Source organism: Arthrobacter sp. JUb119, assembly GCF_024807995.1.
GTDB lineage: Bacteria > Actinomycetota > Actinomycetes > Actinomycetales > Micrococcaceae > Glutamicibacter.
In genome coordinates this window covers 572,300-628,283 of the sequence record NZ_JANUFE010000002.1, presented here as the reverse complement: position 1 = coordinate 628,283, position 55,984 = coordinate 572,300, and the positions used below count along the sequence as shown (strand labels likewise).

The 55,984-nt window shown below is 62.8% G+C and carries 58 protein-coding genes (2 of these 58 cut by a window edge); 14 read left to right on the top strand and 44 right to left on the bottom strand.

Annotation, left to right across the window (positions count from 1 at the left end):
* The 7 genes from M2368_RS08975 to argC form a co-directional block, all read right to left on the bottom strand.
* Nucleotides 1-74: the start of an HNH endonuclease signature motif containing protein gene (locus M2368_RS08975; RefSeq protein ID WP_498724362.1), read on the bottom strand. The gene continues 1,780 nt to the left of window position 1, outside the view; the window shows 74 of its 1,854 coding nt (coding positions 1-74); the start codon lies at nt 72-74; its stop codon lies off the left edge, out of view.
* Nucleotides 75-173: 99 nt separating this feature from the next.
* Complete coding sequence (locus M2368_RS08970) at nt 174-677, bottom strand: arginine repressor (RefSeq protein ID WP_105658129.1); 504 nt, start codon at nt 675-677, stop codon at nt 174-176.
* Nucleotide 678: 1 nt separating this feature from the next.
* Nucleotides 679-1,638, bottom strand: a complete 960-nt coding sequence (gene argF / locus M2368_RS08965) for an ornithine carbamoyltransferase (protein WP_105658130.1) — start codon at nt 1,636-1,638, stop codon at nt 679-681.
* A 52-nt stretch (nt 1,639-1,690) separates the two neighbouring features.
* Nucleotides 1,691-2,950: an acetylornithine transaminase gene (locus M2368_RS08960; RefSeq protein WP_498724361.1), complete on the bottom strand. Its 1,260-nt coding sequence runs from the start codon at nt 2,948-2,950 to the stop codon at nt 1,691-1,693.
* Nucleotides 2,947-3,882: an acetylglutamate kinase gene (argB, locus tag M2368_RS08955; protein WP_483561429.1), complete on the bottom strand. Its 936-nt coding sequence runs from the start codon at nt 3,880-3,882 to the stop codon at nt 2,947-2,949. The genes M2368_RS08960 and argB overlap by 4 nt, the downstream gene beginning before the upstream one ends.
* A 21-nt stretch (nt 3,883-3,903) precedes the next feature.
* Nucleotides 3,904-5,118: a bifunctional glutamate N-acetyltransferase/amino-acid acetyltransferase ArgJ gene (gene argJ, locus M2368_RS08950; RefSeq protein WP_105658133.1), complete on the bottom strand. Its 1,215-nt coding sequence runs from the start codon at nt 5,116-5,118 to the stop codon at nt 3,904-3,906.
* On the bottom strand, nt 5,115-6,146 hold the full coding sequence (gene argC, locus M2368_RS08945; protein WP_133832936.1) for an N-acetyl-gamma-glutamyl-phosphate reductase: 1,032 nt from the start codon (nt 6,144-6,146) through the stop codon (nt 5,115-5,117). Before argC ends, argJ begins: the two co-directional genes overlap by 4 nt.
* Before the next feature lie 181 nt (nt 6,147-6,327).
* Here argC and M2368_RS08940 point away from each other — a divergent pair, with 181 nt between their 5' ends.
* From M2368_RS08940 to ppk2, 4 genes are all read left to right on the top strand, one after another.
* Nucleotides 6,328-7,296: a quinone oxidoreductase family protein gene (locus tag M2368_RS08940; RefSeq protein WP_332487946.1), complete on the top strand. Its 969-nt coding sequence runs from the start codon at nt 6,328-6,330 to the stop codon at nt 7,294-7,296.
* Between the two features lie 244 nt (nt 7,297-7,540).
* Nucleotides 7,541-11,476, top strand: coding sequence for a Pls/PosA family non-ribosomal peptide synthetase (locus M2368_RS08935; protein ID WP_133832937.1), 3,936 nt, complete (start codon nt 7,541-7,543; stop codon nt 11,474-11,476).
* A gap of 13 nt (nt 11,477-11,489) precedes the next feature.
* Nucleotides 11,490-12,791, top strand: a complete 1,302-nt coding sequence (locus M2368_RS08930) for a M1 family metallopeptidase (RefSeq protein ID WP_133832938.1) — start codon at nt 11,490-11,492, stop codon at nt 12,789-12,791.
* A gap of 131 nt (nt 12,792-12,922) precedes the next feature.
* Nucleotides 12,923-13,819 (top strand): polyphosphate kinase 2, encoded by an 897-nt coding sequence (gene ppk2, locus M2368_RS08925; protein WP_105658137.1) that lies wholly within the window; start codon nt 12,923-12,925, stop codon nt 13,817-13,819.
* Between the two features lie 22 nt (nt 13,820-13,841).
* Here ppk2 and M2368_RS08920 read toward each other — a convergent pair whose 3' ends face one another.
* Together M2368_RS08920 and M2368_RS08915 are read right to left on the bottom strand one after the other, a co-directional pair.
* Nucleotides 13,842-14,522 carry a 4'-phosphopantetheinyl transferase family protein gene (locus tag M2368_RS08920; RefSeq protein ID WP_105658138.1) on the bottom strand — a complete coding sequence of 227 codons (681 nt, stop codon included), beginning with the start codon at nt 14,520-14,522 and terminating at the stop codon, nt 13,842-13,844.
* A complete protein-coding gene (locus M2368_RS08915) occupies nt 14,522-16,036 on the bottom strand; it encodes a DUF5129 domain-containing protein (protein WP_166650644.1) in 1,515 nt (504 codons plus the stop codon). Before M2368_RS08915 ends, M2368_RS08920 begins: the two co-directional genes overlap by 1 nt.
* 294 nt (nt 16,037-16,330) lie before the next feature.
* On the opposite strand from M2368_RS08915, the gene M2368_RS08910 reads away from it, so the two are divergent.
* Nucleotides 16,331-16,852 (top strand): phosphoribosyltransferase, encoded by a 522-nt coding sequence (locus M2368_RS08910; protein ID WP_105658140.1) that lies wholly within the window; start codon nt 16,331-16,333, stop codon nt 16,850-16,852.
* 60 nt (nt 16,853-16,912) lie between these two features.
* On the opposite strand, the gene M2368_RS08905 is transcribed toward M2368_RS08910, so the two are convergent.
* Complete coding sequence (locus M2368_RS08905; protein ID WP_133832940.1) at nt 16,913-17,386, bottom strand: GNAT family N-acetyltransferase; 474 nt, start codon at nt 17,384-17,386, stop codon at nt 16,913-16,915.
* Nucleotides 17,387-17,505: 119 nt separating this feature from the next.
* On the opposite strand from M2368_RS08905, the gene M2368_RS08900 reads away from it, so the two are divergent.
* Nucleotides 17,506-18,489, top strand: a complete 984-nt coding sequence (locus tag M2368_RS08900; RefSeq protein WP_133832941.1) for a GNAT family N-acetyltransferase — start codon at nt 17,506-17,508, stop codon at nt 18,487-18,489.
* Here M2368_RS08900 and M2368_RS08895 read toward each other — a convergent pair.
* A complete protein-coding gene (locus tag M2368_RS08895) occupies nt 18,478-19,185 on the bottom strand; it encodes a hypothetical protein (protein WP_133832942.1) in 708 nt (235 codons plus the stop codon). The genes M2368_RS08900 and M2368_RS08895 overlap by 12 nt on opposite strands.
* Before the next feature lie 127 nt (nt 19,186-19,312).
* Here M2368_RS08895 and M2368_RS08890 point away from each other — a divergent pair, with 127 nt between their 5' ends.
* The 3 genes from M2368_RS08890 to M2368_RS08880 all read left to right on the top strand — a co-directional run bounded on the left by M2368_RS08890 (nt 19,313) and on the right by M2368_RS08880 (nt 20,781).
* Nucleotides 19,313-19,585 carry a hypothetical protein gene (locus M2368_RS08890; RefSeq protein ID WP_133832943.1) on the top strand — a complete coding sequence of 91 codons (273 nt, stop codon included), beginning with the start codon at nt 19,313-19,315 and terminating at the stop codon, nt 19,583-19,585.
* A gap of 44 nt (nt 19,586-19,629) precedes the next feature.
* Nucleotides 19,630-20,217, top strand: a complete 588-nt coding sequence (locus tag M2368_RS08885) for a hypothetical protein (protein ID WP_133832944.1) — start codon at nt 19,630-19,632, stop codon at nt 20,215-20,217.
* A gap of 81 nt (nt 20,218-20,298) precedes the next feature.
* Nucleotides 20,299-20,781 (top strand): GNAT family N-acetyltransferase, encoded by a 483-nt coding sequence (locus tag M2368_RS08880; protein ID WP_498724359.1) that lies wholly within the window; start codon nt 20,299-20,301, stop codon nt 20,779-20,781.
* On the opposite strand, the gene M2368_RS08875 is transcribed toward M2368_RS08880, so the two are convergent.
* From M2368_RS08875 to infC, 9 genes are all read right to left on the bottom strand, one after another.
* Entirely contained in the window at nt 20,778-20,987 is a 210-nt protein-coding gene (locus M2368_RS08875) for a hypothetical protein (RefSeq protein ID WP_105658142.1), read from the bottom strand. The two genes, M2368_RS08880 and M2368_RS08875, sit on opposite strands and share 4 nt — an antisense overlap.
* Nucleotides 20,988-21,140: 153 nt before the next feature.
* Nucleotides 21,141-23,684 (bottom strand): phenylalanine--tRNA ligase subunit beta, encoded by a 2,544-nt coding sequence (pheT, locus tag M2368_RS08870; protein ID WP_498724358.1) that lies wholly within the window; start codon nt 23,682-23,684, stop codon nt 21,141-21,143.
* Nucleotides 23,685-23,687: 3 nt separating this feature from the next.
* Entirely contained in the window at nt 23,688-24,767 is a 1,080-nt protein-coding gene (gene pheS / locus M2368_RS08865; protein WP_105661889.1) for a phenylalanine--tRNA ligase subunit alpha, read from the bottom strand.
* Between the two features lie 142 nt (nt 24,768-24,909).
* Complete coding sequence (locus tag M2368_RS08860) at nt 24,910-25,551, bottom strand: LppM family (lipo)protein (protein WP_146112307.1); 642 nt, start codon at nt 25,549-25,551, stop codon at nt 24,910-24,912.
* Nucleotides 25,552-25,623: 72 nt separating this feature from the next.
* Nucleotides 25,624-26,064 (bottom strand): (deoxy)nucleoside triphosphate pyrophosphohydrolase, encoded by a 441-nt coding sequence (locus M2368_RS08855; RefSeq protein ID WP_105658146.1) that lies wholly within the window; start codon nt 26,062-26,064, stop codon nt 25,624-25,626.
* A complete protein-coding gene (locus M2368_RS08850; protein WP_498724357.1) occupies nt 26,054-26,968 on the bottom strand; it encodes a TrmH family RNA methyltransferase in 915 nt (304 codons plus the stop codon). Before M2368_RS08850 ends, M2368_RS08855 begins: the two co-directional genes overlap by 11 nt.
* Before the next feature lie 111 nt (nt 26,969-27,079).
* The gene (gene rplT / locus M2368_RS08845) at nt 27,080-27,730 is read right to left on the bottom strand and encodes a 50S ribosomal protein L20, sunset domain variant (RefSeq protein WP_105658148.1); all 651 of its coding nucleotides are present in this window, start codon (nt 27,728-27,730) and stop codon (nt 27,080-27,082) included.
* Between the two features lie 104 nt (nt 27,731-27,834).
* Nucleotides 27,835-28,029, bottom strand: coding sequence for a 50S ribosomal protein L35 (gene rpmI / locus M2368_RS08840; RefSeq protein WP_013348480.1), 195 nt, complete (start codon nt 28,027-28,029; stop codon nt 27,835-27,837).
* Nucleotides 28,030-28,194: 165 nt separating this feature from the next.
* Nucleotides 28,195-28,845: a translation initiation factor IF-3 gene (infC, locus tag M2368_RS08835; protein WP_388023856.1), complete on the bottom strand. Its 651-nt coding sequence runs from the start codon at nt 28,843-28,845 to the stop codon at nt 28,195-28,197.
* 330 nt (nt 28,846-29,175) lie between these two features.
* On the opposite strand from infC, the gene M2368_RS08830 reads away from it, so the two are divergent.
* Both M2368_RS08830 and M2368_RS08825 read left to right on the top strand, forming a co-directional pair.
* Nucleotides 29,176-29,541, top strand: a complete 366-nt coding sequence (locus M2368_RS08830; RefSeq protein WP_013348478.1) for a DUF1844 domain-containing protein — start codon at nt 29,176-29,178, stop codon at nt 29,539-29,541.
* Nucleotides 29,542-29,645: 104 nt separating this feature from the next.
* Nucleotides 29,646-30,191: a GNAT family N-acetyltransferase gene (locus tag M2368_RS08825; protein ID WP_286134277.1), complete on the top strand. Its 546-nt coding sequence runs from the start codon at nt 29,646-29,648 to the stop codon at nt 30,189-30,191.
* Here M2368_RS08825 and M2368_RS08820 read toward each other — a convergent pair.
* From M2368_RS08820 to M2368_RS08785, 8 genes are all read right to left on the bottom strand, one after another.
* On the bottom strand, nt 30,188-31,525 hold the full coding sequence (locus M2368_RS08820) for an MFS transporter (RefSeq protein WP_105658151.1): 1,338 nt from the start codon (nt 31,523-31,525) through the stop codon (nt 30,188-30,190). The two genes, M2368_RS08825 and M2368_RS08820, sit on opposite strands and share 4 nt — an antisense overlap.
* 41 nt (nt 31,526-31,566) lie before the next feature.
* Entirely contained in the window at nt 31,567-32,448 is an 882-nt protein-coding gene (locus M2368_RS08815; protein WP_498724356.1) for an SseB family protein, read from the bottom strand.
* A gap of 220 nt (nt 32,449-32,668) precedes the next feature.
* A complete protein-coding gene (priA, locus tag M2368_RS08810) occupies nt 32,669-33,406 on the bottom strand; it encodes a bifunctional 1-(5-phosphoribosyl)-5-((5-phosphoribosylamino)methylideneamino)imidazole-4-carboxamide isomerase/phosphoribosylanthranilate isomerase PriA (RefSeq protein ID WP_105658153.1) in 738 nt (245 codons plus the stop codon).
* Between the two features lie 27 nt (nt 33,407-33,433).
* The gene (locus M2368_RS08805; RefSeq protein WP_166650645.1) at nt 33,434-33,583 is read right to left on the bottom strand and encodes a CG2302 family histidine operon protein; all 150 of its coding nucleotides are present in this window, start codon (nt 33,581-33,583) and stop codon (nt 33,434-33,436) included.
* Nucleotides 33,584-33,585: 2 nt separating this feature from the next.
* Complete coding sequence (hisH, locus tag M2368_RS08800) at nt 33,586-34,221, bottom strand: imidazole glycerol phosphate synthase subunit HisH (RefSeq protein WP_105658154.1); 636 nt, start codon at nt 34,219-34,221, stop codon at nt 33,586-33,588.
* The gene (gene hisB / locus M2368_RS08795) at nt 34,222-34,842 is read right to left on the bottom strand and encodes an imidazoleglycerol-phosphate dehydratase HisB (protein WP_013348471.1); all 621 of its coding nucleotides are present in this window, start codon (nt 34,840-34,842) and stop codon (nt 34,222-34,224) included.
* Nucleotides 34,843-34,864: 22 nt separating this feature from the next.
* Nucleotides 34,865-35,971 carry a histidinol-phosphate transaminase gene (locus M2368_RS08790; protein ID WP_105658155.1) on the bottom strand — a complete coding sequence of 369 codons (1,107 nt, stop codon included), beginning with the start codon at nt 35,969-35,971 and terminating at the stop codon, nt 34,865-34,867.
* A gap of 81 nt (nt 35,972-36,052) precedes the next feature.
* Nucleotides 36,053-36,406 (bottom strand): LysM peptidoglycan-binding domain-containing protein, encoded by a 354-nt coding sequence (locus M2368_RS08785; protein ID WP_105658156.1) that lies wholly within the window; start codon nt 36,404-36,406, stop codon nt 36,053-36,055.
* A 258-nt stretch (nt 36,407-36,664) separates the two neighbouring features.
* On the opposite strand from M2368_RS08785, the gene lexA reads away from it, so the two are divergent.
* Nucleotides 36,665-37,384, top strand: coding sequence for a transcriptional repressor LexA (gene lexA / locus M2368_RS08780; RefSeq protein ID WP_105658157.1), 720 nt, complete (start codon nt 36,665-36,667; stop codon nt 37,382-37,384).
* 56 nt (nt 37,385-37,440) lie between these two features.
* Here lexA and M2368_RS08775 read toward each other — a convergent pair whose 3' ends face one another.
* The 3 genes from M2368_RS08775 to hflX all read right to left on the bottom strand — a co-directional run bounded on the left by M2368_RS08775 (nt 37,441) and on the right by hflX (nt 42,184).
* Complete coding sequence (locus M2368_RS08775) at nt 37,441-38,520, bottom strand: glycoside hydrolase family 76 protein (protein WP_133832952.1); 1,080 nt, start codon at nt 38,518-38,520, stop codon at nt 37,441-37,443.
* Nucleotides 38,521-38,625: 105 nt separating this feature from the next.
* Nucleotides 38,626-40,623, bottom strand: coding sequence for an ATP-dependent DNA helicase (locus M2368_RS08770; protein ID WP_105658159.1), 1,998 nt, complete (start codon nt 40,621-40,623; stop codon nt 38,626-38,628).
* Nucleotides 40,616-42,184 (bottom strand): GTPase HflX, encoded by a 1,569-nt coding sequence (gene hflX, locus M2368_RS08765; RefSeq protein WP_105661882.1) that lies wholly within the window; start codon nt 42,182-42,184, stop codon nt 40,616-40,618. Before hflX ends, M2368_RS08770 begins: the two co-directional genes overlap by 8 nt.
* A gap of 419 nt (nt 42,185-42,603) precedes the next feature.
* Here hflX and M2368_RS08760 point away from each other — a divergent pair, with 419 nt between their 5' ends.
* Nucleotides 42,604-43,209, top strand: coding sequence for a class I SAM-dependent methyltransferase (locus M2368_RS08760; RefSeq protein ID WP_498724353.1), 606 nt, complete (start codon nt 42,604-42,606; stop codon nt 43,207-43,209).
* A gap of 69 nt (nt 43,210-43,278) precedes the next feature.
* Here M2368_RS08760 and dapF read toward each other — a convergent pair whose 3' ends face one another.
* The 3 genes from dapF to miaB are packed head-to-tail and all read right to left on the bottom strand — an operon-like array spanning nt 43,279 to nt 46,683.
* Nucleotides 43,279-44,214 carry a diaminopimelate epimerase gene (dapF, locus tag M2368_RS08755; RefSeq protein ID WP_133832953.1) on the bottom strand — a complete coding sequence of 312 codons (936 nt, stop codon included), beginning with the start codon at nt 44,212-44,214 and terminating at the stop codon, nt 43,279-43,281.
* A gap of 32 nt (nt 44,215-44,246) precedes the next feature.
* Nucleotides 44,247-45,149: a tRNA (adenosine(37)-N6)-dimethylallyltransferase MiaA gene (gene miaA, locus M2368_RS08750; RefSeq protein WP_133832954.1), complete on the bottom strand. Its 903-nt coding sequence runs from the start codon at nt 45,147-45,149 to the stop codon at nt 44,247-44,249.
* 4 nt (nt 45,150-45,153) lie between these two features.
* The gene (gene miaB / locus M2368_RS08745; RefSeq protein ID WP_498724352.1) at nt 45,154-46,683 is read right to left on the bottom strand and encodes a tRNA (N6-isopentenyl adenosine(37)-C2)-methylthiotransferase MiaB; all 1,530 of its coding nucleotides are present in this window, start codon (nt 46,681-46,683) and stop codon (nt 45,154-45,156) included.
* A 159-nt stretch (nt 46,684-46,842) separates the two neighbouring features.
* Between miaB and M2368_RS08740 the strand changes: the two genes are divergently transcribed.
* A complete protein-coding gene (locus M2368_RS08740) occupies nt 46,843-47,166 on the top strand; it encodes a hypothetical protein (RefSeq protein WP_498724351.1) in 324 nt (107 codons plus the stop codon).
* On the opposite strand, the gene M2368_RS08735 is transcribed toward M2368_RS08740, so the two are convergent.
* The 10 genes from M2368_RS08735 to mtr form a co-directional block, all read right to left on the bottom strand.
* A complete protein-coding gene (locus M2368_RS08735) occupies nt 47,160-47,948 on the bottom strand; it encodes a regulatory protein RecX (RefSeq protein ID WP_105658166.1) in 789 nt (262 codons plus the stop codon). The genes M2368_RS08740 and M2368_RS08735 overlap by 7 nt on opposite strands.
* 98 nt (nt 47,949-48,046) lie before the next feature.
* A complete protein-coding gene (recA, locus tag M2368_RS08730) occupies nt 48,047-49,099 on the bottom strand; it encodes a recombinase RecA (RefSeq protein ID WP_105658167.1) in 1,053 nt (350 codons plus the stop codon).
* A gap of 241 nt (nt 49,100-49,340) precedes the next feature.
* A complete protein-coding gene (locus tag M2368_RS08725; RefSeq protein ID WP_105658168.1) occupies nt 49,341-49,565 on the bottom strand; it encodes a DUF3046 domain-containing protein in 225 nt (74 codons plus the stop codon).
* A gap of 111 nt (nt 49,566-49,676) precedes the next feature.
* Nucleotides 49,677-50,090, bottom strand: a complete 414-nt coding sequence (locus M2368_RS08720; protein ID WP_105658240.1) for a helix-turn-helix domain-containing protein — start codon at nt 50,088-50,090, stop codon at nt 49,677-49,679.
* 196 nt (nt 50,091-50,286) lie between these two features.
* Complete coding sequence (locus tag M2368_RS08715; protein WP_105661877.1) at nt 50,287-50,769, bottom strand: CinA family protein; 483 nt, start codon at nt 50,767-50,769, stop codon at nt 50,287-50,289.
* A gap of 10 nt (nt 50,770-50,779) precedes the next feature.
* Complete coding sequence (pgsA, locus tag M2368_RS08710) at nt 50,780-51,382, bottom strand: CDP-diacylglycerol--glycerol-3-phosphate 3-phosphatidyltransferase (protein ID WP_402735590.1); 603 nt, start codon at nt 51,380-51,382, stop codon at nt 50,780-50,782.
* 5 nt (nt 51,383-51,387) lie between these two features.
* Nucleotides 51,388-54,378 carry an FtsK/SpoIIIE family DNA translocase gene (locus M2368_RS08705; RefSeq protein ID WP_332498702.1) on the bottom strand — a complete coding sequence of 997 codons (2,991 nt, stop codon included), beginning with the start codon at nt 54,376-54,378 and terminating at the stop codon, nt 51,388-51,390.
* A 97-nt stretch (nt 54,379-54,475) separates the two neighbouring features.
* Complete coding sequence (locus tag M2368_RS08700) at nt 54,476-54,727, bottom strand: hypothetical protein (RefSeq protein ID WP_498724350.1); 252 nt, start codon at nt 54,725-54,727, stop codon at nt 54,476-54,478.
* A gap of 135 nt (nt 54,728-54,862) precedes the next feature.
* Nucleotides 54,863-55,324: a hypothetical protein gene (locus M2368_RS08695; protein WP_498724349.1), complete on the bottom strand. Its 462-nt coding sequence runs from the start codon at nt 55,322-55,324 to the stop codon at nt 54,863-54,865.
* Nucleotides 55,325-55,418: 94 nt separating this feature from the next.
* Nucleotides 55,419-55,984 carry the final stretch of a mycothione reductase gene (gene mtr, locus M2368_RS08690; protein WP_498724348.1) on the bottom strand. Its footprint extends 838 nt past the window's final position, so 566 of the gene's 1,404 nt are visible here — the last part of the coding sequence; the start codon falls outside the window, past its right edge; the stop codon is at nt 55,419-55,421.

Here is a 55,984-nt window from a genome sequence, read left to right as displayed (position 1 = left end):
GCCACGGTCCCCAGGCTGGCGGCCAGTGCGGGTCCCGCGGTGCTCGTGGCGCTGGCGCTCTGAAGTGGTTCCATGCCCCGATCATCGGGCGCCATCTCGACCGGCATGGCAAAGCCGCCGCGGACTGTGGAGAAGTTCGCGGCGGCAAGCGCCCGATGGACTGGCGGCGCCGGTCAGCGCGGCTCGGCCAGCTGCAGGAAGCGGGCGGCCACTTCGGCGCCGCCGTCGGCCGCGCGGGTGGTGACCATGATGGTGTCATCCCCCGCGATGCAGCCCAGGATCGAGGGCATCTGCGAGTGGTCGATGGCCAGGGCCAGCAGGTTCGCCGCGCCCGGCGGGGTGCGCAGCACCACGATATTCCCGGAGGCCTCGGCGGTGACCAGCTGCTCGGCGCAGATCTTGGCCAGGCGCGCGTCGAGCACTTCCTGGGTGATCGCGGTCTTCGGGGAACGGTCCCCGCCTTCCTGGCGCACCGCGTAGATCAGCTGCCCGGAGTTGTCGCGGATGCGTACCGCTCCGATTTCCACCAGGTCGCGCGAGAGCGTGGCCTGGGTGACTTCCAGCCCGTCGTCCTTGAGCAGGCCGAGCAGCTCGGCCTGGGACTTGACCGAGTTGTTGCCCAGGAACGCGCGGATGCGGGCCTGGCGGGCGGTTTTGGTGCTTGGCTGGGCGGACATCCTAGAGCTCCACTCGTGGATCTTCGGCCAGGCCGGAGGCGACCATCAGCCAGGCCATCACGGCCTTCTGCGCGTGCACGCGGTTCTCGGCCTCGTCGAACACGACCGACTGCGGGCCGTCGATGACCTCGGCGTCGATCTCGTAGCCGCGGTAGGCCGGCAGGCAATGCAGCACGATCGCGTCGTCCTTGGCCAGCTTCATGGCTTCGGCGGTCACCGAGTAGCCGGTGAACAGCTGCTGGCGTTCGGCCTTCTCGGCTTCCTGGCCCATGGACACCCAGGTGTCGGTGACGACCACGTCGGCGTCTTGCAGCGCGGCGGCGGCATCGGTGGTGATCGTGGCCGATCCCCCGGTCAGCGCGGCACGCTGCTGCGCGGCCTCGATGATGCGGGCTTCGGGCAGGTAGCCCTCGGGGCCGGCGATGCGCACGTGCATGCCGGCGGTGACCCCGGCCAGCAGGTAGGAGTTGGCCATGTTGTTGGCCGCGTCGCCCAGGTAGGCCATGGTCAGCCCGGCGGTCTTGCCCTTGTGCTCGCGCACGGTGAGCAGGTCGGCGATCAGCTGGCAGGGGTGGTAGTCGTCGGATAGCGCGTTGATCACCGGAACCGAAGAGTTCGCGGCCATTTCTTCCAGGCCGGACTGGGCGAAGGTGCGCCACACGATGGTGGAGACCATGCGCTCGAGCACCTTGGCGGAATCGGCGATGGACTCCTTGTGGCCCAGCTGCGAATCGGCGGAGTTGATGATCAGCGGCGAGCCGCCGAGTTCGGCGATGCCGGCGTGGAAGGACACGCGGGTGCGGGTGGAGGTCTTGTCGAAGAAGACCGCGACGCTCTGCGGGCCGGCGAACGGCTGGTAGCCGTACTTGTCGGCCTTCATCGCCGCGGCCAGGTCCAGCACCTTGGACTGCTCGTCGGGGGTGAAATCCAGGTCGGTCAGGAAGTGGCGGGTTGCGCTCATGGTGTTAGTCCTTTGCTGTCGCAGGGGGTGGTCGCGAAGTTGCTGCCGGCCGCTAGCTGGCGGCCCTGATCAGCTGCGGCAGGGCCGCGATCAGGGTGCCCAGCTGCTCGGTGGTGATCACCAGCGGCGGGGCCAGGCGGATGGTCTTCTCGTCGGTGGCGTTGACGATGAATCCGGCATCCAGCGCCGCGGCAACCAGCTTCGGCGCGTTGGCGGATTCCAGTTCGAAGGCGGTGAGCAGCCCGGCGCCGCGCACGGCGGCGATGCCCTCGACGCCTGCCAGCTGCTCGCGCAGCCAGGCGCCGGTGGCGCGCACGTGGGCCAGCAGGTTCTGGGATTCGATGGTGTGGATGACGGCCAGGCCGGCAGCGCAGGCCACCGGGTTGCCGCCGAAGGTGGTGCCGTGGTCGCCCGGGGCCAGCCAGCGGGTGTTCTCCTCGCCGAACACGATCATCGCCCCGATCGGGAAGCCTCCGCCCAGGCCCTTGGCCAGGGTCATCACGTCCGGGATCACCGGGGCCGAGGCGAAGAACGCCCCGGTGCGGCCCATGCCGGTCTGCACCTCGTCGAAGACCAGCAGGGCGCCGGCTTCGCGGGTGATGTCGCGGGCGGCCTGCAGGTACTGCGCGGAGAGCATCTTCACGCCGGCTTCGCCCTGGATCGGCTCGATGAAGACCGCCGCGACGGTTTCGTCCACCGCGGCACGCAGCGCGTCGATGTCCCCGGCCGGGATCCAGCTGACGTTTTCGGGCAGCGGGGCGAAGGGCGCGCGGTACTTTTCCTTGTAGGTCAGCGACAGCGCGCCCAGGGTGCGGCCGTGGAAGGAATGCTCCAGGGCGATCACCTTGGTGCGCGGGGCCTGCGGCGTGCCGGCGTTGCGCCGGGTCAGCTTCAGCGCGGCCTCATTGGCTTCGGTGCCGGAGTTGGCGAAGAAGACCTTGGAGCCGGCCGGGGCGGCGGAGATGTCCAGCAGCTTCTCGGCCAGCGCGATCTGGCTGGGGGAAGTGAAGAAGTTCGAGACATGGCCCAGGGTGGACAGCTGGCTGCTGATCACGGAAGCCAGCAGCGGGTGCCCGTGGCCCAGGGTGTTGACCGCGATGCCGCCGAGCAGATCCAGGTACTGGTGGCCATCGGCGTCCCAGACATGGCAGCCGGCCCCGCGCACCAGCACGCGCTGCGGGGTGCCGAAGACGCCGAGCAGGGAGCTGGAGTAGCGTTCGGCCAGGGCGGCCGAGGACAGCTGCGCCAGCCCGGCAGCTTCAGCGGTTCCAGCCAGGGCGGAGGAGGTGGTTTCAGCGGCGTGCTCGCTCACTTGGCGTCCTTCTTTTGTGCGGTGGCCGGGAGCACCTGGGTGCCCACGCCGGCGGTGGTGAAGATTTCCAGCAGCATCGAGTGCGGGGCGCGGCCATCGACGATGTGGGCCTGGCCCACGCCCCCGTCGACGGCTTTGAGGCAGGCGCCCATTTTCGGGATCATGCCCGATTCCAGCGACGGCAGCATGGAGCGCAGCTCGTCGTTGGTGATCGAGCTGATCAGCGAGGACTTGTCCGGCCAGGCGGCGTACAGGCCCTCCACGTCGGTGAGGATCACCAGCTTGGCGGCACCCAGCGCGGTGGCCAGCGCGGCCGCGGCGGTATCCGCGTTGACGTTCAGCACCGCGCCGGTGGGCTCGCCGGATTCGTCGAACTCCGGGGCGACGGTGGAGATGACCGGGATCATCCCGGCATCCACCAGCGAGTCCACCTGGTCGGTGCGCACGGTGGTGACCTCGCCGACCAGCCCCAGGTCCACGGGCAGGCCGTCCACGACCGTGCCGGTGCGCACTGCCTGCAAGGTGGCACCGTCCTCGCCGGACATGCCCACCGAGTAGGGTCCGTGCGAGTTGATCAGGCCGACCAGGTCGCGCTGCACCTGGCCGGTGAGCACCATCCGCACCACGTCCATGGCTTCGGGGGTGGTCACCCGCAGCCCGCCGCGGAATTCGGAGTCGATCCCGAGGGTGTCGAGCATCCTGTTGATCTGCGGTCCCCCGCCGTGCACCACCACCGGGTTGATCCCGGCGTGGCGCAGGAACACGATGTCCTCGGCGAAGGCGCGGCGCAGATCGTCGTTGACCATCGCGTTGCCACCGTATTTGATGACCATCGTGGTCCCGGCGAAGCGCTGGATCCAGGGCAGCGCCTCGATGAGCGCTTCGGCCTTGGACTGGGCGATGCCCAGGTTGGTGCGGGCGGTGTGGGCCATGGGAGTGTTCCTAGTTTCTGCCTAGCTGGAGTAGGCGGAGTTCTCGTGGACGTAGTCGTGGGTCAGGTCGTTGGTCAGCACGGTGGCTTCCTCGGTGCCCGCGTTCAGGTCGATCTCGATCAACACGTTGCGTTCTTCGAGCGAAACCAGGCTGCGGTCCTCGCCCACCCCGCCGTTCTTGCAGACCATCACGGAGTTGATCGACACGTTCAGCTCATCGGGTTCGAACGCGGCCTTGGTGGTGCCGACCTCGGAGAGCACCCGGCCCCAGTTCGGATCCTTGCCGAAGACCGCGGTCTTGACCAGATTGGAGCGCGAGACGGCCTTGGATACTTCCAGGGCGTCGGCCTCGGTAGCGGCATTGAAGGTGCGGATCGCGATGGTGTGCTGCGCGCCCTCGGCGTCCTCGATCAGCTTCGCGGCCAGCTCGCAGCAGGCGTCGGTCAGCGCCGCGGTGAACTCGGCCAGGTCCGGGGCGGCGCCCGAGGCGCCGGAGGCCAGCAGCAGCACGGTGTCGTTGGTGGACATGCAGCCATCGGAGTCCGCGCGGTCGAAGCTCATCGCGGTGGCGGCGCGCAACGCGGCATCGGCCTGTGCGGAGGTCAGCACCGCATCGGTGGTGAGCACCACCAGCATGGTGGCCAGCGCCGGGGCGAGCATGCCCGCGCCCTTGGCCATGCCGCCGATGATGACCTGGCCGGAGCCCGGTGCCCCGACGATACGGGAGACCAGCTTCGGCACGGTGTCGGTGGTCATGATGCCCGCGGCGGCCGCATCGGCCGCGTTCTGGTCGTCGGCCAGCGCCCCGGCGGCAGCCTGGACCCCGGGCAGCAGCTTGTCCATGGGCAGCTGCATCCCGATCAGCCCGGTGGACGCCACGGCCACGTCGCCGGCGGAAACCGAGAGCAGCTGCGCGGCGTATTCGGCGGTCTTGTGGGTGTTCGCGAAGCCTTCGGCGCCGGTGCAGGCGTTGGCCCCGCCGGAGTTGAGCACCACGGCGTCGATGCGGCCGTCGGCCAGCACCTGCTTGGACCAGTGCACCGGGGCGGCGGCCACGCGGTTGGAGGTGAATACGCCGGCGGCGGTGAACTGCGGGCCGAGGTTCTTGACCACGACCACGTCGTTCTTGCCGGTGGACTTCAGGCCTGCCGGGACGCCGGCGGCGGCGAAGCCCGCCGGTGCGGTGACCCCGGTGGCGGCAGCGGATGGGTGGGTGTTGGTGTGCGCGAGGCTCACGGTGCAACTCCTTGCATGAGCAATCCGGTATTTTCTTCCAGTCCCAGTGCGATGTTCATCGACTGGACCGCGGCACCTGCGGTGCCCTTGGTGAGATTATCCAGTGCGGCGGTGACGATCACGCGGTTGGCGTGGGTGTCGAAGGCCAGCTGCAGCTGGACGTGGTTCGATCCCTGCACCGCCCCGGTGGTCGGCCATTGGCCCTCGGGCAGCAGGTGCACGAAGAGCTCGTCGGCATAGGCCGCGGACCAGGCTTCGCGCAGCTGCGCTTCGCTCACCTCGGGCTTGGCCTTGGCGGTGGCGGTGGTCAGGATGCCGCGCGGCATCGGGGCCAGGGTGGGTGTGAAGGAGACGGTGACCGGTTCGCCGGCGAGCTGGGAGAAGCCCTGCTCCATTTCCGGGATGTGGCGGTGGGACCCGCCCACCCCGTAGGTGCTCATCGAGCCCATGGTTTCGCTGCCCAGCAGGTTGGGCTTCAGCGACTTGCCGGCGCCCGAGGTGCCCGAGGCGGAGACGATAACCACGTCGTCGGCTTCCAGCAGGCCAGCGGCGAAGCCCGGAGCCAGGGCCAGCTGCGCGCCGGTCGGGTAGCAGCCCGGGACGGCCACGCGCTTGGTGCCCACCAGCTTTTCGCGCGCACCGGGAAGTTCGGGCAGGCCATAGGGCCAGGAGCCGGCATGCGCCGAACCGTAGAATTTCTCCCAGGCCTCGGCGGATTCCAGCCGGTGGTCCGCGCCGGCGTCGATGACCAGGGTGGATTCGGGCAGCGCCGCGGCCACGGCGGCCGATGCGCCGTGCGGCAGGGCCAGGAACACGACGTCGTGCCCGGCGAGGTTTTCCACGGTGGTGTCCAGCAGGACGCGATCGGCGAGCGCATGCAGGTGCGGGGCGATCGAGCCGAGCCGCTGCCCGGCCTGCGAATGCGCGGTGATCGCGCCAATCTCTACTTCTGGGTGGGCCGCGAGGATGCGCAGGACCTCGCCACCGGCGTATCCACTGGCGCCGGAAACAGCTACTGAAATCGTCATGACCTGATTCTACCGCGAAATATTCATGCAGGCTAATAAATATTCATAAAATTCTTCGTCACGTAACCCGACATCCGCCCCACGGTGCCCGCGCAGCGCTCCGAAGTCCTAAACTGGCCCTAGAGACCGTCCCGGCATCGCGTGCCGGGATCGAAACACGCAGCTTAAGGAGCGCGGCACTATGCAGCAGCAAGCCATTGTGGTTCACGAACCGACCGATGCCAGCGGGCTGGTCCCGGATCAGATCCCGGTCCCTGCCCCGGGCCCGGGCCAGCTGCTGGTGAAGGTCGCGGCCACCGGCGTGAACTTCATCGAAACCTACCAGCGCAGCGGCGTGTACACGGTGGACTACCCCTTCACCCCGGGCAGCGAATTCTCCGGCGTGGTGGAGCAGATCGGCGAGGGCGTGCAGAATTACCAGGTGGGCGACCGGGTGGCCACCGCCTCCGGCTCCCGGGGCTACGCCCAGTACGCGCTGGTGGAAGCCAAGCGCGCGGGCAAGGTGCCCGATGCGGTGAACCTTAACATCGCCGCCGCGCTGCCGCTGCAGGGCATGACCGCGCACTACCTGGTGCATTCGAGCTACATGGTGCGCTCCGGCGATACCGTCTTGACCTACGCGGGCGCTGGCGGCGTGGGCCTGATCCTCACCCAGCTGCTCAAGCTCAAGGGCGCCACCGTGATCACCACCGCCTCCACGCAGGAAAAGAAGGACCTGGCCAAGGCGGCCGGAGCCGACTACGTGGTGGATTACGACCAGGTGGCGGACACCGTCGCGCAGGTCACCGGCGGCGCGGGCGTGCACGCGGTCTACGACGGCATCGGCAAGGACACCTTCGAGACCTCGCTGGCAGCCCTGCGCCGGCGCGGCACCCTGGTGCTCTTCGGCGGGGCCAGCGGCCAGGTCCCGGACTTCAACCTGCAGCGGCTGAACGCCGGCGGTTCGCTGAGCGTGACCCGGCCGAAGCTCGATGACTTCCTGGCCACCGAGCAGGAGCTGCACTGGCGCTTCGGCGATATCTTCGGCTGGGTCGCCACCGGGGACATCGATGTGCGCATCGGCGCCGAGTTCCCGCTGGCCGAAGCCGCCGCGGCCCATGCCGCGCTGGAATCGCGCGCCACCACCGGCAAGGTCATCCTGGTTCCCTAGCGATGGCCGGGCATCCGCAGGCTGGGCATGCCGGCATTCACCGCGCGCTCGTTGCTGCCGCCGGTCCGCAACAGTTGAGAGATGCATGACACTTCAATCAAATTTTTCCGCTCTTAACCCGTAACACGCTTTAATGGTGACTGGAACCCTTGCGTTCCACCCCTCCAGGATCCACTTCACTTCTGGGACGCTCTCCCCCAGCGACCCATCTTGCACTCTTAGTGAAGGGACGGATCCGATCAGCATGGACAACGAACGAACTCCAGCGCCGGATGCACCAATCCATCCACCCCAGTTCCCCTCCGGAACCCTGGCGCCGGCTGCGCGCACCCTCATGGACATCCTGCAGGCCACCGCCCAGGCTCATCCCGATGCGCCGGCCATTGACGACGGCGAACGCGTAGAGAGCTACGCGGAGCTGCTCGAGGAGGTCAAGAACAAGGCCCGGCGGCTGCATGCCCAGGGCCTGGGCGCCGGCGACCGCATCGGCGTGCGCGTTGAATCGGGCACCCGGCACCTGTATGAATGGATCCTCGCGATCATGTGGGTTGGGGCCGCCTATGTCCCGGTCGATGCCGATGACCCCGACGAGCGCGCCAAGACCGTGTTCACCGAGGCCGAAGTCGCGGGCATCATCAAGGGACGCGATACCGTCGTGGCCGATAGCCAGCGCCCCAAGCCCTTTGCGAACCCGCGAATGCCTGGACTGGAAGATGACGCATGGATCATCTTCACTTCCGGTTCCACCGGCAAGCCCAAGGGCGTCGCGGTCACCCACCGTTCGGCAGCTGCCTTCGTGGATGCCGAAGCGAAGATGTTCCTGCCCGGCGATCCGCTGAACACCACCGACCGGGTACTCGCCGGACTGTCGGTCGCCTTCGATGCCTCCTGCGAGGAAATGTGGATCGCCTGGCGCAACGGCTCCTGCCTGGTCCCGGCCCCGCGCGCCCTGGTGCGCAGCGGCATGGACCTGGGCCCGTGGCTGATTTCCCGTTCCATTACCGCCGTTTCCACCGTGCCCACCCTGGCGGCGCTGTGGCCGGCGCAGGCCCTGGACTCGGTGCGCCTGCTGATTTTCGGCGGCGAGGCCTGCCCGCCGGAACTGGCCGGGCGGCTAGCCACCGAAGGCCGCGAAGTCTGGAACACCTACGGACCGACCGAAGCGACCGTGGTAGCTTGCGGCGCCACCATGGACGGCAGCGTGCCGGTGCGCATCGGCCTGCCGCTGGACGGTTGGGATCTGGCGGTGGTTGATACCGAGGGGATCCCGGTCGCCGAGGGCGAATCCGGGGAGCTGATCATCGGCGGCGTGGGACTGGCCCGCTACCTGGATCCGGAAAAGGACGCCGAGAAGTACGCGCCGATGCCCACCTTGGGCTGGGAGCGCGCCTACCGCTCGGGCGATATGGTCATCAATGACCCGCTGGGCCTGATCTTCATCGGCCGCGTGGATGACCAGGTGAAGATCGGCGGACGGCGTATCGAGCTGGGCGAAATCGACGCCGCGCTCAACTCCCTTCCCGAAGTTTCTTCCGCCGCGGTAGCGGTACGCGAGACCGCCACCGGCAACAAGGTCCTGGTCGGCTACCTGCAGGCAGCGGAAAACTATGATCTGGGGGCAGCGCGCACCCGCTTGCTTGCCGACCTGCCAGCGCCGATGGTGCCGATCCTGACGGTGATGGGCAGCCTGCCGATGAAGACCAGCGGCAAGGTGGACCGCAATGCGCTGCCGTGGCCGTTGCCGGGCGCCGAACTGGCTGCCGAGGGCTCCGGCCTGCCCGAACTCGATGAGACCGGGCAGTTTCTTGCCGAAGCTTGGCGCGGCGCGCTGGGTGCTTCGGCCGCCGGCCTGGACGCCGATTTCTTCGCTTCCGGTGGCGGGTCGCTGGCCGCGGCCCAGCTGGTTTCGGCACTGCGTGCCCGCTACCCGGACCTGACCGTCGCGCAGCTCTACGACTACCCGCGTTTTGGCGCACTGCTCGAATACCTCGGCGGCCAGCAGCAATCCGTGACGCCGGCGCAGCCGCGCACGGTCAAGCGCACCCAGCGGGGAACCCAATGGGCGCAGTCCCTGGCCGCCGTGCCGCTGTTCATCCTCTCGGGCCTGCGCTGGTTCACGTACCTCATGCTCGGACACCTGTTGCTGGTGTTCCTCGGTGTTTTCGAGGCGCACCTGCCGACCCCGTGGTACGTGCTTGCCGGCCTCTGGCTGGTCTTCGTGACCCCGGTAGGGCGCATGGGCCTGTCCATCGCGGCCACGAAGCTCTTGCTCCGCGGCTTGAAGCCGGGGACCTACCCCCGCTCGGGTTCGGTGCACCTGCGCCTCTGGGTGGCCCAGCACATCGCCGACGTGGTCGATCCGGTGTCCTTGGCGTCCGCTCCGCTGCTGCCTTGGTATGCGCGGATGCTCGGTGCGCAGATCGACCGCACCGCGACCATGCACACCCTGCCACCGGTCACCGGCATGCTGCGAGTCGGCCCCGGAGCCTCCATCGAGCCCGAGGTGGATATCTCGGGCTACTGGATCGACGGGGACAAGCTGCACGTGGGCACCATTGAGATCGGCGCCCACGCCTCCATCGGCGCCCGCAGCACCTTGGCCCCCGGGGCAGCCATCGGTGCGCACACCATCGTTGAAGCCGGATCCGCGGTCTACGGCCAGGCCCGCAGCCATTCCCGCTATGCCGGTTCGCCGGCGCAGCGCGAAGGCAAGGCCAAGCCGAAGTGGCCAACGCAGGAACCGGAGCACAAGGCGCTGCCCCGTATCCTGGGCGGCATCGGTTCCATGGCGTTGAACCTCGCACAGTGGCTTCCGGTGATCGCCGCGTTGCTGGCCATTGCCCCGGTACTTGGCAGCGCGCAATCGCTGGCCGGGATCGGCTGGCGGTTCATTCCGGCCGTGCTGCTGGGCGCCACCGTGTGGTTCCTGGCCACCATGGTGCTGACCATCGCCATTGTCCGGCTGCTTTCCATCGGCCTGGCAGAGGGGTGGCATCCGGTCACTTCCCGCGTTGGCTGGCAGGCCTGGGCTACCGAACGCGTCTTGGATACCGCCCGCGACCTGCTCTTCCCGCTCTATGCCTCGCTGTTCACCCCGATCTGGCTGCGCCTGCTCGGTGCCAAGGTGGGCCGCGATGTGGAGATCTCCACGGTGCTGCTGATTCCGAAGATGACCACCATTTCCTCGGGTGCGTTCCTGGCCGATGACACCATGGTTGCTTCCTATGAGCTCGGTGGCGGCTGGATGCACATTGCCCCGGTTCGCGTGGGCAAGAAGGCCTTCCTGGGCAACTCCGGCATCCTGCATGCCGGGCGCCGGGTGCCCAAGCGCTCGCTGATCGCGGTGCTGTCGGCCACGCCGAAGAAGATGAAGGCCGGCACCTCGTGGATCGGCTCGCCCCCGCACAAGCTGCGCCGCACCACCGTGGAAGGCGAATCGGATCTGACCTACCGCCCAACCCTGAAGCTCAAGGCGATGCGGGCGGGGTGGGAGCTGACCCGTGGCCTCGCGGTGTTCACCACGGTCGGAATTGCCGGCGGCGTGCTTTGGGCGCTGTCCGCCTTGACCGCCTACTTCAACCCGCTGGTCGCGATCCTGCTTTCCGGCGCGGTGCTGGTCCTGGCCGGAGCAGTCGCCGCCCTGGTGGCGGTCGCCGCCAAGTGGCTGGTGGTTGGCGTGATCCGCCCGGGCGAGCACGCATTGTGGAGTTCCTTCATATGGCGCACCGAAATGGTGGATTCCTTCACCGAGCTGGTCTGCGCCCAATGGTTCGCCCGCTTGGCTTCGGGCACCCCGGCCTTGGTCTGGTTCCTGCGCGCGCAGGGGGCAAAGATCGGCCATGGCGTGTGGTGCGAGAGCTACTGGTTCCCGGAAGCGGACCTGGTGACATTGGAAGACCACGCCACGGTGAACCGCGGCAGTGTCCTGCAAACCCACCTGTTCCACGACCGGATCATGTCCATCGACGCGGTGTCCCTGGGCGCCGGGGCAACGCTCGGCCCGCACAGCGTCATCCTGCCCGCCGCGCGGATCTCCGAAGGCACCACCACCGGGCCAGCCAGCCTGGTGCTGCGCGGCGAGGTGCTTCCGGCAAATACCTACTGGCGCGGTAATCCGGCGGTACGCTGGAACATCGAACCCGAGACCAAAGCCGAGCAACCGGCTGACCAACAAGCCTGAGGATTCCCCGCCGATGCCCCACCGCATACTCGATGAGTACACCAAGCACCATGGGTCCCCGACGTACACGGTGGAGCACTATGACCTGTCGTTGGTCATCAAGCTCGCCAGCAACCTGCTCGATGGCCGGGCCATGCTGCGCATCCGCGCCGTGGAGGATATCAATGAGGTCGCGTTGAACCTCAGCGGCTTGAAGATCATCAAGGCCACCTGCCAGGGGCGCAAGGTGCCGGTGGCCAAGAAGCACCACCGGATGGTCGTTTCCCTGCCAGCAGTGGTGAAAGCCGGCGAGCGCGTGGAGCTGAACCTGCGCTATGCCGGCAGCCCGCAGGCAGAAAACGGGCTGTGGGGCGAGCTTGGCTGGGAAGAGCTCACCGATGGCATCCTGGTCTCCGGCCAGCCAGTAGGCGCCTCGACCTGGTACCCGTGCAACGACCACCCCAGCCACAAGTCCAGCTACCGCTTCGAGATCTCGGCGGATGCCGGCTACCGCGTCGTGGCCAATGGCCAGCTGGTGGACCATCGCCGTTCGGCCAGCCGCGAGATGTGGGTCTACGAGCAGCGTGAGCCGATGGCCAGCTACCTCGCCACCGTGCAGATCGGCCGTTATAGCCAGATTCCTTTCGATGAAGGCGGCCACCTGGTGGCCTACTCGGTTCCGGGAACCGAGGTGCCGGTGCGCGGCGCGTTCGCGAAGCAGACGGCGATGGCCGAGCTGTTCGAGCGGAAATTCGGCCCGTACCCGTTCGAGAGCTACAAGATCGTCGTGGTCGATGACGAGCTGGAGATCCCGCTCGAAGCCCAGGGCCTGAGCATCTTCGGCAAGAACCACTTGTCGCTGCAGTGGGAAGCCCAGCGCCTGATCGCCCACGAGTTCGCGCACCAGTGGTTCGGCAACTCCCTGACTCCGGGGCGCTGGAAGGATATCTGGCTCAACGAGGGTTTCGCTTGCTTCAGCGAATGGGTGTACTCCGAAGAAGCCCAGGTGATGGCGTTGGACGAGCGTGCCCGCCACGCGTGGGCCATGCTCGAAGGCTTGCCGCAGGACATCATGGTCGGGGACCCCGGGCCCCAGGACATGTTCGATGACCGGGTGTACAAGCGCGGAGCGCTGGCCCTGTATGCGCTGATGCGGCGGCTGGGCGAAACGGACTTCTACACGATGCTTCGCCAATGGACCGCCACGCATCAGCATTCGACGGTGAGCACGCAGGAATTCGCTGACCTATTGGGCCACTACGCACCGGCGGAAGAGATCCAGGACATCCTGGACGCATGGCTGTTTTCCGAGGCGCTTCCGCCCTTCCCTGCCTGATCGGCGCACGGTGCCATGATGTTCCGGCCAGGTCCGCAGGGCTGTTGTCCTTCATCACAAATAACCCTCTGGCTTGGTCTTGTTCAGCATTTGTTCACAAGCTGTTCACCGGATGGCTCTACGGTCATTGCATGACTGTAGAGATCCCCCTGCTCGATGAAGCCTTCCAGGGCTATTCCGTCCTCGATAACGACGATGACGATCCGGTGCTCGTCCGCGCCGATGGAAGCATCGTCGATACCTGGCGGGAGAACTACCCGTATTTCCAGAAACTGGATCGCGCCACCTACGAGGCTGAAAAGCGGGCACTGCAGATCGAGCTGCTGAAACTGCAGAAATGGGCGAAAGCCCATGGCCGCCGGATCATGATCGTTTTCGAAGGCCGCGATGCGGCCGGCAAAGGCGGCACGATCAAGCGTTTCACCGAACACCTGAACCCGCGTGGCGCCCGCGTGGTGGCCTTGGAAAAGCCGAGCGAGCGCGAGTCCACCCAGTGGTACTACCAGCGCTATGTGCAGCATTTCCCCTCGGCGGGCGAGATCGTGCTCTTCGACCGCTCCTGGTACAACCGTGCCGGCGTCGAACGCGTGATGGGATTTTGCACCGAAACCCAGGTGGACCACTTCCTGGAGCAGACTCCCGCCTTCGAGAAGATGGTCGTCGACGAGGGCATCGACCTGGTGAAGTTCTGGTTCTCGGTGTCCGCCAGCGAGCAGCTGACCCGATTCACCATCCGCCGCATCGATCCGGTGCGCCAGTGGAAGCTCTCGCCCATGGATCTCGAGTCCCTGGATAAGTGGGAAAAGTACACCCAAGCCAAAAAGGAAATGTTCCTCAAGACCGATACGGAGCATGCACCGTGGACCGTGGTGAAGTCCAACGACAAGAAGCGCGCCCGGTTGCAGGCGATGCGCCACGTGCTGAACCTTTTCGAGTACAAGGGCAAGGACCACCACCTGGTAGGCTCCCCTGATCCGAAAATCGTGGGCCGCGCGGCCAAGGTGATTACCCACGGCGAAGAATTCTAGATCCGTTCCCGGTGCACCGCTGCTAGGGAACGATGACGCAGGTCCCCAGCAGCCCTTGGCCGCGCGGTCCTTCGGCGATCCAGCGACCGCTCATCGATGCGAGAGCATGCTGCGCGGCAACCGGTCCCGTAGCCCGGATTCCGGCGTGGAAACGGTGGGACTGCGCATCGACGCGAATCTCGCATTCCAGGAAATCCAGCCACTGCCTGGTCAGTGGGAACCACGCCTTGAAGATGCTTTCCTTGGCGCTGAAAATCAGCCGGTCCCAGGCGATGCCCGGATGGTGCGCCGATAGCTCGGCGGCCATCACCTGCTCTTCGGGAAGCAAGATGATGTCGAGGATTTCTGCCGGCAGCGGAGCATGCAGTTCGGCGTCGATGCCAAGGCCGCGAATATCGCTGGTGGAGGCTACTGCCGCTGCACGGAAGCCAGCGCAATGGGTCATGCTCCCCACCACGCCAGCTGGCCAGATCGGTGCCCGTTTTTGATCTGGAACCAAGGCAACGCCCGCATAGCCCAGTTGTGCCAGCGCTCGGCGAGCGCAGACACGGACAGTACGGAATTCCTGCTGCCGCTCAGGCACCGCCTCGGCGATGTACCGTTCTTCTTCCCCGTAGGATCGGCCGTCTTCCAGCTCGGTACGCGACTGGACCACATGTACCGAAGACGGCAGCAGTTCTGCGAAGATATCGTTGCCTTCCATCAGAAGCGCGAAGATCCGCCAGCGCCGGAGAAGCTTCCGCCACCAGAGTATCCGCCGGAGACTCCGCCCGACGAGCTCGCTGCTTCACGCGACTCAGCCACTGCGCTGACGCCCGCGGAATATCCGTGGTGGTAGCCACCCACGCGCCAATACATCGATGCGGGATTCAAAACGTCCAGGATGGTGCCGGAACGGCCGTCATATGCCCCGGATTCATAGCGGGATTTCTTCAATGCCGATTGCATGTCGGCCTTCTCTTCGGCACTTTCCGCATACACTTCGATTTGAGCTTGGGCGAAGACATCCAGCTTTTCGGTCAATTCGGCACGCAACTCCGATAATCCATCGAGCGCTTGATCCACCGTGATCGATTCTTCCTTCAGCTGCACTGACAGTTCGCCGAGCTGCGTGGTTGCCATTTCCCGGTAGGAAGCCAAGGCGGCCGCGCTGCCCATCAGTTCCGGCTCTACGTCGTTGAGCAACTCCCTGATCTCGTCGAGGTCCTCTTCTAGCGGCTCGGTCTGTGCATGCCACGCCTCTTCCCAGGATGCTGAACGGGTATAAAGCGCCGCCGCGGCAATGATGGCGTCATCGGTCAGGTCCAGGGACTGCGCTGTTTCGCGGAATTCCTTGGCGAAGCGAACGCCTTCGGAGCCGGACCGCTCCTTCTTGCCCGAGTCTTCCAGTGCCTGCTGCGCTGCAAAACAAGCACGGTATTTGGCCATGAACTTGGTGAAGCGCTGCTCCAGCTCGGCTGCATGCCCTGAAGCCGACGGCAGCGTACGAGCCGCCAATTCGGTTTCTTCCAGATCCATCGTGACGTTGGTCAGGTGCAAGGTCCCCTGATGCAGTTCTTCCGCGAAAGTTTTCCGACGCGTTGACCGAGTGTGCAGTGCGACGCCGCCGATAATGGCAGCCACGAGGCCTCCGACGCCCGTGGATATCCACAAGGCCGGGTGCTGGTACCAGGGCCGATTCATGATCACGGCCGCCTGATCGGCTACCGCAATGACGCCGTCGGTCCACCGGGATAGATTGAAGTCGTCGTAGCCGGCTTCGTGGATGCTCTCCATGGAGCTCTCTGAGACCTTGCGGTCTTCGCCGAAGTACGTGCCGATCTGTCCATCTCCTTCTCCTTCGATGGACAAGGTGATGATGAACAGGCCGTCGGCCCAGTAGTCGCCATAGTCTTCGGGCTTCCCTGATATCCATTCCGGATGGGATGACTTGGCGTATTCCAGCGTCTTGGTGTTGATGTCATCGGAGTATTCTCCGTTGCGGGCGTAGATTGCCACGTCCGTGGGCTCGTTGAAATCGAGCTCGTCCAGTGCATCACGCAGCCGCTGCTCATTGAGCTTGCCGGTGGAATCCTCGATGGTGACTGATTCCAGGTTCTGCCCGGCCACGACCTGCACACCGGTGGCAGCTTGCGCGGCAGGCAGGGCGCCAGCCAGCCCCAAGGAAAGTGCCGCTGCGGTACCGGCTAGTCGAATGCTCCGGGTTCGTGGGCCCACGATGCGTCTCCTTCTTTCGAGTTCCGGGTTATCTCCGGCTGATGGCCTTTCTCCTATCCTAGCGAGCCGGGGTGTGGCATCGATCATCCTTAAGACGGCTTTCGGCGCATTGGGGCCGCAACGCGCTTGTTCCAACCGGGATTCGCCGAAAAGTGATGGATTCCTCAAGCAGGTGCGTTGCATGCCTATTCATGCCTAATCAACGGATGGGAATCCTCCGGGCATGGGAGGAAAAAATGATCGATTGGTTTGAACTGGACAGCACCGCACCAAATTCGGGGCTAAAATTGCAGAATGACTAGCATTGACGATTCCGGGGCATCCGTCCTTTCAGAACCAGAGCGCGAGATCCTCACTTGGGACACCTTCGGTGAAGCTTCCCGCGAACTGGCACAGACCATTGTCGACGACGGCTTCGAGCCGGACATCGTTCTGGCAGTAGCACGAGGCGGCCTGCTGCTGGCCGGCTCGATTTCCTACGCTCTGGGCGTCAAGGCCTGCGGTGCGCTGAACGTGGAGTTCTACACCGGCATCGGCACCGTCCTGCCGGAGCCAGTGGTTCTTCCTCCAATGCTGGACGATGGCCACCTGCGCGACAAGAAGATCCTGATCGTTGACGATGTCTCCGACTCCGGCCGCACCCTTGAAAAGGTTGTCGATCTGGTGTCCGCCTGGGGCGCCGAGGTCAAGACCGTCTGCCTGTACACCAAGCCGCGCACCATCATGGTCCCGGATTACGAATGGCGCCGCACCGACAAGTGGATTACCTTCCCATGGTCGGATCTGCCACCAGTTACCGCTGGCGCAGCCAAGTAAAGTATTTGAATTTCAGCAGGGAACGGCGAGCTTTCGCCGTTCCCTGCTTTTGTTTTGAAGCTACTGCCGCGGGCGCAGGTCCAGGCTGAATCCGGGGCATTGCGGAAAGTCCCCGGTGAAGTCGGCTTCCATCCCGAAGGACTCGTAGAAGGCAATTGATTCGGGGGTGGCTTGCCAGTCCAAAATCATCGGAACCGTGCGTTGCCTAGCCCAGTGGAAAACTTCTTCAACCAGCTTCTTTCCGGTACCCGTGCGCCGGGCGGCAGGTGCCACAAATAAGTCATGCAATCGGCCAACGCTGAACGGGGCGCGCAGCCCCCGTCCGTAGTCCTGGGCCGCCGCATAGCCCGATAGCCCCTGGACGGATTCGGCAACGCAGATGAACCAGCTGGAATCCTTTACCAGCGACTGGAAATTCTTTTCAAAGTCTTCTGCGTCCAGCCCTAAACTCGGCGTAAACAGACGCGCCAGACGGTAGATCTCCGCGGTATCGCCTGATCTGGCGCGACGAATGCTATTCGAAGTAGTACTCATGCATCGATCCTAGAAGCGTTTTCGGTGCGCCGCGTGCGCCCCATGAATTTTTCCCGTTCATTATCATCTTCCGGCAGCGCCTGGCGGAAGTCAGCGAAGCGAGGCCATAAGATGTTGGCATGCGAATTGGCAGCCTCAGCGTTTTCGACGACGACGCGCTTCGCGCTGCCAGCCGAATCGAGGCTGCCGCGAACGAGAAGGCCCGTCCTGGTTGGCAAGGAATCGGTGTCGAGGCTCGAATGCTCCAGTGGCGTGCCGCTGACGGATGGAGCAAGAACCTCCGCGGTGCTTGGGAAGGTTCTTCCTTACTCGGCTTCTCGGCATCGATGACCCACCACTCCGCTCCCGACACGTCGTGGATCTATGTTTGGGTCGATCCCATCCACCAGTCGCGTTCCATCGGAAGCGCGCTAGTTTCCGCTGCTGAAGAGATTAGCCCTTCATCGGTGAAACGATTCGTCTCCAGCGCCTACCGCGGCACTTCCGCTGAACTTGGTGCCCTGGAACAGGAATTCGTTGCCCCGCTTGGCTACCACGTAGCTACTACTGAAACCGTGCTGGAGCTGGACCTTGATTCCTGGACTCCTTGGTGCCAAGGAGCCACTCGTGGCTACGAAGTTTCGACCCACGTCAACGGCGTTCCGGAGCACCTGCGAAAACAAGTTGGACAAATCAAGGGGCTCGTAGATGCGCAGGCTCCAAATGGCGAATTAGGCTGGAGCGAGTCAGCGGTTTCCGCGGAAGAATACGCTCAGGAAATCACGCAATGGATCGCCCAAGGTTCCACGGCCATTGAATCCATTGCGCTGGACAAGCACGGTGACGTGGCTGCGTGGACCTGCCTTGTTGTTGCGCCGGCACCGGAGAGCCCTTCGAATATCGACGGGACGCTCGTTCTTCGCCAGCATCGAGGACATCAGCTCGGGACAGCGGTGAAGGCAGCTAGCCTGGACGCTGCCAAACGTCTGGGGACGATTCACCGGGTAAGAACAAGCAGCGACGACCAGAATACTTGGATGCATGCGATCAATGAGAAAATCGGCTTTGTGCCGGTCGAGCATGAAGCGGTCTATCAAAAGAAATGCTCGCCTCTAGGCGGCTGATCCCTTTCCTTGCGGGCGAGCCGCAAATCGCAGCTCCAGCTGATGCAAGTACTTGCGTGGCAGGACCGCGGTCATGAGTGCGCCGCTAGGAAATTCCACCCCGGCCGCGTAGATGTACGGGTCGGTGTCGATCTCAGCACCTGCGGTTTTACTATCCTCAATCTGGACCTCTGCGTGGCCGTTGACCGTCTTCTCGGTCAACATCATCGGCGGTATCGCCGACGATTCCTGAGGCAATCCGAGCTCCTGCCGAAATTGGTTGATAAGTACGTAGTTGGCATGATCAACCAGCGCTGCGGCCAACGGCTGAGCTGCTTCTGCATCACGCGTCCATGTAGTTCTTACGGCCTCAAATAATTGCGGATAGTTCATGCGACGGACGTATTCTTCCAGCCACCGCGGCCGCTTGTACTGGTGAACGGAGCCAGGCACCACCCCTTCGACTGCACCTTGCTCCAAGCCACCCAGGAATTTCGATCGATCATCCGCAGCATCCCAAAGGGTGTAGCTGACAGTCACACTCATATCGCACAGACCATGGTCGTCATAGTTGTCTTGAATACTCAGGTATCCCGCATCGTCCGACAGTGGCTGTGCGCGCAGTCCCATTATCGCAACAGGCATGAGCTTGAGTTGTTCTGCTTGTGCCAAGCGTGGATCCGGCGTGGCCGCATCAACACGTCCATCCTTTCTCATGCCTTTAGCATGCTCCGATATCTAGTTCTTGTCCATGAATGGGACCTCCAGATGGGCGTTCGGTGCAGGCTTAAATCACCCGAAATTCCAATCACGTCAGTTCCCAAAGGTCTGGCAGGATAGGGTCATGGCCAATCCAGCGAAATCTCTCACCGAAGAAACCCTTGAAGTAATGAAAATGGCATTAGACCGCCGTGATGAAGTTTTTGCCATAGTGGATCAGGCTACAGACTGGGAAACTGCAATAGCTGATCTGGCTAATCTTTTCGGCGTTGATCAAGACCTCTGTGCATCAGTGATGAATTTGCAGATCAGAAGCTGGTTGCCTTCATGGCGAGCTCGCGTCGATGAAGAATTGGAAAAACATGTGGCTACGCGCATACAGGGATCGGCCCCGTAATTGGAAGAGTTTGAAAGGTTCGGAGCGCAAATGTGGATTCGAACATGACTGCCAACTCGACAAGCAAAGAATCCGTTGCAGCGGAATATTCGATTGATCCACAGACGCTGCGTGAAATTGTTACCGACGTTTCAGCCGTGGAGGCAAGAATCCTCCATCTGGAAGAACTCGGGACACCAGGCGAAGCAGAACGCATCGGGTGGCTGAGAATGACCGGGCGACTGGAAGAAGCCGAAGAGCTGGCATGGAGCTGCCTGCGTCGAAGCGGCTTTGCCAGCCAGGATTTCGCGAGCAGCAATGCACTGCCCTATTCTGGCGTTGCTGCAGCGCTTCGCTTAGCCCATGTTCTGCATTGGCAGGGTCGTTTCGAACTCGCCCAGGCAATCTTTGAGTCAGCGCGAGCGTCTATTCAGAATAGGGACTGCTCCTCCGCTGCAGAGAAACACGTCGCCACCACCCTTGAAGCTTTTGCCCTGCAACACCATGGCAAGCTCTATTTCGACCGGGGCCTGATCGGCCAAGCCCTGGACTGTTTCCGCAGTTCCCTATCCCTAAGGCAGAGGCTGAACGCCTCTGAAGATCAACTCGCATCTTCGCGTCTGGCGATAGCAGCAGCGGAATCCCGCATCTAGGGCTGGCCTTGTACCTTTTCGGGAAAGCTACGGCCAATGAAACAAGTTTGCCCGCGCTTCGTTCCCGCATAGGCTGAACCCATGGGTCCTTCACTGCTGCTAACGCCAATGACCGAGGTGGATGCAGATTTCGTTGCGCGCCTGGCTGCAGACGAACGCGTCATGGCCCATATCGGCGACGGAAGCACTTGGAGCCTGGAGTACACCGCGCAACGCGTGGATCATGCCCTGAGCAGTCCGGAGATCTCCTGGTTTATCGCGCGCCGCCAGAATTCTCCGGTTGGACTTTTCACCGCTACCGAACGCAGGCATGCCACCGAAATCGGCTATTGGATCGCCCCGGAATGCTGGGGCCAAGGCTTGGCGAAGGAAATAGTCAGCGAGGGGCTCGCGCAATTGCAGGAAACCGGTCGAAGCGCATTTATCGCTCGTGCCGATGCCTCGAATATCGCCTCGCTGAAAGTGCTTGCCCGTTACGGGTTCATCGCGCAGGCGAAGGAAGGCCCTGGGCTCATAACGTTGACACGGGTTCTTCCCACTGTACCGGTGCCGCCAGCCAGCTAGGGCGTGTAGGTTTCCGATGGGCGGAGCCTATCGGGTGCTTCTTCCTCTACCGTAGCGCTCGGGGTCGCCGGTTCTTCGAGGTGGGTTCCGGCGCCACGCTGGATAAACAGCACCGCTGCCCAGCCTGCCGCGATGAGGACGGCAACGGCCAGGATCCCGAGGAAGAACACCAGCAGCACAGCACCGCATGACCGCAATCCCTTCACTTCAAGCCTCTTCCCTCATCTAGTCGCCTTGTCGGGATATCCCAGATCAAGTGTAGTCCTCAACCTGTCCAACCCGGGCATGGCGACAAAGCAAAATGCCCTGCCGCTTCCCGATCATCAGGAGAGCAGCAGGGCATCTGGCAGGCCAAAAGCCTAGCGCTGGGACGCGCCGAACTTCTCGGTAGCCGCAGCCACCGCCGCGGCACGAGCCTCGGACGCCTCGTCGGCGGTCAGGGTGCGGTCGGCGGCACGGAACCTCAGGCCGAAGGCCAACGACTTCTTGCCGTCTTCGATGCCCTGGCCCTGGTACACGTCGAACAGCGCGATGTCTTCGAGCAGTTCACCGGCGCCTTCGCGAAGGGCGGCAAGCACATCTCCAGCCACGACGTCCTGGTCGACAACCAAGGCCACGTCCTGGGTAGCCAGCGGCTGGGCGGACAGGTGCTGCTGGGCAACAACCACTGCAGGTGCAGCAGCCATCAGTGCGGCAGCATTCAGTTCCATGGCCACGGTACGTGCTGGCAGGTCCTGGTCCTTGAGCAGCTGCGGGTGCAGTTCACCGGCGTAGCCAACGACCTGCCCGGAAACCTTCAGTACTGCAACACGGCCCGGGTGGAAGGCCTGGTGGCTGCCCTGGGCAACCTCAAGCTCAACGCCGAGGACATCTGCCGCGCAGTGCGCCGCATCCAGCGCGTCGGCCCAGTCCCAGGCACGCGGTGCGAAGCCGGCCGCAGCCGATGCTTCGCGGCCGGTGAGAACCGCGGCCAGGTGCCATGGCTGGTCAGGGACGCCGTTGAGCAGCTCGGCCAGGACCTCATCGCTTGGCTTTTCACCTAGCGGAGGCAGAACCGAGGAGCCCAGCTGCGTACCTGGCAGGAAGACGAGGCCTCCTTCATACAGCGCCAGGTCGCGGAAGCCACGGCCGATGTTGCGGCGAGCGGTTTCCAGCAAGCCCGGCAGCAGCGAGGTGCGCAGGAAGCGGAATTCCTTGGAAATCGGGTTGGCCAGCGAAATGGCCTTGACCTCGGTACCGGCTTGCGCAGCACCAAAGGTGCTGTTCTGCGCTTCGGAAACGAACGGGTAGTTCAAGACCTCGGTCAGCCCTGCATCTGCCAAGCCCTGCAGCAGGCGGCGGCGCTGGGACTGGGCGCGGGTCAGGCCACGGCCCGGAGGGGCCACAGGCAAGGTCGCCGGGATCTTGTCATAGCCGACTACGCGGGCTACTTCCTCGACCAGGTCTTCCTTAATGTCCAAATCCGGGCGCCAGCTTGGTGCGGTGACCAGGAAGCCCTCGGCGTTCTGCTCAACGCTCGCGCCGATGCCTTCCAGCGCGGTGATGGTCTGCTCATCGGTGTAGTCCACGCCGATCAGGGCTCCCGCGAAACCTGCCGGCAGCTGGATCTGGGTGTCGGCAGGAATCTGGCCCGCGTCGGTGGCCTTGGCGGTTTCGGTGCCGCCGGCCAGCTGCACCAGCAGGTCCACGGCACGCTGGGCCGCGATCTGCATGATGCGTGGGTCCACGCCGCGCTCGAAGCGCTTGGAGGCTTCGGAAGGCAGCTTGTGGCGACGGCGCGAACGGCCGATGGACACGGTGTCGAAGTGAGCGGCTTCGATCAGCACGCGGCTGGTCGAATCCGAGACCTCGGTGGCCGCGCCGCCCATGACGCCGGCAATGCCAATGGCGCCGGACTCATCGGTGATCAGCAGGTCCTCGACCGACAGCTCGCGTTCCTTGGCATCCAAGGTCACCAGCTTTTCGCCGGCGTTGGCGCGGCGCACGGTAATCGCACCGGCCAGCTTGTCAGCATCGTAGAAGTGCAGTGGCGCGCCGAGTTCCAGCATGACGTAGTTGGAGATATCGACTACCAGCGAGATCGAGCGCATGCCGGCCAGCTGCAGGCGCGAAGCCATCCAGCGCGGGGTCGGGAGGCTCGGGTTGATGCCGGTGACCTCGCGGGTCACGAAGCGGGTGCAGCCCGGTACGCCGTAGATCGGCGCCTCGTCGCGGAGCACTACCTCATGGCCGGCTTCGGTGGCTTCCGAAACGGTCACGATCGATGCGGGATCGGTGAAGGAGGTGCCGGTGGCCAGCGCGTATTCGCGCGCTACGCCGCGGATCGAGAAGCAGTAGCCGCGGTCCGGGGTCACGTTGATCTCCGCCGCCTGGTCATCCAGGCCGAAGAGCTCGAAGACGTCGGTGCCCAGTTCCGGGTCCAGGCCCAGCTTGGACAGGACCATGATGCCGTCGTGGTCTTCGCCGATGCCCAGCTCGCGGGAGGAAGCGATCATGCCCGCCGAGGTGTGGCCATAGGTCTTGCGCGGCGAGATCTTGAAGTCCCCTGGCAGCACGGCGCCGGGCAGGGTGACAACGACCTTGTCGCCTTCCACGAAGTTGTGCGCACCGCACACGATCCCCTGCACGCCCGAGGGGTCGATGCCCTTGCCGGTCAGGGTCTGCTCGGCGCCTTCTGGAACCACGCGAACCTGGCACCAGTTGATGGTCTTGCCATTGGAGGCAACTTCCTTTTCCAGGGAAATCACCTGGCCGACCACGATGGGGCCCGAGAGCTCATCGCTTGGACGGTGGACATCTTCTTCTTCGAGGCCGACCTTGACCAGGTCTGCCATGACGTCTTCAGCCGATGCGTCGGCTGGTACCTGCGCGTACTCGCGCAGCCAAGATAGTGGAATACGCATTGCTTAGATCTCCATCCCGAAGTGCTGGCTGAAACGGATGTCGCCCTCGATCATGTCGTGCATGTCTGGGACATCGTTGCGGAACATGAGCGTGCGCTCGATGCCCATGCCGAAGGCGAAGCCGGAGTACTCTTCGGGATCAATGCCAGCTGCGCGCAACACGTTCGGGTTGATCATGCCGCAGCCGCCCCACTCGATCCAGCGCGGTCCGCCCTTGGCACCTGGGTGCCAGATGTCCAGCTCTGCCGATGGCTCGGTGAACGGGAAGTAGGCAGGGCGCAGGCGGATCTGCGCTTCGGCGCCGAACATCTGCCGGGCGAAGTGCTCCAGGGTGCCGCGCAGGTCGGCCATGGTCAGGCCCTTGTCCACGGCCAGGCCTTCGAACTGGTGGAAAACCGGGGTGTGGGTGGCATCGAGCTCATCGGTGCGGAAGGTGCGCCCAGGGCACAGCACGTAGACCGGCACATCGCGCTCGAGCATCGAGCGGACCTGCACCGGGGAGGTGTGGGTACGCAGCACCAGGTGCGCGTCGGCAGGCTCCACGAAGAAGGTGTCCTGCATTTCGCGGGCAGGATGGTCCGGCTTGAAGTTCAGCGCGTCGAAGTTGAACCATTCGGATTCGACTTCCGGGCCCTCGGCGATTTCCCAGCCCATGCCGACGAAGATGTCGGATACACGGTCCTGCAGGACCGAGAGCGGGTGGCGGGCGCCAACGCTGCGGCGGCGGGCGGCGGCGGTGACATCCACGGTTTCTTCGACCAGGATGCGGGCGGCTTCGGCTTCTTCGAGCACGGTGGTGCGGGCAGCCAGGGCCTTGTTGACCCGTCCGCGGGCACCGCCGACGAGCTTGCCGGCAACAGCCTTCTGGGTCTTGTCCAGCTTGCCGATCTGGCGGTTGGCCAGGGACAGCGCGGACTTCTCGCCGGTGTGGGCCAGGCGCGCTTCCTTCAGCTCGTTCAGGTCGCCAGCGGCCTGGATGGCTGCCAGGGCGGCGTCGACCGCGCCCTGGATGCCGGCTTCATCGGTTGGGTGCGGAACATTGGACTCCCCGACAGGAGCTTGTTCAGTTGTCTGATCAGACATGGGATCGATCGATCCTTACTCTTATCTTGTACTTACGCGTAGAACACTTTGCTTCCATTCTATGGCTAAGGGCCCGTGATCGTTTCACCGATGACGGGCCCTTGGCGTGAAGCTTCTTACCTTGAAGCAGGATTGCTGCTCATTAATGCGATTCCTTGGCACCCTTTGGCGCGAAAGCGGCAACGAAGACGAAGGTCAAAACCAGCAGCGCCCCGCCGAATACTGCGGAGTAGAACATGGTGTGGTCAACCTTGGCGGTAGCCTGGTAGGTGGCGGCGCCCTTGATCATATCGAAGGTGACGGTGTGGTGCTCGACGGTACCCGGGGTGTGCGAGGTGACTGCGCCGGGGAAGGTGACGTGCAGGTTCGCTTCGGTGAAGGAAGAATCCACGGTGGCTTTGTCGCCCGGCATCGAGAAGGAGTATTCCTTCCCGTCATCGCCCAGGTTGATTTCGAAGCCGAAGACGCGGAATGCGTCAGCCAGCTGGACGTAGGTCATCGGGCTGGTGGTTTCAAAGCGCAGGCCGACGTTTTCGCCATCATCGATGTTGCTGTAGCTCCACTGGTCCCCCAGCTGCTGTTCCATCATTTCGATGTCGATCTGGCTCTCGAGGACTTCTTCAAAGCTGACGCCATTGAGCGTCGACTTGTGCAGGGTCAACTGCATGGCCCCGGCGACCTTGTCTTTGCCCAAGACGTTGACTTCTGCGTTCATGTTGACGCAACCAGAAAGTGCTAGGACGGCGGCGAAGGCCAGAGCGATAACGCTCATAAATCGCTTCACGAAAAGTGCTCCTCAAAATATCGGCTATAGGCACAGTGCCAGAAGTTGGCGCGGTAACAAGCTTACGGGTGTTTAGTGCTGCGCCCCGGCACGTGCCTGGGCCAGGCATGCCGCCACGATCGGCGCATCGGCCGGAATCCACGGGACGACGGCGGACAGCGAGTCATCGAGTTCCAGCCAGGCCAGCTGGTCATGCCCGTCCAGGGTCGCTGGCTCGCCCTCGGTGATCTGGGCGAACCACATGCGCATGGCAGCCTTCTCGTTCAGCTGCCACCCTTGGGGATGCGGGCCTGGGATGGGCGCGCCAAGACGCATCTGCACCCCGAGTTCCTCGCGCAGCTCGCGGTGCACGGCCTGGACTTCGCTCTCGCCGGGTTCGACTTTTCCACCGGGGAATTCCCAGAGCCCGGCAAGGGCTTGAGGGCGGTTGCGGCGCGCGGCAAGCAGCCTGGTGGGCCGGGCCAGGTCATCGACGATGGCCACGGCAACAATTTGCTTGAGTTCAGCTGCCATGGGAGTCCAGTGCGCTCCGATTCGCTGAGCGCTGGGCGCGGGCCGAAGCGTACAGGCAGACGGTGGATGCGGTACCCACGTTCAGGGATTCGGCAACACCGTAGAGCGGCACGGCCACGCGGTAGTCGGCGGCGTCCTTCTCGTGCTCCTCCAGCCCCTGGCCTTCATTGCCGAACAGCCACAGGGTTGGCGCTTCCAGCACCGGCTGTGCTTCTGGCGCTTCGGTGTCTGGCTGGCTTGCACGCAGCACGGCGGCATCCTGCAGGGTGTCCAGGTTGTGCGACGCATAGCCGTCGGCGGCCAGGATCTGGCTTCCGGTGGTCTTCGCGGCGGCGACCAGGTGGTCGAATTCGATGTTGTTCAGCACCGGTACGTGGAACAGCGAGCCGGCGGTGGAGCGCACGGCCTTCGGATTGTAGATATCCACGCTGCCCTTGGTCAGGATCACCGCATCGGCTCCGGCGGCATCGGCGGCACGCAGGATGGTGCCGGCATTGCCCGGGTCCTGGATGCGGCAGAGCACGGCGATCAGCTTCGGTTTGGTGTCCAGCACCTCGCTCAGCTGCGGCTGGGACATGGCGACCACGGCAAGAATGCCCTGCGGGGTCTGGGTGTCAGCCATGGCGTGCAGCACTTCGCCGGTGACGATGCGGGTTGGAACCTTGGCGCTATCGAGCAGCTGCACGAATTCTTCGTGGCTCTCCAGAAAGCCGCCGACAACATAGACGCCCTGGACCAGGTTGTCGTCCTCCAGATGGGCCTTGAGTGCTTCGCGTACCGCCTGCGGGCCCTCAACGAGGTATTCGCCGGTGGCTTCGCGCCCCTTGCTCTTGGCCAGACGCGCGATGGCCTTGACTCGTTCGGCGCGTGGATTGGACATCACTTCTGGAGGAAAACTGCTCATGTCTCGAGAATACCGGTAGAAACACGCAAAGGGCGGGTCCGCGCTGTGCGCGGGACCCACCCTTCGGTGTGATCTGTCCTACCTGAGCCTCAGCTCAAAGGGAGAAGAGATTTACTTCATCTGCTGACGGGATTCGCCGCCAGCTGGTTCGAAGCCTGCAGCCTTGGCAGCTTCGATGGAGTTGAACCAGAACTCGGCTTCGGTCTGGTCGTACCAGGTCGAGCCTGGAACGTGGTACTTGTTCGAGCCGGCGTTGCCCTTGATGATGAAGCCCTCAGGTGCGTCTTCGCCTTCAACGGCCTTGACTACGCCTTCGCCCTCGACGGACTTGGCAGCAGCCTTTGGAGCCTTGGCAGCCTTAGGTGCAGCAACCTCAGCAGCGGCAGCCTTTGGGGCGTTGACGTCAGCTGGAAGTGCATCCTTGGCAAGCTTTACCAGGGTAGCGAAAGCGTTCGAGTCCGAAACAGCCAGCTCTGCGAGCATACGACGGTCAACCTCGATCTGAGCAGCCTTCAGGCCCTGGATCAGACGGTTGTAGGTCATGCCGTTGGCGCGGGATGCAGCGTTGATGCGCTGGATCCACAGGCGGCGGAAGTCGCCCTTGCGCTTACGGCGGTCGTTGAAGCTGTAAACGAACGAGTGGAGCAGCTGCTCCTTGGCCTTACGGTACAGGCGCGAACGCTGACCGCGGTAACCCTTTGCGCGTTCCAGAACGACGCGACGCTTCTTGTGGGCGTTTACTGCCCGCTTCACACGTGCCACGTGTGTACTCCTTCAAGTCAGTTCCCCAGTGCCCGCGATTTTGCGGGATGGGTGAAATCTATGGGTGGTGGGGTATTGCTTCCCCGTATTGCGAAAGGGAGAGCTTAGAGGCCCAGCATCCGCTTGATGGTCTTTACATCGGCCTTAGCGACGATCTGGTCAGAAGCCAGGCGACGGGTAACGCGCGAGGACTTGTGCTCCAGGTAGTGGCGACGGTTGGCCTGCTGGCGAGCGAGCTTACCGCTACCGGTGAGCTTGAAGCGCTTCTTGGCGCCACTGTGAGTCTTGAACTTCGGCATAGCTGCCGTTCTCCTTACGTGCTCCACCCGGTAAAGCACCGGGTGGGGATCATCCGAAGCGGGCCCCGATAAAGGTGACCGCTGTTGTTCTCTTGTAGTTGGACCTTCCCGGAAGAAGATCCTTCACCGTGAACGGTGACGGGCTCGAAAGCCCAACAGGCTTGGCTAGGCGTCGCCTTCAGCTGCCTGACGTGCCTGCTCCAACTTGGCGCGGGCTTCATCATCCATGGAAGCTGCGACATTCTGGCCCTCGGTCTCAGCCGGCGCGTCGGTGCGGATCTTTCGCTTGGCCGCGCTGCGGCCACCCGACTTCTGCTGCTGTTCGCGGCGAGCCTCTGCCTTGTTCTTCAGCGGACCAACAACCATGACCATGTTTCGGCCATCGATGCGCGGGCTGGATTCAATGATTCCAACTTCGGCGACGTCTGCTGCAAACTTTTCAAGCAAGCGAATGCCCATCTCTGGACGCTGCTGCTCACGACCACGGAACTGGATCATGGCCTTGACCTTGTCGCCGGCGCCCAGGAAGCGCAGTGCGTGGCCGACCTTGGTCTCGTAGTCGTGGGTGTCGATCTTCAGGCGGAAGCGGACTTCCTTCAAGACCGTGTTGGTCTGGTTCTTACGAGCTTCGCGAGCCTTGACAGCGGCTTCGTACTTGTACTTGCCGAAATCCATCAATTTGCACACTGGAGGCTTGGCGCTGGGTGCCACCTCGACCAAGTCCAGATCGGACTCTAGAGCAAGACGAAGCGCGTCCTCGATACGGACGATGCCTACCTGCTCGCCATTAGGGCCGACGAGACGTACCTCTGGCACGCGAATGCGCTCATTAATGCGTGGATCGCTGATGTGTCACTCCTGAAATTCGTAATCCATGACCGCAAACAAAGAAGGCCCCCGTCTGCGATTGCAGGCGAAGGCCAAAAAGAACGACAAAGCCGAACACGGGATTGCTCCTGCGTAAGCGCTTGGGGAATGCATTGCTGCAATCCTGCCGAAATACCCGGAAGCCTGGAAACGGCGACAGCGGGTGGGAGTTGGCCTCCACTTGCATGGCTCAATACTAGTACGAATCCCTCATCCAGTGCTAGCTGGAGAACTGCGAGAAGTACCGGCATCGAGTCGGTCTGTGACAAGCTTAGCAGTATGACTAACGAAGACACCAACTCGCACCAGCACGCTGTCGACCAGCAGGTGCGCGATATCGCAGAAGTTGCAGCCGTTGAAATCATCACCACGGCCGCCGTCCACCTGATGAGTGCAGCAGCAGTCAAGTGCGGACTTGCAGAGGGCGAAGATGCCAATGAGCTGAAGGATCTCGATGAGGCCCGCAAGCTGATCACCGCACTGGCAGGCCTAGTCACCGCCGGTGCGCCTGAGATCGGCTCGCAGCACGCAGCGCCTTTGCGTGACGGCCTGCGCAGCCTGCAGCTGGCCTTCCGCGAAGCTTCAATCATCCCGGATGCACCAGGCAAGGGCCCGGGCGAGAAGTTCACCGGACCGGTCAACTAGGTAATATTGGTTGAATTTTAAGAGATTAACATCATGGACTCGTTTCCCCAGGGAAACGGGTCCATTTGTTGTTTGGATCACCAAGCTAGGTTGGAATCATGCAGATGCTCGAACAACCAGTGATCGACGCCGGTGCTTTCCGGCTCCGCCCCTTCCAGCCCAGCGACATTCCTGCCGTGAGGCAGGCCTCCACGGACCCCTACATTACGCAAATCACCACGGTCCCGGCGCAAGGAACTGAAGCCGGCTATGCGGCATTCATCGAGCGCCAGCACCGCCGGGTGGCCGAGGGCAGCGGGTATTCATTTGCCATAGCCGAAACGGCCACGGATCGTGCCGTTGGGCAAATCGGCTTGTGGCTGCGCAATGCCGACCACGGCAGGGCCAGCATCGGATACTGGATCGCACCGGAGCACCGCAGGCGCGGCATTGCCAAGCACGCGTTGGCTGCGCTCGGCGCCTGGGCATTGGAGCATCCGGGAATCGACCGGATCGAGCTCTACGTGGAGCCGTGGAACGAGGGGTCGTGGCGGGCCGCTGAAGCGTGCGGCTTCCAGCGTGAAGGCTTGCTGCGCAGCTGGGAACAGGTGGGCACCGCACGCAGGGACATGTACATGTACTCGCGGCTCAGGGCAGCTCCACCAGCCTAGGCGATCGTTTCCAGGCGACGGCGGCGGGCGCGGCGAACGCGGCGGCGGATCTGCTGCGCAATCAAGGCAATCACCACGACCACTGCAGCCATGGCGCCGATGCCAAGGAAGGCCGGGGCGGGTCCGAGGTTGTCGACGAATATGCCGGTGATCGGCGATCCCAACGCGGTGCCAGCGGTCATCGCAGAGCCATACCAGCCCATGGCTTCGCCGCGACGCTTTTCGGCCACCAAGTCGGTGAGCCACTCAGAGGCCGCCGACAGCGTCGGCGCGCACAGGAAGCCGGGGAGTGCGGAGAACAGCGCCAATGACCAGGTATCCCACGCGAAGTACATGGGGATCGTCAGCACGGCCATGCTCAGCAGCAGCACCAGTGGAGAAATAACCCGCTTCATCGACCCGTAGATCAGGCCGCCGACCAGCGAAGCTCCGCACCAGAAGAAGAACACCAGACCCAGCTGGTGGCTCTGCGCCGACGCGTCCAATTCGGCCACGATGGCCACTTCTGTGCCGGTGAGCAGCATGCCTGCTCCGGCCGCGGCAATGAATACTGCCAGGACCGAAGCGCTGACCCAGTTGAAACGGTTCTTGAAGTTGCGGCCACGCTGCTTGATGCGGGCGCGGGCAGACTTCATGCCGGCTGCGATCAGCTCGCCCTCGACTTCGGGTACACCCATCGGCGCGGCCGCAATGAAGCTGGCCTCCGCCCCCAAGCGTTCCTCGTGCACGTTGGCCCGCGAGGCGATCGCCTTGGGATCATCGCTGCGCGTTGGCGGATTCAGGATCATCAGCGCCAACCCGGCAACCGTCGAGGTCACGCCGATGACGCTCAATCCAATGACGCTGCTGATCTGGGTGGCGACAATGCCGGCGCTTGCAGGTCCGACGATGAACACCAGTTCGGTGGCGGTGGCATCCAAGGCGAAGGCGGTACGGCGTTGTTCGCCGGTGGTCATGATGCCCAGCGCGGTACGCACCACTGAGAAGACCGGTAGCGCGAAGAGTCCGCCGATGAAGGCCAGCGGGTACACCCAGACCAGTGGAACATGCGGCACCGTGCACCAGACGAGTGTTTCGACGATCACCGATGGGATCATCGCGCGGCGCAATCCCCAGACATCTACGCGGGCACCGCGCCACGGGGCGCCAATGGCGATGCCCAAGGTCATGACGGCCGTGACCAGACCGGCCGAAACCCAGGATTGGCCGAGGTTGTTCACCAGATGCAGGAGCAGCAGCATGCTCAATGCGGAGTGCGGAAGTCGGGCAATCATGCCAATCAGCAACAAAAGTGAGATCTGCGGTTGACGCAAAATCTGCCAATAGCTTTTCATGCCCGGAAAGTTCCTTGTCTGGTCGAAAGGAGCCCGCCGGTTTAGTTCGGCGCGCTGTGCAAACTGAGTTCGAGGGAATCCACTGCTTCAGCGAATTCGGTGTTTTGGGACAAACGTCCGTGGATTGCGCGAGTCGTCTCGCGAGCGTCGTTCTCGCTCGTTCCGGGAGCAAAAACAAACTGCAAGTTCAGTTCCGGTCCGGGACCTCCGCCAAGGACCACTTGCCCGTCCTTGCTGCGTGAGCCGACTCCCCTGCCCGGGGCAACCTTGACGGTCTGCAACTGGCCAAAGCCTTCGGTTGCATCCTGCACCAGGTTGGCGATCTGCTGGTTCTGATAACTCGGAATCCAGTCGATCTGCTTGGCCAGGTTCCAGACCCCCGGTCGTCGAAGCACGAAGGTGAATGCGCTTCCGGGATCGAGTACCAGCAGCTGGCATTCCTCGCTGACTGCCGAGAGGGCCGCCCGCGGGGCGTAAACCGCCACTGGTCGAGCTTCCTTGTGCCAAGCCTGCAATCGTTCGACGGTCGTGAAGATCGGCAGGGCCATGCGGCCATCTGGAGCCTTGATTTTCACCAGCGCCATATCGGCTTCCTTGTCGGATGCGAAGCCGTGTTCCGTCATGGCTTCTTCGCCGAGCTGGGCTACCACCGCAACGAAAACGCGTGCCTCGGACAAGGATTTATGCACCTCGCCCTCCCCTGCGCTGCCATCGCGCAAGGCCGCCAGTGCGGCAACGACGTTGGCGTCGGCCTTGCCGTCGTCCTTGTCGAAATTATGCAGGGGGTTGCCTTCACCGCTCAGGTCCCGGCCTTCCCAGTCCTGACCGGCAGAGTCGGTGCTAGAGCCTGCCTGCGCCAGTGCAGCGACAATATGTCCCGGCAGGTGGCGTTTGGGTGCAGATTCAGGTTGCTCGGTACTCATAGCTCCATGCTATCGGTGGTTTCGGGGTTGTTGGAGGGAAGTTTCAAAACTGCAGTCATGAGCTTGGACACCCCTATCCGATGATTTCAGATTTCTTTCCCAGCACCTGCGCGCAGTCGCGGGCCCGAGGAGGGAAAGACCGGGATCCGCTTTCACGAATAAAAAAGACGATTCAAAAGCGCGAGCTCCTGAATCGTCTTTCCCTGCTGCAGCATGGGGCCTAGCGGCGACCTGCTACATCGAGCGCTTCTTGCAAGGTGAATTGGCCCGAGTACAGCGCCTTGCCCATGATGGCTCCTTCGATGCCTTCTGGAACCAGCTCGCGCAAGACCCGGAGGTCTTCGAGCGAGGAGATGCCGCCCGAGGCGACAATCGGCTTGCTGGTCTTGGCAGCGATTTCGCGCAATAGTTCAACGTTCGGTCCGCGCAGGGTGCCGTCCTTGGTCACGTCGGTGACGACGTAACGGGCGCATCCGGCATCTTCGAGGCGGGCCAGAACATCCCACAGGTCGCCTCCGTCCTTGGTCCAGCCGTGGCCGGACAAGGTGGTTCCGCGCACGTCCATGCCCACGGCGATCTTGTCGCCGTGGCGGGCAATGGCCTGCTTGGTCCATTCCGGGTTCTCCAGCGCGGCGGTTCCGAGGTTGACGCGGGTAGCACCGAATTCCAGGGCCCGGTCAAGTGAAGCGTCATCGCGGATACCGCCGGAGAGCTCGACCTTGATATCCAGTTCCTTGGCAATGCGCTGGACAATCTCAACATTGCTGCCACGGTCAAAGGCTGCGTCCAGGTCGACCAGGTGCAGCCATTCAGCGCCGGCATTCTGCCAGGAGAGCGCAGCTTCCAGCGGGTCGCCGTATCCGGTCTCGGAACCGGCTTCGCCCTGGACCAGGCGCACTGCCTGTCCGCCAGCGATATCTACTGCAGGCAAAAGTTCGAGGATTGGTTGCTCGCTCATGATGTCCTTAGTGAAGAAGTAATGTGATTAGTAGGTCAAGGACCAGGCTGCGATCAGGCTCAGGCCTGCAAGTACCCACAGCGCGATGATCCATGAGATATGGGCCTTCTGGCTCTTCAGCGAGATGGCTCCGCCAATCAGGAAGGCCCCGACAACGCCCAGAATAAGGGTCCACATGCCTAGAGCGTCCCCAACCAATTGCGAAGCAGCTGCGCGCCAGCGTCCCCGGACTTCTCCGGGTGGAACTGCACTGCCGATAGCGGGCCGTTCTCGACGGCGGCCACGAAGGGCGTTCCGTGCGTCGACCAGGTCACCTGTGGCGGGGTCATCGCTGGCTGCGTTACGTCGAATTCCCACTTCTGAACAGCGTAGGAGTGCACGAAGTAGAATCGTTCACCCTCGATGCCGGCGAACAGCTTGGATCCCTCCGGCGGGCGTACCGTGTTCCAGCCCATGTGCGGGATGACATCTGACTGCAGGCGTTCAACCTTGCCCGGCCATTCGCCAATGCCTTCGGTTTTCACACCGTGTTCCACGCCTTCTTCAAAGAAGACCTGGTGTCCCACGCAGATACCCAAAACCGGCAGGCCCCCGGCAATGCGGCGACCGATCCAACGCAGGGAACCGGTTTTGGCCAGCTGCTCCATGACCGAGGCGTAGGCGCCAACACCGGGGACTACCAGGCCGTCGGCGGCCACGATCTTCTTCGGATCTGCGGTCAGTTCCACTTCGGCACCGGCGGCTTCCAAAGCGCGCACAGCGGAGCGGACGTTGCCGGACCCATAATCCAGGACAACTACTGTTTTCTTTTCCACTTACAGTGCACCCTTCGTGGATGGGATCTTGTCGCCCATGCGCTCATCGCGCTCTACCGCTTCGCGCAATGCGCGCGCGAAGGACTTGAACTGCGCTTCAACGATGTGGTGCGGGTCGCGACCCGAGAGCACCTCGATGTGAGCACAGATCTGTGCGTGGAAAGTGATGGCTTCGAAGACGTGACGGGTCATCGAACCGGTGAAGTGACCACCGATCAGGTGGTATTCCTGGCCCGCAGGCTCGCCGGAGTGCACGAGGTATGGCCGGCCCGACACATCGACTACCGAACGGGACAGGGCTTCGTCCAGTGGAGCGTAGGAGGTGCCGAAGCGGCGGATGCCGGCCTTGTTGCCCAGTGCCACGCGCAGTACTTCGCCAATGGTGATCGCGGTGTCCTCGACGGTGTGGTGAACGTCGATGTGGGTATCGCCGGTTGCACGCACGGTGAGATCGATGAGCGAATGCTTGGATAGCGCAGTCAGCATGTGGTCGTAGAACGGCACCGAGGTGCTGATCTCAGAGACACCGGTGCCATCGAGGTCCAGTTCAACGAATACGGACGATTCGCTGGTCACGCGTTCCATGCGGGCGCGACGTGCGCCAATCAATTCGGCAGACATGTCTTCCTTCGCTTGTCTTTGATTACTTCTGCGAGCCGAGCAGTTCGGCAAGTCGTTCCAAGAAGGCTGTGGTTTCCGATTCGGTTCCTGCCGTAACACGCAAGGTTCCCGGGATTCCATTGTCGCGGATGATGATGCCGGCTTCCAACAGGCCTTCCCAAATCTTGTGGGGGTCTTCGACGCCACCGAAGAAGACGAAGTTGGAGTCGGAGACCGATGGCTTGAGGCCAAGTTCCTTCAGGCGCGCGACGATGCGGTCCCGCTGGGACTTGATGTCCTCGACCTGGGCCAACAGCAACTCGATGTTCTTCAAGGCCGCGATGGCGGTTGCCTGGGTCACTGCCGACAGGTGGTACGGCAGTCGCACCAAGCGGATGGCATCGGTGACTTCTGGCGCAGCGGCCAGGTAGCCTACGCGCGCACCGGCCAGGCCGAAAGCCTTGGACATGGTGCGCGAGACAATCAGCCGCTGGCGGCCTTCGAGCAGGCTCAGCGCCGAGGTGGTGCTGGCCAAGGAGAACTCGGCGTACGCCTCATCCACGATCACCATGCCGTTATGCTCGCTCATGGCTTCATATACCGCGGTGATGACGTCCAGGCCAAGGGCCGTGCCGGTGGGGTTATTCGGAGAGCAGAGGAAAACGATGTTCGGCTTGTGCTCGCGAACCTGTGCGGCTGCGGAATCGGCGGACAACGTGAAATCTGCGGCGCGTTCACCGGCGATATATTTCGTGTCAGTACCACTGGCAAGCAGCGGGTACATGGAGTAGGTTGGGCCGAAGCTCATCACGGCACGGCCGGGGCCGCCAAAGGCTTGCAGGATTTGCTGCAGGATTTCATTGGAACCGTTAGCGGCCCAGATATTGTCCTTGGTGAGCGAGTGGCCGAGGTAATCGGCTAGGAGTTCGCGAAGCTCGGTGAACTCGCGGTCCGGATACCGGTTCAACATTGCCGCCGCCTTGGCCACCTCTTGTGCAATGGCATCGACGACTGTCGGTGGCAACGGATGGGTGTTCTCGTTGACGTTCAGCTGGATGGGCACGTCAATTTGTGGTGCGCCATAAGGGGATAGCCCGCGGAGATTCTCACGCAAGGGCAGCTGACTCAAAAGTTCACTGCGGTCATTCACGCATCAAGTCTACGTGCGCAGCGCGCCTGCCGGTGAATCCGCTACGGCCACAGGTAACAAACTCGAAGCAGGCTGGGGAAGCTAGCCGGCAAGGACCGGAATCGACAAGGTTTCGCCAACCTGGATTTCGCTGCCGGTCAGGGCATTGAGTTCGGCGATGTGGCCCACTGCCGAGGTCACGTCGTAACCGGTGGCGTAATCCCGGGCCAGGCTCCACAGCGTATCCCCTGGAATAACGGTGACATCAACGGTTCCGACTCCAACAGGAGTATCGGCTGCGGCATGCGCGTCAGAGGCAAACATGGAGATGAAGAAAGCTGCGGCGATGGTGAGTGCGAAAATGGGCATACCCACAAGCACGGCCCATCCGCGACGGTTGATGCGGATCTTCAGTGGTGCCTGGGTCTGATTTGAGTCAAGTGCGACGGTTGCCATGACTTTGTCTCCTCAAGAAATTCAAGTGATGCGAATTTGTATTCGAAAGCGTAGATTCGAAAACTTGTTCGAACCTCGTATATCTGTTCTAACAGAGGTTTGCGGAACTTGTCCAGAAGTTTTCGAACAAATCTTTGAAAGAAGCTCGCTTATCTACTAAGATTTCGAAGTAGACGAGCAATGAAAACATCTCACCATCTAGCGCCGACAGTTTGGACTTACGAACTTTCGAATGATTGCTAGGGAAGGCAAAATCTCATGTCAGCTTCACAACGCACTCCCCGATCGAATGCACGTTCGCTGACGATTCGCCAAAAGAAGATCCTGGAGACGATCCAGCGGTCAATCGGCAAGAACGGTTATCCACCATCGATGCGTGAGATTGGTGACGCAGTAGGGCTCAAGAGCCTTTCGAGCGTCACCCACCAGCTGAGCCAGCTGGAAAAGCTCGGCTATATCCGTCGAGATCCACGCCGTCCGCGCGCAATGGAAATCCTGCTGCCTCTGCAGCTGGCCGAAGACGCCGAGAAGGCCGAAGTTTCGAAGCCGGTCGAGCCAGATGCCAGCGAAGACGCCAAGATCATTGAATTGAGCACTTCCGCTGACACCACCATGGTTCCCCTGGTTGGCCGTATCGCTGCCGGCGGTCCGATCCTTGCCGAACAGTCCGTCGAAGATGTTTTCTCGTTGCCTCGTCAGCTCGTAGGCCACGGCGAACTGTTCATGCTCAAGGTTTCCGGCGATTCAATGGTTGACGCTGCGATTTGCGATGGCGACTGGGTAGTTGTCCGCCGCCAGCAGACGGCGGACAACGGCGACATCGTAGCTGCCCTGCTCGATGAAGAAGCCACGGTAAAGACTTTCCGGCAGCGTGACGGGCATACCTGGCTGCTTCCGCAGAACTCGCGCTACGAACCAATTTTGGGTGATGCCGCAACGATCATGGGACGCGTCGTCTCGGTGATGCGCTCGCTCTAGAATACGTACGGTCATTGCGCTGGTGCTTGGCACCAGCGCAATTCTCGTTTAACCCGCTATTGGCCGGCGTTCAACTCGAATTGAGCGGCCGCCGAGAAGATCATCCAGCGTTGGATTGCCGCCGAAAGCCGGCGTGGTTCCTGGTCAGCCAGATGGCGCGCCGTTGCCATGACCAGCCTCCTGGCCTGCTCCCGGCTCCGGGCTTCTATGCGGACATCATTACCGGCGAGGGCCAGATATCGGCAGAGTATCCCCGCGAACAGGTTGCCGTCTCCCCCGCTGTTGAACGAGAGGACCCCGGCAGCAGTTGACAGCGATTTCGTGGTGGCATCGATCAGTACTTTAGCGTGAGCCAGATCAGCAGGCTCGCCAAGCTCAAGCAATGCCCCGAGCACCAGGCCCTGGTTATAGGTGTAGACCGCTGGTTCCACGGCGTGTCCCTGCGTGGTCAACCGAAGTCCGTCCAGATACAGTCCTCGCTCCACGCTGAACAGATTCTTTTCCAGCCACTGGAGAAGCTCTCGCGCGGTCTCTTTCTCCCCGGTACGGGCAAAGAACAGTGCCGCCGGCGCGTTGGCTGGCGTGTTCTTGAAATCCCGCTTTCTGGACCAGTACAGGCCGCCGTCCAGCACCCCATCCATGCCGGCATGGAGCTGCCGTCCCAGCGTCCGAACTGCCGCCTCGGCAGGACGGCTCCTGTGTCCCGTCACCAGCTGCGTGAACTCTGACAGGCGGCCGCTGGCCAGGGCAAGCCAAGCCATGTCGTCGAAGAAGTAGTTGGGCAAGATCCCGAAGTTTCGAATTCGAATGCCGCGCAATAGGCCGTTGGCCCGGGCAAGCGCTTCGCGCGCCCGGTGTTCGTTGCCTTCGTCCCAGTACGATCGGCCCTCATCGATGATGGCATCCAGATAGTGCGCCTGCCACCAATAGTTCCACTCCGCAAGCGGGTGCGCGAAACCATTGAGATTGCTGAGCATGCTTCCGTCGCGCAACCGATGCGCTTTGCTGTAGCTCTGTCCAATCCACGTTCCGGGCAACCCCATGAGGCGATGCCCGAACCGCTGGTGGGTGTCGATCGCGGCTTGGTGCGCCAATTCCTGCATGGACTCCATGGTGCCTTCCGATTCGAGCTTCATCAGTTCTTGTCACAGACCTTAGTGCATCTGGAAGCATCATGCTGGTACCGGTTAAAGAACTTGAGCTGTCCCGAAGGACAGCTCAAGTTCATACTCTGGCCGCGGCTATTTCCCGCCCGGGTTCAATCGCTTGAGAACACCAGTGATGACCTTCTTATCGACAGTCGGCCACATCGGCGGCAGGGTAGCTTTCAAGAAGCTGCCGTACCGCGCCGTGGCCATGCGCGAATCAAGGATCGCCACAACGCCCTTATCCCCGACCGAACGAATCAAGCGCCCAGCACCCTGGGCCAGGCGAATCGCCGCATGGGTGGCGGCAACCTGCATGAAGCCATTTCCGCCATGCTTGGCCACGTCCTCGGAACGGGCCTTGGAGATAGGATCATCCGGGCGCGGGAAAGGAATCTTGTCGATGATGACCAGCCGGCAAGAATCGCCTGGCACGTCTACGCCCTGCCACAAGGTCATGGTTCCAAACAGGCAGGTGTCGCGTTCGCTGCTGAACTGTTCGACCAGCGACTTCATGCTGGCTTCACCCTGGCACAAGATTTCCACGTCCAGGCGCTCGCGCAAGATGCTTGCCGCTTCCTCGGCGGAACGCTTGGAAGTGAACAGCGCCAAGGCGCCGCCACCGGAGGCCTTGATGAGATCTTCGATCTCATCCAGCGTCTCCGCCGCCAGTTGGCGTCCTGGCTTGGGCAGGTGCTTGGCCACGTAGAGGATGCCCTGCTTGGGGTAATCGAAAGGGCTGCCAACATCTACGCCGGTCCATGATGGAGCGCCGGCGCCCATCAGGCCCAAGGAGCCTGCTACCGAGTCGAACTGCGAGCCAATGGCCAAGGTGGCGCTGGTCAATACGACCGTGCGCCCGTCGAAGAGGCCCTCGCGCAACTTGCCGGCCACCGACAACGGTGCCACGTTCAAGGTTGCAGGCTGGCTCTCATCGGCCTCGACGTAGCCCCGGCCTTCGACAAACTCCCGCGGACGGGTGGTGTACAGGACCTCGCGGCGTTCTTCGGATTCGAGCATGCGAATCGCATCATCCATCACTGCCTGCAGCTGGGAGCGGGCAGTCTGGCGGCCGCCATCGGCCGGTGCATTGGCTTCGGGCTTGGACAGCGCCAGAGCCAGCCGGGCCTGCTCCACGATGTCGTTCAGGGCAATGCCCATGTCTTCGCGCAGACCATGTTCCAGCAAGCCTGTCGGCAACCCGGTCAACGACTTTTCCAGGCGGTTTGCGGCCTTGACCATCTCATCCGCATTGATACCGCAATGGCGCTTGGCACCGCCAGCGGCGGTAAGCACCATGCGCGAGGAGAGCGCGCCCGAAACCGAGCTGGTCACGCGATCTTGCAGTTCGTGGGCCTCATCGATGATCGCGACTTCGAAGTCCGGGAGAACCGAAAGCCCCTCGAAGGCCGAAACCGCCAGCAACGCATGGTTCGTAATGACCACGTCGGACTCGGCGGCACGGGCACGCGCCATTTCCGAGAAGCATTCGTCCGCCATCGGGCACTTCTGCGAGCCGAGGCACTCCATGGCCGAAACCGAGACCTGCTTCCAAGCCTTGTCACTAACCCCGGGCACCAGTTCATCGCGGTCACCCGTGTCGGTCTCTTCGGCCCATTCACGCAGTTTCATTACTTCGCTAGCCAGCGGCGAGTAAGTGGTGCCGGCAGGTATTGCCGGCTCGTCCATGGAAAAAAGAGTGCCTTCGTCATCCGGGTATCCGCCGCCGAGCTTGTACTGGCACAGGTAGTTCGAGCGCCCCTTGAGCAGCGCGACATCCATCGGGCGCGAGAGCTTGCCCTTGAGCGAGTCGAGTAATCGCGGTACGTCACGGCCGACAATCTGCGATTGCAGCGCCAATGTCGCGGTGGAGACGATCACTGGCTTGGCGCTGGTTTGCGCGTGGGCCAGTGCCGGAATCAGGTAGCCCATGGACTTGCCCGTTCCGGTACCGGCCTGCACCAGCAAATGCTTTTCGTCTTCCAACGCGCTGACCACGTGCTTGACCATTTCCTGCTGGCCGGTGCGCATGGCGCCGCCCATGGAAGTGACCGCGGCCTCCAGGAGCCCCAGGGCCTGCTCTTGCTTATCCATGAAGGTTGAAGGTCTCCAACTCTGCAGCAAAGGAATCGCGCACCTTGACGATCAGCCGGGTGCCCTCCTCCAGGTGTTCGCTTTCCAGGATCTCGGATTCGCTCTGGTGCAGCTTGGCGATCAAATCCCCCCGGTTGTAGGGAATGAGTACCTCAAGCTGGACTCCGGGGCGTGGAATCGAGGAACTGATCTTTTCCAGCAGCTCCTGGATGCCTTCACCGGTATGCGCAGAGACAACCACAGTGTTGGATTCCTTGTTGCGGATGCGTTCGATAACGAACGGATCAGCCACATCAGCCTTATTCACCACGATGATCTCTGGGATGTTCAACGCGTCGACTTCGCCGAGCACGGTGCGCACGGCCTGGATCTGCCCTTCGGGATCCGGATGGGACCCGTCAACGACGTGCAGGATGAGATCCGAATCGGCGATTTCCTCCAAAGTGGAACGGAAGGCTTCCACCAGCTGGGTCGGAAGGTTGGAAACGAATCCCACGGTATCGGCCAGGGTGTAGGTCAGCCCGTCTTCGGTCGCCGACTGGCGAACGGTCGGGTCCAGGGTAGCGAACAGCGCGTTCTCCACCAGCACACCGGCGTTGGTCAGTCGGTTAAGCAGCGATGACTTGCCAGCGTTGGTGTAGCCGGCAATGGCTACGGCCGGAACCTCATTGCGCTTGCGGTTGGCACGCTTGGCTTCGCGCGCAGGCTTCATGGCCTTGATCTCGCGGCGCAGCTTCGCCATGCGGTCGCGAATGCGGCGGCGGTCCATTTCAATCTTGGTTTCACCCGGTCCACGCGAACCGATACCGCCACCGGCGGCACCCACGCGGCCACCGGCCTGGCGGGACATCGATTCTCCCCAACCGCGAAGGCGCGGCAGCAGGTATTCGAGCTGGGCCAGTTCAACCTGCGCCTTGCCCTCTCGCGACTGGGCATGCTGCGCAAAGATATCCAGGATCAGGCTGGTGCGGTCGATCACCTTGACCTTGACGATATCCTCCAAGGCGCGACGCTGCGAAGGAGCCAGCTCTGCATCGACAACCACGGTATCGGCGCCAGTGGAAGCAACAATTCCGCGCAGCTCTTCAGCCTTGCCCGAGCCGAGGAAAGTCGATGGGTCCGGCTTGCTGCGACGCTGCACCAGCCCGTCCAGGACCTCCGAGCCGGCGGTCTCTGCCAAAGCGGCGAGCTCACGCAGAGAATTCTCGGCGTCGGTGACGGTGCCGTCGCTCCAGATGCCAGCCAGCACGACGCGTTCCAGGCGCAGCTGGCGGTACTCGACTTCGGTGACGTCTTCCAGTTCCGTGGACAGGCCTGCGACGCGGCGCAGCGCACGGCGGTCGTCCAAATCTTCCTGGTCCCCGTCGAAATGGGTGAGGCCGGAGGAAAAACGGTTCAGTGCAGAGGCTTGCCCGGCGAAGATGGAACTCTCTTCTTCGCCGAAGTGCTGGACCTGCGGGCTCTGCGCATCGTCGGCTGCGAGGATTCGATCGATGGCGGCCTGGATCTGGGCATCATCCATAGATGCCGAATCGTGCTCGTGTGACTCGGAGTTAGTCATGGTCTCCTTAGAAGTACTTCGCTTTCCAGAATAGTGCGGGTGGGCCCCACTTTGCGACGTGGCGCGTTCAGTTTCGGTTGGTTCATCAAACATTCGTGGTCCTTTGCAAGGAGTAAAGGTCTATGAGCAGACAGGTGAATGCATGGTTACCGGTGAGCAAAGGCGAATGCGGGGTTCCAAAAAGAAGAACTGCCAAGAAGGGGAAATGACTTTGCTGTCTGCTGATTCATGCAGGTGGGCGCGCAAGAAGTGCACGGCCAGCTCGTGGAATCGCGGGTAACCAAGAGGATTACGTATTAGACGAAAATGAAAGTCATAGGGAAAACTCTATCAGTGATATCGTGTCGTGCCTATATCGCTTTGCTCACGTTGGAGACCCTGTTCTTTGGGGTAACCGTACTGGGCGATAAACTTTGCCTATGACCTCGGATCACTACTTCACCGCCAGCCCGGCCTCGGCAGACGAACGTCGCATCATCGAAGTCGAGCTCAATGGCTCGCTGCGCAAAGTGCAGACGGCCTCCGGCATTTTCTCCCCTGCCGGGCTGGATAAGGGCACAGCGGTATTGCTGCAGTACGTGCCGGCCCCTCGCGGACGCATCCTGGATATCGGGTGCGGCTGGGGGCCCATCACCTTGGCCGCTGCCGAGCAGTCCCCGCAGTCCGAGGTCTACGGCGTCGACGTCAATGAGCGTTCCATCGATCTGGCCCGCTTGAACGCCACGGCGTTGGGCTTGTCCAACGTTGTTGTCGGCACTCCTGAATCCGTGGATCCGAACCTGGAATTCGACACCATCTGGTCCAACCCGCCCATTCGCATCGGCAAGGATGCCCTGCATGAGCTGCTGATGCTGTGGTTGCCCCGTTTGGCGCCGGGCGGCGAGGCCTGGATGGTGGTGCAGAAGAACCTTGGCAGTGACTCGTTGCAGAAGTGGCTGGTTGAGCAGCTTCCCTCGGAGTGGAAGATCACCCGCGAAGCGACCGCCAAGGCCTTCCGCGTGCTGAAGGTAGCGCGCCCGGCCTAGAGGACCGAAGGCAAACCGCAGATCCGCTAGCCGAGCCAATCTGCGGTTCTGCGAAGAACCGGATCAGTTCTACTGCGCACCGAGGATCCCGCGCGCCACCAGATCCGCGGGGCCGCTGAGGATCGTATCTTCTCCGCCGCTTGCATTGCCGCGGAATTCAACGCCGACCACGCCGCCTGGCACCGCAACAGCCCACTGGTTGATCAGCGCGGTGCTGCGCGCCCAGTAGCGTACGGCAGCTGCAGCCGCGCAGGCACCGGTACCGCAAGAGAGGGTCTCGCCTACCCCGCGTTCATGGACGCGCATCTGGACCTGGGCAACTCCGTCTTCTTCAATCAGCGGTTCGGATGGAACCACGAATTCCACGTTGGTGCCGTGGGCAGGAACGGGAGATACCTCTGGTGCCTGGAACAGGTCCAATTCTTCGAGCATTCGGGCATCGGGCAACGCCACAACGGTGTGCGGATTGCCCATGGTGATGCTCAAGGCCGGCAGGGCCTGTTCCCAGCCACGCGGCTTGACCATGGAGTCCACGGATTTTTCGGCCGCGTCCTGCTCGAAGATCAGGCCCCAAGGACCCAGGTTCACTGCGTAGCCATCGACCAGGCGGGTAATTTCCTTGACCCCTGCACGGCTGCCGATTTGGAAGCTTTGCCCCACCTGGAGGCTCACCAGCCCCTCGGCAATCAGGTAGTGCGCGAAGGCACGCACGCCATTGCCGCACATTTCGGCGATGGAACCGTCGTTGTTCCGGTAATCCATGAACCAGTAGGCCTTGGGGTTCTCCAGGAACTGCTCTTCGTATCCCGGAACCTTGGAGGTTGGCACGGCACGGATGAGCCCGTCGCCGCCAATGCCGAAGCGGCGATGGCACAGGGCCGCTACCTGTTCGGGGGTGATGTCGAGCTTTGCTTCAGGGTCTGCAACCAGTACGAAGTCGTTGCCGGTAGCGTGGCCCTTGGCAAAATGTTGTCCAGCCAGCTGTCCTAGTTCGGTGCGGTACATCAATGCTCCTAGAGTTTTCCTGCGTATGTTGGCTAGCCAATGATCTTCAGCGTTTTTTCCAGCAGTCCCGGTTCGATCGGGTTCAGCCAGTTGACCCGCTGGTCTGCATTGAACCAGGTGATCTGCCGTCGCGCGAACTTGCGCGTGGCGATGATCGTCTGGTCGATGGCTTCGGCTCGGGTGATCAGCGCATCCAAGTAGTCAATGTACTGCTGGTACCCGATGGCACGCGAAGCGGTCTTGCCTTCGCGTAATCCTTGTTCAAGAAGTCCTGCGACTTCTTCGGCTAATCCCATGGCATCCATCTTGTGCACGCGGGCCTCCAGGGCTTCGTGCAATGCATGCCGGTCATAGTTCAAACCGATCTGGATTGCCGGTGCGGCATACTCGCGTTGCGGCATGAAGGAGCTGAAGGCCCGCCCGGAAATCTCGTAGACTTCAAGGGCCCGGATCGCGCGGCGCAAATCCAGGTTGCGCCCAGCTGACACCGGGTCCACCTCGGCCAATCGGCGGCGCAGGGGTCCGTCGCCTTCGGCCTCGACCTCAGCCTCCAGCCGTTTCCTGACCCCGGGATCCGTCGGCGGGAAATCGATGACGTCAAGTGCTGCGCGTACATACAGTCCAGAGCCGCCGACCATCACCGGAATCTTGCCGCGGGCCTGGATTCGGGCGAAGTGGTCGCGGGCTTGGGCTTGGAAGGCCGCGACGGACGCTTCCTCGGTGATGGCCATGGTGTCGAGCAAATGATGCTCGATGCCGCCACGTTCATCCACCGGCAGCTTCGCGGTGCCGATATCCATGCCGCGGTAGAACTGCAGGGCATCTGAATTGACGATTTCCCCGCCCAGTTCCCGGGCCAGGGCAATAGCCAAATCTGACTTGCCGGTGCCGGTGGGGCCGACGATGGCGATGACCGGCAGGTTCGAATTGGTCATGTACTTAGCTACGCACTTTCAAGGTTGGCATGCCCAAGCTCGTGCGGCCGATGGAACCGTTCGCAGCTGGGGAAGGTACCCCGCAGCTTTCGGCTTGGGCACGGTCCCAGGCATCCCCGGCACGCGAACGGAGCAGGGAGTACTGGTCAGCGGTGGGATCGGAAATCAGGTGGAATGATGCCACTTCGGTAATAGGCAGGGTGACCAGATCGCCTGGGCGCGGGGCTTGGGCTCCGTCAGGCACAGAGAAGTGCACCAGGCGCTGGTCCTGCGAGCGTCCGGACAGGCGCCGGGTTTCCCCGGACTTGCGTCCGGACTGCTCGGTGGCCATCACTTCTACGGTACGGCCCAGCTGCTTCGCATTCTCTTCCTTGGCAATGCGGTCCTGGAGCGCGGTCAGTCGCTCGTAGCGTTCCTGGACCACGGCCTTGGGCAGCTGGTCTTTAAGTTCGGCTGCCGGTGTTCCCGGCCGCTTGGAATACTGGAAGGTGAATGCCGAGGAGAATCGCGACGCTTCAACCACGTCGAGGGTGGCTTGGAAGTCCTCTTCGGTTTCGCCCGGGAAGCCAACGATGATGTCGGTGGTGATTGCCGCATGCGGGATGCGTTCGCGAACCTTTTCCAGGATGCCCAGGAATTTCTTGGACCGGTAGGAGCGGCGCATTTCCTTGAGCACCCTGTCCGAGCCGGACTGCAGCGGCATATGCAGCTGCGGCATCACGTTCGGGGTCTCGGCCATGGCATCGATGACGTCATCGGTGAAGGCCGCTGGGTGCGGGCTGGTGAAGCGCACGCGTTCGAGTCCTTCTATTTCGCCGCAAGCGCGCAGCAACTTGCCGAAGGCCAAGCGGTCTCCGAATTCCACGCCGTAGGAATTCACGTTCTGGCCCAGCAGGGTCACTTCGATGGCCCCATCATCGACCAGGGCCTGGATTTCGGCGAGGATCTCGCCCGGGCGGCGATCGCGCTCCTTGCCGCGCAAGGATGGGACGATGCAGAAGGTGCAGGTATTGTTGCAACCCACGGAAATGGAGACCCAGCCTGCGTACACGGATTCGCGCCGAGTCGGCAAGGTGGATGGGAAGACATCCAGTGATTCCAGGATCTCCAGTTGCGCCTCCTGGTTGTGGCGCGAGCGGGCCAGCAGCGTAGGCAACGAACCGATATTGTGCGTGCCGAACACCACGTCTACCCATGGGGCTTTCTTGACGATGGTGTCCCGGTCCTTCTGGGCAAGGCACCCGCCGACGGCAATTTGCATATTGGGGCGTTCGGCCTTCAGGTTCTTCAGCAGGCCCAGATGCCCGTAGAGCTTGTTGTCTGCGTTTTCACGCACTGCGCAGGTATTGAAGACGACGACGTCGGCTGCTTCTTCGGCCAGCTCTTCGGATTTGCGGCTTAGGCCCGCATCTTCCAGGAGACCGGAGAGCCGCTCGGAATCGTGCACGTTCATTTGGCAGCCGAAGGTACGTACTTCATAGGTACGGGGTAGTTCTCCACTGCCGATGTTGCTCAAGGTATGTTGCTCAGTCACTCTTCAAGATTACCGAAGATTGGGTACTGCTGAAATACAGGTGACCTTGGGACGCGCTCCGGCGTGCTGTTCGCAGCGCGTGCCCGCTAATCGCCGGATTCACCGCTTCCCTCGGAAGGGTTAGGATTGAATTAGACTATCAACTAGCCAATTCGGCCTATGAGAGAGATTTCCGTGGAAAACGATTCACCCCGCCCACAACCGGAACCCGAGAAATCCCGCCCATTGCGCTTGTCACGCGGCATGAAGGTCTTCCATATCTGGATGGCCGGAATATCCGCACTTTTCCTTTTCGCCATCCCGATCGCCATCGGCCTCCTCCCGCCGATGGACCACGAGACCGATGACCTGCTGTTCAATATCGGTGTTGGCTCGGTGCTTGCCGGGATCGCCGCCTTGATCCTGTGGGCATACCAGGGCATTGACGATTGGCTTGGACGCCGCAGCAAAGCACCTGCCCAGGATCCGAAGCGCAATCAGTAGCGGCTACCGAAGCGCTCTTCCCATTCTTCGCGCGCGACCTTGAAGGCCAAGCCGCCGTTGTAGCCTTTACGCCCCAGCATCCCTACTAGTCGGCGTAATGCCCTATCCCGATCTGCGCCCATGGATTCCGGGCGCAGTTTCGCGCGAACCAGTTCACGGGCCCGCTGCTCCTCGGCCTCATCATCAATCTGCTCAAGCGCTTCAGCGGCCAGTTCATCGTCTACGCCCTTGGTGCGCAGCTCGCGCTTGATCGCCCCACGGGCCAAACCGCGCGAGCGCGCGCGGGCAACTACCCACGACTTCGCAAAGCGTTCATCATCAACGAGATTGATCTCGGCATACCGGTCGATGACTTCATCAGCGATATCCTCAGGGCATTGGTTGTCAAGAAGCTTGTCCTTGAGCTGTTTCGCGGTCTTGTCGCTGGCTGTGAGCTGGCGCAGCAAAATGCCACGCGCCTTTTCCCGCCACTGGTCATCGCTGAGCTCTTCGGGCTCCCCGGCTTCGCGCGCCGCTTTTCTCGCTTCGCGTGCTTCGCGGCGTTCCTGCTTCGAGGGTTTGGCCGGTGCGGGCGCGGCAACAATCTGTTCCATCGCCGCACGCAGCTCTTCAACACTGCCCGGTTTCCTGGATTCCTCCGGGAAGCTGGCAATGGTGCGGGAGGTGCTGCCCGCTGGCATGGCTGGGGTTGCGGCGCGCCGGGCGGCGCGTTCCCGCCTAGCTGATTCCTCAGCCGCTTGTGCTTCCACTTCTTCCGGGCTGGGTTTTGCCCAGTCCGGCATGTCCTCGGGATCCCCCTGGAACTCTTTGGAAACGGACGTAGCGTCCGACCCGGAATTCTTTCCGGGTCGGACGCTACGTCGCTGGAAGCCTGGGGCCACTACTTATCGCCCTCGACGACTCGCAGTTCGGTCTCGTCTTCTTCAACTTCTTCCTGTGGCAGAACGCCGAGCTTCTGCAAGATCTGGCGCTCGAGTTCGTCGGCCAGATCCGGGTTGTCGCGCAGGAAGCGGCGGGCGTTTTCCTTGCCCTGGCCCAGCTGGTCCCCGTCGTAGGTGAACCAGGCACCGGACTTCTTGACCAGGTTATGCTCGACACCCATATCGATGAGCGAACCTTCGCGGGAGATGCCGTGGCCGTACAGGATGTCGAATTCAGCCTGCTTGAAAGGAGGAGCCATCTTGTTCTTGACGACCTTGCAGCGGGTGCGGTTGCCGACCGCATTGGTGCCCTCTTTCAGGGTCTCAATGCGGCGGATGTCGATGCGGACCGAAGCGTAGAACTTCAGCGCCTTGCCGCCAGTGGTGGTTTCCGGGCTGCCGAAGAAGACGCCAATCTTTTCACGCAGCTGGTTGATGAAGATTGCGGTAGTCTTCGAGGCCGAGAGGCGGCCGGTGATCTTGCGCAGAGCCTGGGACATCAAGCGGGCCTGCAGGCCGACATGGCTGTCACCCATTTCGCCTTCGATTTCGGCACGTGGAACCAGCGCTGCCACGGAGTCGATGACGATGATATCCAGCGCGCCGGAGCCCACGAGCATATCCATGATTTCCAGAGCCTGCTCGCCGGTATCCGGCTGGGAGACCAGCAGTGCGTCGGTGTCGACGCCCAGCTTCTTGGCGTATTCCGGATCAAGCGCGTGCTCAGCATCGATGAAAGCCGCAACGCCGCCGGCCTTCTGCGCGCTGGCGACTGCATGCAGGGCAACCGTGGTTTTACCCGAGGACTCAGGGCCGTAGATTTCAACAACGCGGCCGCGTGGCAGGCCGCCAATGCCAAGGGCGACATCCAAGGCAACCGAACCGGTAGGAATTACTTCAATGGGTGCACGGGTTTCATCGCCCAGGCGCATGACCGAGCCCTTGCCGTAGGCCTTGTCGATTTGGCCCAGGACAGCCTCTAGCGCCTTTTCCCGATCATTTTTTGCTGCCATGGTTCACCTTTGCTCTTGCAAGCCTGCTACGTACTTGCTCATGAATTTTGTCCTGCAATAGACAGTATGCTTGCCCACCGACACTTTGGACTCCGATAGCCCTCAAGTGTGGACAGTCTCAGTGCTTAAGTTCTTGGTGCAGTTTCCTGCGTTGCTTCTAGGATAACCCTATCCGAACAGGTGTTCGAAATTCAACACGGCATGTTCGAAGATCCAGTGCCGGGACTTTCGAACGGAGTCGCTACGATTCCTTCGGCTCGATATCCACGCCAAGCCAGCGTTCGGCCGGAATGTCTTGCGCCTTGCACAGGGCTTCCCAAATCTGCTTGGGCTTGATGCCCTTGTCCAGCGCCTGCGCGGCGGTAAGGCTGCCAAGTTCGGTAAGGGCCATGGAATCGGCCAGCACGTGGGAGTACCGCGCGCCGAACTCGTTTTCCATGTTGCGCCAGAAATCGCTGATTTTCACCTAATTATTCTCCCACGCATAGGCAAGGAGCCCACGCATTTCGCGCAGGCTCCTTGCACGGCTGCCGGCAGTCTCGATTACTGAGTGGCGGTAGCCCTAAAAAATTTGGTTCTAGACCGAGGCCAATGGCTTGTTGCCGCTCTTGGCCGCAAACTCGTTGGCCATATCCGTAGGGACGGTATCCGGGATAGCAATGCCCTCTGCCAGGGCAACGCGCTCGGATACTTCACGGAGCATCAGGGACAACGGGATTTCCAGCGCCACGCAGATCGAGGAGAGCAGCTCCGAAGAGGCTTCCTTCTGGCCACGCTCAACCTCGGACAGGTAGCCAAGGGAAACACGTGCGCTATGCGAAACCTCGCGAAGGGTACGTCCCTGGCGCTGACGGACGTCGCGCAGAACATCGCCGATTTCATGACGGAGTACTACCATTTTGTGCTCCTCCTTCTCGGGCTGGACCATATGGGCTTCTCCCATATCGCGCCAACGGACGACACCATTGACAGTTACGGGTTGCTTGACCATGAATTTAGCCTCTGCTCCTAGGTCCATCTCGAAGATCTAATCAAATACGGGGGCCATCCTTGCGGCCCTGCAATTCGTACAACGACAGGTCATACGATTTTGTTCCCGTACATTCACCCTAATCACTTAAATGCGACCTACGCCACATATGCCGTGATTTTTGCGTAACATCTCGGGAAGAAGAGTATTTCGCGTCTTACTGTGAAGAAGCTTTATCCAAGATGGCAGCGAACTGGTGAAGTGCCGCCAAGGTGCTCTGCTCGCGGATCTGTGCCCGGTCTCCCACGAAGTGGTGGACTTCGGATCCCGAGTCAGCGCCCATGGCCCACCCAATATACACGGTTCCCACCGCCTTGCCATCGTGCGGGTCCGGTCCAGCGACCCCGGTTGCAGAAATCGCCGCGTCTGCACCGCAGGCACGCTGCGCCCCTACGGCCATCTGCCGGGCAACCTCGGGATCCACCGATCCGTTGGAGGCAAGCAGCATCTCGTCGACGCCCAGCAGCGATGACTTCACCGCCGAGGAATAGCTGACAACTCCCCCGCGCAGCACCGCCGAGGCGCCGGGCACCTCGGCCAGGCGCGCGGCAATCATGCCAGCGGTCAGCGATTCGGCCGTAGCCAGCTGCACATCGCCTTCAATGGCCTTGGCGATCACCTCGGGTGCCTGGGGCTTCATGGTGCCGGCCCTACTTCTGCTTCTTGGCCGCGGCTGCCAGCTGGCCGGCCTTGACCAGGTATTCCAGTCCGGTGACCACGGTGACGGCCAGGGTCAGCAGCATCAGGTACCACGCCACGGTGCCCAGCCAGTCAATGGTGTGGGTGTAGGGCAGCAGGTACAGGCCGATCACGATGGCCTGCAACACGGTCTTGATCTTGCCGCCCATATTCGCGGCAATCACGCCGTAGCGGATGACCACCACGCGCAGCAAGGTGATGCCCCATTCGCGCGCCAGGATCACGATGGTGACCCACCAAGGCAGCTCGGCCAGGATCGAGAAGCAAACCAGCGCCGAACCGGTGAGCAGCTTGTCGGCGATCGGGTCCGCGATCTTGCCGAAGTTGGTTACCAGCCCGCGGCTGCGCGCCAGGTCCCCGTCGAGCTTGTCGGTGTACATGGCCACCACGAAAAGTCCCAGCGCGACCCAGCGCCACAGGCCTTGCTCGTGGTTATCGGCCATCAAGGACCAGACGAAGAAAGGCACCATGATGATGCGGATGGTAGTGAGCACGTTGGCGATATTCAGCGTCGGTACCGGTGGCTGGGCACTGCGGCCAGCTTGCTCGCTCATGGGTTTCAGTTTCTTCCTGTCAGGTCCCAGGCGTCTTCGCCAGGTTCGTCGGAGCCATCGAAGTAGTCGACGGCTTGCGGGCGATCTTCCAGATCCTTGGCAACCAGGTCCTCGGCATAGTCGGTGACCGGCTCGGCGTGGTTCACGTTGGCTTCGGCCACCAGCGCGGCCTCGGTGGCCGACGGGGTGCTGGTCGCCGGGTCATCGCCGCGCATCGCGGCCAGGACCATGGGCAGGTCATCGGGCTGGATCAGCACATCGCGGGCCTTGGAGCCCTCGGAAGGGCCGACCACGCCCCGCGATTCCATCAGGTCCATCAGGCGTCCGGCCTTGGCGAAGCCCACGCGCAGCTTGCGCTGCAGCATCGAGGTGGAGCCGAACTGGCTGGTGACCACGAGCTCGGTAGCCTGCAGCAGCAGATCCAGATCGTCTCCGATGTCCTCATCGATCTGCTTCTTCTTCTCGGCAGCCGGGATCACGTCTTCCCGGTACTCGGGCTTCAGCTGGCTCTTGACGTGCTCGACCACGCGGTGGATTTCGGATTCGGTCACCCAGGCGCCCTGCACGCGCATCGGCTTGGAGGTGCCCATCGGCAGGAACAGGGCGTCGCCCTGGCCCAGCAGCTTCTCGGCCCCGGGCTGGTCCAGGACCACACGGGAGTCGGTGACCGATGAGGTCGCGAAGGCCATGCGCGAGGGCACGTTGGCCTTGATCAAGCCGGTGACCACATCCACCGAGGGGCGCTGGGTGGCCAGCACCAAGTGGATGCCGGCGGCACGCGCCAGCTGGGTGATGCGCACGATCGACTCTTCGACATCGCGCGGGGCGACCATCATCAAGTCGGCGAGCTCATCGACGATCACCAGCAGGTACGGGTAGGGCTTGAGCACGCGCTTGGAACCCTCCGGAGGGTGCACCTTGCCGGCCTTGACCGCCTTGTTGAAGTCGTCGATGTGCTTGAAACCGAAGTTGGCCAGATCGTCGTAGCGGGTGTCCATTTCGCGGACCACCCAGCCCAGTGCCTCGGCGGCCTTCTTCGGGTTGGTGATGATCGGGGTGATCAGGTGCGGCACGCCTTCGTAGGCGGTCAGCTCCACGCGCTTGGGGTCGACCATGACCATGCGCACCTCGTCCGGGGTGGAGCGCATCAGGATCGAGGTGATCATCGAGTTCACGAACGAGGACTTGCCCGCGCCGGTGGCGCCTGCCACCAGCAGGTGCGGCATCTTGGCCAGGTTGGCCACGACGAAGCCGCCTTCCACGTCCTTGCCCACGCCCATCACCATCGGGTGCTCGGTCTTGCGGGCATTGGAGCTGCGCAGCACATCGCCCAGCGCCACGACTTCCTTGTCGGTGTTCGGGATCTCGATGCCGATGGCGGACTTGCCCGGAATCGGCGAGAGGATGCGCACATCCGAGGAAGCCACCGCATAGGAGATGTTCTTGGACAGCGCGGTGACCTTCTCCACCTTGGTGCCCGGGGCCAGCTCGATCTCGTAGCGGGTCACCGTGGGCCCGCGGGAGAACCCGGTGACCTTGGCGTCGACCTTGAATTGCTGCAGGGTGTTGGTCAGCGCATCGACTACCACCTGGTTGGCCTCGGATGCTTCCTTGGCCGGCGGGCCGGCAGGAAGGTAGTGCTCCTCGGGCAGGGTGTAGGTGACATCGCCGGAGAGCTGCAGCTGCTCGCTGCGCGCGGGGATCGGCGCCTGCGGGGATGCGGCGAGCCCGGCGGCGCGCGAGGAGACCTGGTCCATCGCGGAGGTGGTGGCCTCGGGCTCGGCCTTCAGCCCGATATTGGCCATGATCTCGGCCATCTCGGATTCGGCCTTGGTCGGGCGCTTGACCCCGGGCGGAGGACCGGAGGGCTTCGGGATGGCCACCGTGGCGGTGTCTTCCTGGGCCGGGGCGGCGGCGGACTCGAAGTCCGGGCGGGCGATGGCCTGGGTGGCGGCCTCGTCGGCGTCGAAGATCTTGCCGGAGTTGCGGTTGACGGCAGGCATCGCGCCGGTGGACTGCTCGGCAGGATCATCCTGGCCGATGACCGCCTTGTCGTAGGCGACATCGCCGGGGCGTTCAGCGTGCTCGCCGCCGTCCACGTCGTAGACCTCGGTGACCTTGCGGGCGGCCGCGGCCCGGCGTTCGAAGAAGCCGGGCTTCTTCTTCCTGGCAGCGGGGGCCGGAGCCTCGTCCTGCGGGTAGAGGTAGGACTGGTCATGGTCCTCGCCGGCTGGATCAAGTTCCACTGCGGCCGTGGGGCGGGCGGCACGGGGTGCGTCCGGGTCCTGGCCGAGCAGGCGGTTGTAGCCCGAACGCACGCGCGAAGGGATCTGCGTAAATGGCGTGGCGGTGACGATCAGGATGGACATGACCACCAGGAAGATGAACACGGCCATGGCGCCCGGGACCGAGATCAGCAGGCCCAGCGGGGTGCCCAGGATGGAACCGGCCATGCCGCCGGCATTCCAGAGGGCCTGGAAATCGTCGGAGACCGCTGGCGAGCCGTTGGCCAGCGAGGCGATGGAGGAGCCGGAGAGCGTCATGATCAGCAGGCCGATGCCGATGCGGTTGTTCGCGGTGACCGCCTCCGGGTAGCGGAAGAGCCGGAAGGCGCCGATGAACAAGATCACCGGCAGCAGCACGGCCATGAAGCCCAGGGTGCCGCCGGCGACCGCGTGCACGCCGGTGCCGAACCAGCCCGCATCGCGCAGGCCCCACCATTCGATGATCGCGACGATCATCGAGATCAGCGCGAGGAACAGTCCGGTGCCGTCGCGGCGCAGCTCGTAGTCAGGCTTGACGGTTCCGCCGATGCGGCGGAATGCGCCGCCGAAGATCCGGGCAATGCCCATCCACACGCTGCGTATTGCGCGCAGCGGCAGGGCGAGTTCCGCATCCGGGTTCTCGGGCGTTTTCTTGGAGGACGAGGAGCCAGGCGCCTTGGGTTTGCGCGCCGCGGTCTTCTTCGTCCCCTGAGACTGGGTACGTGGGGCCATACTCCAAGGGTATCGCCCCCGGCTGGATGCACCCCGAATTTACACGTCTGCACGGGATGCGCCAGCAGCTAGATAATCGTCACGTGGCGCCCGGGAACTATTGCGAGTACTCGATCACCAAGGTGTAGCGGCCATTGCCTCCCAGGCAGGCGTGGCTGCCGACTTCGTACCCGGACGCCTTGAAGGCATCCACCGTGGCGGTTTCCATCATGGCGCAGGTAGCGGCGCTGGAGACCTCTTGGGTGTAGGTCGTGCCGCTGGCGTGGGCCCCCGGGATTCCGGCCAGCCCCACCGCCCCGGCCAGCAGGCCGGCCACGGCGCCTGCGGCGAGATGGCTCTTGAACTTCATTTGCACTCCTGGTCTGCTTTCGTGCCGGGCGCTTGGGCCAAGCGCCCGCTTCCCAAGGTGCCACAGCACGCCCTGCACTGCCAGCGGCGTCCAGCCAAGATCCAGCCAGCGCCTGGCCGCGGAGCCCGGATGGCCTCAGCCGCGGGCCGCGCAGCGGTTGAGCCCAGCCAGGATAGCGAAGCCCGAGGCAAAGCACACTGCCAGGAACCCCAGGGCCGTGCCTAGGAACGGGGCCGGATCGATTTCGCCCCAGCCCAGCGCGGCTATGGCCAACGCCGGAAGCAGTGCCGCGAGGACCGCGCCGATTCCGGCAGCGGCCGATTGCCTGGCTGCCGTGGCCGGCTGGTTCCCCATGGCCTGGATTTCAATGGCCGCATACGCACCGCTGCAGCAGATCAGGCCCACCACCACTCCTGCGAGCGCGCCGTAGGCCAAGGGCAGGCCGAGATCACCCAGACCGCTGCCATAGCCGTCCCCGCGGATCGGCCAGAACATCCAGAGCACCGCCAGCGCACCGAGCGCCATGCCCACCCCTGCAGCGATCGCGAACATGCTTCGGGTCATCGAGGCCACGGTCCTTGAAGTTTTCCCATTCATGGCTACAGCCTAGGACGACTAGGCAATATTTGCTACTGCCTCCGGGGTCAGCTGCCAGTTGGCCTCCGTTCGCTGCCGGGAGGCCAGGCCGCCGCTAGGAGAAGTCCAGGCCGAGCAATGCGTTCTCGGTGACCTCCGGCAAGGCCGGGTGGATCCAGTACTGCTGCGTGGCGACCTCGCGCACATCCAGCCCGAAGGCCATCACCGTAATCATCTGCTGGATCAGCGTTGAAGCCTGCGGTCCCATGTAGTGCGCGCCCAGCAGCTTGCCGGTTTCCCGGTCAGCGATGAGCTTGGCGATACCGGTGCTGTCTTCCATGGCCCAGCCGTAGGCCACATCCCCGTACTTCTGCACCTTGGCGGTAATGTCATGGCCTGCCTCGCGGGCTTCGTCCTCGGTCATGCCGACGTAGGCGATCTGCGGGTGGGTGAAGACCGCCGCCGGCACGTGCTCATGGGGCATCTGCTTCATGTTCTGCGGGTTCAGCAAGTTATGGCGTACCGCGCGCATTTCCGCGTTGGCCACATGCTTGAGCAGGAAGGGCGAGGAAATATCGCCCAGCGCCCAGATGCCCTCGGCAGATGTCGAACGGCCGTACTCATCCACGCTGACCCGGCCGTCCTCGGAGTCGATGCCGGCACGGTCCAGATCCAGCTGGT

Coding starts and splice junctions, on each gene's coding strand:
- M2368_RS08970 (WP_105658129.1), bottom strand. CDS start 677: ATGTCCGCCCAGCCAAGCACCAAAACCGCCCGCCAGGCCCGCATCCGC.
- argF (WP_105658130.1), bottom strand. CDS start 1,638: ATGAGCGCAACCCGCCACTTCCTGACCGACCTGGATTTCACCCCCGAC.
- argB (WP_483561429.1), bottom strand. CDS start 3,882: ATGGCCCACACCGCCCGCACCAACCTGGGCATCGCCCAGTCCAAGGCC.
- argC (WP_133832936.1), bottom strand. CDS start 6,146: ATGACGATTTCAGTAGCTGTTTCCGGCGCCAGTGGATACGCCGGTGGC.
- M2368_RS08940 (WP_332487946.1), top strand. CDS start 6,328: ATGCAGCAGCAAGCCATTGTGGTTCACGAACCGACCGATGCCAGCGGG.
- M2368_RS08935 (WP_133832937.1), top strand. CDS start 7,541: ATGGACAACGAACGAACTCCAGCGCCGGATGCACCAATCCATCCACCC.
- M2368_RS08930 (WP_133832938.1), top strand. CDS start 11,490: ATGCCCCACCGCATACTCGATGAGTACACCAAGCACCATGGGTCCCCG.
- ppk2 (WP_105658137.1), top strand. CDS start 12,923: ATGACTGTAGAGATCCCCCTGCTCGATGAAGCCTTCCAGGGCTATTCC.
- M2368_RS08920 (WP_105658138.1), bottom strand. CDS start 14,522: ATGGAAGGCAACGATATCTTCGCAGAACTGCTGCCGTCTTCGGTACAT.
- M2368_RS08910 (WP_105658140.1), top strand. CDS start 16,331: ATGACTAGCATTGACGATTCCGGGGCATCCGTCCTTTCAGAACCAGAG.
- M2368_RS08905 (WP_133832940.1), bottom strand. CDS start 17,386: ATGAGTACTACTTCGAATAGCATTCGTCGCGCCAGATCAGGCGATACC.
- M2368_RS08900 (WP_133832941.1), top strand. CDS start 17,506: ATGCGAATTGGCAGCCTCAGCGTTTTCGACGACGACGCGCTTCGCGCT.
- M2368_RS08895 (WP_133832942.1), bottom strand. CDS start 19,185: ATGAGAAAGGATGGACGTGTTGATGCGGCCACGCCGGATCCACGCTTG.
- M2368_RS08890 (WP_133832943.1), top strand. CDS start 19,313: ATGGCCAATCCAGCGAAATCTCTCACCGAAGAAACCCTTGAAGTAATG.
- M2368_RS08885 (WP_133832944.1), top strand. CDS start 19,630: ATGACTGCCAACTCGACAAGCAAAGAATCCGTTGCAGCGGAATATTCG.
- M2368_RS08880 (WP_498724359.1), top strand. CDS start 20,299: ATGGGTCCTTCACTGCTGCTAACGCCAATGACCGAGGTGGATGCAGAT.
- pheT (WP_498724358.1), bottom strand. CDS start 23,684: ATGCGTATTCCACTATCTTGGCTGCGCGAGTACGCGCAGGTACCAGCC.
- pheS (WP_105661889.1), bottom strand. CDS start 24,767: ATGTCTGATCAGACAACTGAACAAGCTCCTGTCGGGGAGTCCAATGTT.
- M2368_RS08855 (WP_105658146.1), bottom strand. CDS start 26,064: ATGGCAGCTGAACTCAAGCAAATTGTTGCCGTGGCCATCGTCGATGAC.
- M2368_RS08850 (WP_498724357.1), bottom strand. CDS start 26,968: ATGAGCAGTTTTCCTCCAGAAGTGATGTCCAATCCACGCGCCGAACGA.
- rpmI (WP_013348480.1), bottom strand. CDS start 28,029: ATGCCGAAGTTCAAGACTCACAGTGGCGCCAAGAAGCGCTTCAAGCTC.
- M2368_RS08830 (WP_013348478.1), top strand. CDS start 29,176: ATGACTAACGAAGACACCAACTCGCACCAGCACGCTGTCGACCAGCAG.
- M2368_RS08825 (WP_286134277.1), top strand. CDS start 29,646: ATGCTCGAACAACCAGTGATCGACGCCGGTGCTTTCCGGCTCCGCCCC.
- M2368_RS08820 (WP_105658151.1), bottom strand. CDS start 31,525: ATGAAAAGCTATTGGCAGATTTTGCGTCAACCGCAGATCTCACTTTTG.
- M2368_RS08815 (WP_498724356.1), bottom strand. CDS start 32,448: ATGAGTACCGAGCAACCTGAATCTGCACCCAAACGCCACCTGCCGGGA.
- priA (WP_105658153.1), bottom strand. CDS start 33,406: ATGAGCGAGCAACCAATCCTCGAACTTTTGCCTGCAGTAGATATCGCT.
- M2368_RS08805 (WP_166650645.1), bottom strand. CDS start 33,583: ATGTGGACCCTTATTCTGGGCGTTGTCGGGGCCTTCCTGATTGGCGGA.
- hisB (WP_013348471.1), bottom strand. CDS start 34,842: ATGTCTGCCGAATTGATTGGCGCACGTCGCGCCCGCATGGAACGCGTG.
- M2368_RS08785 (WP_105658156.1), bottom strand. CDS start 36,406: ATGGCAACCGTCGCACTTGACTCAAATCAGACCCAGGCACCACTGAAG.
- lexA (WP_105658157.1), top strand. CDS start 36,665: ATGTCAGCTTCACAACGCACTCCCCGATCGAATGCACGTTCGCTGACG.
- M2368_RS08775 (WP_133832952.1), bottom strand. CDS start 38,520: ATGAAGCTCGAATCGGAAGGCACCATGGAGTCCATGCAGGAATTGGCG.
- M2368_RS08770 (WP_105658159.1), bottom strand. CDS start 40,623: ATGGATAAGCAAGAGCAGGCCCTGGGGCTCCTGGAGGCCGCGGTCACT.
- hflX (WP_105661882.1), bottom strand. CDS start 42,184: ATGACTAACTCCGAGTCACACGAGCACGATTCGGCATCTATGGATGAT.
- M2368_RS08760 (WP_498724353.1), top strand. CDS start 42,604: ATGACCTCGGATCACTACTTCACCGCCAGCCCGGCCTCGGCAGACGAA.
- dapF (WP_133832953.1), bottom strand. CDS start 44,214: ATGTACCGCACCGAACTAGGACAGCTGGCTGGACAACATTTTGCCAAG.
- miaA (WP_133832954.1), bottom strand. CDS start 45,149: ATGACCAATTCGAACCTGCCGGTCATCGCCATCGTCGGCCCCACCGGC.
- M2368_RS08740 (WP_498724351.1), top strand. CDS start 46,843: ATGAGAGAGATTTCCGTGGAAAACGATTCACCCCGCCCACAACCGGAA.
- M2368_RS08735 (WP_105658166.1), bottom strand. CDS start 47,948: ATGCCGGACTGGGCAAAACCCAGCCCGGAAGAAGTGGAAGCACAAGCG.
- recA (WP_105658167.1), bottom strand. CDS start 49,099: ATGGCAGCAAAAAATGATCGGGAAAAGGCGCTAGAGGCTGTCCTGGGC.
- M2368_RS08720 (WP_105658240.1), bottom strand. CDS start 50,090: ATGGTCAAGCAACCCGTAACTGTCAATGGTGTCGTCCGTTGGCGCGAT.
- M2368_RS08715 (WP_105661877.1), bottom strand. CDS start 50,769: ATGAAGCCCCAGGCACCCGAGGTGATCGCCAAGGCCATTGAAGGCGAT.
- pgsA (WP_402735590.1), bottom strand. CDS start 51,382: ATGAGCGAGCAAGCTGGCCGCAGTGCCCAGCCACCGGTACCGACGCTG.
- M2368_RS08705 (WP_332498702.1), bottom strand. CDS start 54,378: ATGGCCCCACGTACCCAGTCTCAGGGGACGAAGAAGACCGCGGCGCGC.
- M2368_RS08700 (WP_498724350.1), bottom strand. CDS start 54,727: ATGAAGTTCAAGAGCCATCTCGCCGCAGGCGCCGTGGCCGGCCTGCTG.
- M2368_RS08695 (WP_498724349.1), bottom strand. CDS start 55,324: ATGAATGGGAAAACTTCAAGGACCGTGGCCTCGATGACCCGAAGCATG.